This is a genomic window from Oryzomonas japonica (assembly GCF_008802365.1).
Taxonomy (GTDB): domain Bacteria; phylum Desulfobacterota; class Desulfuromonadia; order Geobacterales; family Pseudopelobacteraceae; genus Oryzomonas; species Oryzomonas japonica.
Window position 1 is genome coordinate 1 of the sequence record NZ_VZQZ01000009.1, and the last position, 57,671, is coordinate 57,671.

General features: G+C 61.7%; 49 protein-coding genes, 1 tRNA gene, 1 pseudogene and 2 riboswitches (1 of these 53 running past the window's edge). Of the genes and pseudogenes, 25 read left to right on the forward strand and 26 right to left on the reverse strand.

From position 1 onward, the window contains the following. Positions 1–132: pseudogene (locus tag F6V25_RS17535) on the forward strand (IS30 family transposase); the annotation flags it as partial. A gap of 36 nt (positions 133–168) precedes the next feature. Here the strand turns inward: F6V25_RS17535 and F6V25_RS13455 are convergent. From F6V25_RS13455 to alr, 14 genes are all read right to left on the reverse strand, one after another. Further along, positions 169–783, reverse strand: a complete 615-nt coding sequence (locus tag F6V25_RS13455) for a carboxypeptidase-like regulatory domain-containing protein (protein ID WP_151129064.1) — start codon at positions 781–783, stop codon at positions 169–171. Between the two features lie 727 nt (positions 784–1,510). Further along, a tRNA-Gly gene (locus F6V25_RS13465) sits at positions 1,511–1,585 on the reverse strand. 89 nt (positions 1,586–1,674) lie between these two features. Continuing rightward, positions 1,675–2,862, reverse strand: coding sequence for a glycosyltransferase (locus F6V25_RS13470; RefSeq protein WP_246167044.1), 1,188 nt, complete (start codon positions 2,860–2,862; stop codon positions 1,675–1,677). Then, on the reverse strand, positions 2,855–3,799 hold the full coding sequence (locus tag F6V25_RS13475; RefSeq protein ID WP_151129065.1) for a glycosyltransferase family 2 protein: 945 nt from the start codon (positions 3,797–3,799) through the stop codon (positions 2,855–2,857). The genes F6V25_RS13470 and F6V25_RS13475 overlap by 8 nt, the downstream gene beginning before the upstream one ends. A gap of 40 nt (positions 3,800–3,839) precedes the next feature. After that, positions 3,840–4,814 carry a glycosyltransferase gene (locus F6V25_RS13480; protein ID WP_151129066.1) on the reverse strand — a complete coding sequence of 325 codons (975 nt, stop codon included), beginning with the start codon at positions 4,812–4,814 and terminating at the stop codon, positions 3,840–3,842. Positions 4,815–5,050: 236 nt separating this feature from the next. Further along, a complete protein-coding gene (gene ccsB, locus F6V25_RS13485; protein WP_151129067.1) occupies positions 5,051–5,905 on the reverse strand; it encodes a c-type cytochrome biogenesis protein CcsB in 855 nt (284 codons plus the stop codon). Between the two features lie 17 nt (positions 5,906–5,922). After that, the gene (gene resB, locus F6V25_RS13490) at positions 5,923–7,287 is read right to left on the reverse strand and encodes a cytochrome c biogenesis protein ResB (protein ID WP_151129068.1); all 1,365 of its coding nucleotides are present in this window, start codon (positions 7,285–7,287) and stop codon (positions 5,923–5,925) included. Between the two features lie 205 nt (positions 7,288–7,492). Next, positions 7,493–7,756 carry a cytochrome c3 family protein gene (locus tag F6V25_RS13495; protein ID WP_149308663.1) on the reverse strand — a complete coding sequence of 88 codons (264 nt, stop codon included), beginning with the start codon at positions 7,754–7,756 and terminating at the stop codon, positions 7,493–7,495. 84 nt (positions 7,757–7,840) lie between these two features. Further along, on the reverse strand, positions 7,841–8,353 hold the full coding sequence (gene purE, locus F6V25_RS13500) for a 5-(carboxyamino)imidazole ribonucleotide mutase (RefSeq protein ID WP_151129069.1): 513 nt from the start codon (positions 8,351–8,353) through the stop codon (positions 7,841–7,843). A 94-nt stretch (positions 8,354–8,447) separates the two neighbouring features. After that, entirely contained in the window at positions 8,448–9,722 is a 1,275-nt protein-coding gene (gene purD, locus F6V25_RS13505; RefSeq protein WP_151129070.1) for a phosphoribosylamine--glycine ligase, read from the reverse strand. 204 nt (positions 9,723–9,926) lie between these two features. After that, a complete protein-coding gene (gene purH, locus F6V25_RS13510) occupies positions 9,927–11,483 on the reverse strand; it encodes a bifunctional phosphoribosylaminoimidazolecarboxamide formyltransferase/IMP cyclohydrolase (RefSeq protein ID WP_151129071.1) in 1,557 nt (518 codons plus the stop codon). A gap of 179 nt (positions 11,484–11,662) precedes the next feature. Beyond that, on the reverse strand, positions 11,663–12,904 hold the full coding sequence (locus F6V25_RS13515; protein ID WP_151129072.1) for an ASKHA domain-containing protein: 1,242 nt from the start codon (positions 12,902–12,904) through the stop codon (positions 11,663–11,665). Continuing rightward, the gene (selD, locus tag F6V25_RS13520) at positions 12,904–13,932 is read right to left on the reverse strand and encodes a selenide, water dikinase SelD (protein WP_151129073.1); all 1,029 of its coding nucleotides are present in this window, start codon (positions 13,930–13,932) and stop codon (positions 12,904–12,906) included. Before selD ends, F6V25_RS13515 begins: the two co-directional genes overlap by 1 nt. Positions 13,933–14,019: 87 nt before the next feature. After that, positions 14,020–15,153 carry an alanine racemase gene (alr, locus tag F6V25_RS13525; RefSeq protein ID WP_420849989.1) on the reverse strand — a complete coding sequence of 378 codons (1,134 nt, stop codon included), beginning with the start codon at positions 15,151–15,153 and terminating at the stop codon, positions 14,020–14,022. Positions 15,154–15,551: 398 nt separating this feature from the next. Then, positions 15,552–15,658: riboswitch (TPP riboswitch) on the forward strand. A 72-nt stretch (positions 15,659–15,730) separates the two neighbouring features. On the opposite strand from alr, the gene thiD reads away from it, so the two are divergent. The 3 genes from thiD (at position 15,731) to F6V25_RS13540 (ending at position 20,911) form a co-directional block, all read left to right on the forward strand. Then, positions 15,731–17,206, forward strand: coding sequence for a bifunctional hydroxymethylpyrimidine kinase/phosphomethylpyrimidine kinase (thiD, locus tag F6V25_RS13530; protein ID WP_151129075.1), 1,476 nt, complete (start codon positions 15,731–15,733; stop codon positions 17,204–17,206). 33 nt (positions 17,207–17,239) lie between these two features. After that, positions 17,240–18,526: a phosphomethylpyrimidine synthase ThiC gene (thiC, locus tag F6V25_RS13535; RefSeq protein WP_151129076.1), complete on the forward strand. Its 1,287-nt coding sequence runs from the start codon at positions 17,240–17,242 to the stop codon at positions 18,524–18,526. Positions 18,527–18,631: 105 nt separating this feature from the next. Further along, positions 18,632–18,706: riboswitch (cyclic di-GMP riboswitch) on the forward strand. Positions 18,707–18,811: 105 nt separating this feature from the next. After that, the gene (locus tag F6V25_RS13540) at positions 18,812–20,911 is read left to right on the forward strand and encodes a coiled-coil domain-containing protein (RefSeq protein ID WP_151129077.1); all 2,100 of its coding nucleotides are present in this window, start codon (positions 18,812–18,814) and stop codon (positions 20,909–20,911) included. Here F6V25_RS13540 and F6V25_RS13545 read toward each other — a convergent pair. The 4 genes from F6V25_RS13545 to F6V25_RS13560 all read right to left on the reverse strand — a co-directional run bounded on the left by F6V25_RS13545 (position 20,892) and on the right by F6V25_RS13560 (position 26,730). Further along, positions 20,892–21,611 (reverse strand): FadR/GntR family transcriptional regulator, encoded by a 720-nt coding sequence (locus F6V25_RS13545; protein WP_151129078.1) that lies wholly within the window; start codon positions 21,609–21,611, stop codon positions 20,892–20,894. The genes F6V25_RS13540 and F6V25_RS13545 overlap by 20 nt on opposite strands. A 338-nt stretch (positions 21,612–21,949) precedes the next feature. Next, positions 21,950–23,197 carry a (Fe-S)-binding protein gene (locus F6V25_RS13550; protein ID WP_151129079.1) on the reverse strand — a complete coding sequence of 416 codons (1,248 nt, stop codon included), beginning with the start codon at positions 23,195–23,197 and terminating at the stop codon, positions 21,950–21,952. A 137-nt stretch (positions 23,198–23,334) separates the two neighbouring features. Next, on the reverse strand, positions 23,335–24,705 hold the full coding sequence (locus F6V25_RS13555) for an FAD-binding oxidoreductase (protein ID WP_151129080.1): 1,371 nt from the start codon (positions 24,703–24,705) through the stop codon (positions 23,335–23,337). A 75-nt stretch (positions 24,706–24,780) separates the two neighbouring features. Then, positions 24,781–26,730: an L-lactate permease gene (locus F6V25_RS13560; protein WP_151129081.1), complete on the reverse strand. Its 1,950-nt coding sequence runs from the start codon at positions 26,728–26,730 to the stop codon at positions 24,781–24,783. Between the two features lie 341 nt (positions 26,731–27,071). On the opposite strand from F6V25_RS13560, the gene F6V25_RS13565 reads away from it, so the two are divergent. The 3 genes from F6V25_RS13565 (at position 27,072) to F6V25_RS13575 (ending at position 30,549) form a co-directional block, all read left to right on the forward strand. Further along, positions 27,072–27,623 carry a LutC/YkgG family protein gene (locus F6V25_RS13565; protein ID WP_151129082.1) on the forward strand — a complete coding sequence of 184 codons (552 nt, stop codon included), beginning with the start codon at positions 27,072–27,074 and terminating at the stop codon, positions 27,621–27,623. Continuing rightward, the gene (gene ldhH / locus F6V25_RS13570) at positions 27,620–29,758 is read left to right on the forward strand and encodes an L-lactate dehydrogenase (quinone) large subunit LdhH (RefSeq protein ID WP_151129083.1); all 2,139 of its coding nucleotides are present in this window, start codon (positions 27,620–27,622) and stop codon (positions 29,756–29,758) included. The genes F6V25_RS13565 and ldhH overlap by 4 nt, the downstream gene beginning before the upstream one ends. Before the next feature lie 176 nt (positions 29,759–29,934). Further along, positions 29,935–30,549, forward strand: a complete 615-nt coding sequence (locus F6V25_RS13575; protein ID WP_151129084.1) for a trimeric intracellular cation channel family protein — start codon at positions 29,935–29,937, stop codon at positions 30,547–30,549. A 139-nt stretch (positions 30,550–30,688) separates the two neighbouring features. Here F6V25_RS13575 and prfA read toward each other — a convergent pair whose 3' ends face one another. The 5 genes from prfA to rho form a co-directional block, all read right to left on the reverse strand. After that, positions 30,689–31,756, reverse strand: a complete 1,068-nt coding sequence (prfA, locus tag F6V25_RS13580) for a peptide chain release factor 1 (protein ID WP_151129085.1) — start codon at positions 31,754–31,756, stop codon at positions 30,689–30,691. A gap of 139 nt (positions 31,757–31,895) precedes the next feature. Then, positions 31,896–32,822 (reverse strand): DUF1385 domain-containing protein, encoded by a 927-nt coding sequence (locus F6V25_RS13585; protein WP_151129086.1) that lies wholly within the window; start codon positions 32,820–32,822, stop codon positions 31,896–31,898. Positions 32,823–32,996: 174 nt separating this feature from the next. Further along, positions 32,997–33,689, reverse strand: a complete 693-nt coding sequence (thyX, locus tag F6V25_RS13590; protein ID WP_151129087.1) for an FAD-dependent thymidylate synthase — start codon at positions 33,687–33,689, stop codon at positions 32,997–32,999. A 127-nt stretch (positions 33,690–33,816) separates the two neighbouring features. Further along, positions 33,817–34,017 carry a 50S ribosomal protein L31 gene (rpmE, locus tag F6V25_RS13595; RefSeq protein WP_151129088.1) on the reverse strand — a complete coding sequence of 67 codons (201 nt, stop codon included), beginning with the start codon at positions 34,015–34,017 and terminating at the stop codon, positions 33,817–33,819. Positions 34,018–34,277: 260 nt separating this feature from the next. Then, positions 34,278–35,525, reverse strand: a complete 1,248-nt coding sequence (gene rho, locus F6V25_RS13600; protein ID WP_149308705.1) for a transcription termination factor Rho — start codon at positions 35,523–35,525, stop codon at positions 34,278–34,280. Between the two features lie 445 nt (positions 35,526–35,970). Here rho and F6V25_RS13605 point away from each other — a divergent pair, with 445 nt between their 5' ends. From F6V25_RS13605 to F6V25_RS13690, 18 genes are all read left to right on the forward strand, one after another. Continuing rightward, complete coding sequence (locus F6V25_RS13605) at positions 35,971–37,956, forward strand: proton-conducting transporter transmembrane domain-containing protein (RefSeq protein ID WP_151129089.1); 1,986 nt, start codon at positions 35,971–35,973, stop codon at positions 37,954–37,956. Positions 37,957–38,083: 127 nt separating this feature from the next. After that, on the forward strand, positions 38,084–38,965 hold the full coding sequence (glyQ, locus tag F6V25_RS13610) for a glycine--tRNA ligase subunit alpha (RefSeq protein ID WP_151129090.1): 882 nt from the start codon (positions 38,084–38,086) through the stop codon (positions 38,963–38,965). Beyond that, positions 38,962–41,025 carry a glycine--tRNA ligase subunit beta gene (glyS, locus tag F6V25_RS13615; RefSeq protein ID WP_151129091.1) on the forward strand — a complete coding sequence of 688 codons (2,064 nt, stop codon included), beginning with the start codon at positions 38,962–38,964 and terminating at the stop codon, positions 41,023–41,025. Before glyQ ends, glyS begins: the two co-directional genes overlap by 4 nt. Positions 41,026–41,159: 134 nt before the next feature. After that, positions 41,160–42,716 (forward strand): bacteriohemerythrin, encoded by a 1,557-nt coding sequence (locus F6V25_RS13620; RefSeq protein ID WP_151129092.1) that lies wholly within the window; start codon positions 41,160–41,162, stop codon positions 42,714–42,716. After that, complete coding sequence (hisH, locus tag F6V25_RS13625; RefSeq protein WP_151129093.1) at positions 42,713–43,339, forward strand: imidazole glycerol phosphate synthase subunit HisH; 627 nt, start codon at positions 42,713–42,715, stop codon at positions 43,337–43,339. The genes F6V25_RS13620 and hisH overlap by 4 nt, the downstream gene beginning before the upstream one ends. 141 nt (positions 43,340–43,480) lie before the next feature. After that, positions 43,481–44,212 (forward strand): 1-(5-phosphoribosyl)-5-[(5-phosphoribosylamino)methylideneamino]imidazole-4-carboxamide isomerase, encoded by a 732-nt coding sequence (gene hisA, locus F6V25_RS13630; protein ID WP_151129094.1) that lies wholly within the window; start codon positions 43,481–43,483, stop codon positions 44,210–44,212. A gap of 1 nt (position 44,213) precedes the next feature. Further along, complete coding sequence (gene hisF / locus F6V25_RS13635) at positions 44,214–44,975, forward strand: imidazole glycerol phosphate synthase subunit HisF (protein ID WP_151129095.1); 762 nt, start codon at positions 44,214–44,216, stop codon at positions 44,973–44,975. Then, positions 44,972–45,298 carry a phosphoribosyl-ATP diphosphatase gene (locus tag F6V25_RS13640; RefSeq protein WP_149308718.1) on the forward strand — a complete coding sequence of 109 codons (327 nt, stop codon included), beginning with the start codon at positions 44,972–44,974 and terminating at the stop codon, positions 45,296–45,298. Before hisF ends, F6V25_RS13640 begins: the two co-directional genes overlap by 4 nt. Positions 45,299–45,613: 315 nt before the next feature. Then, a complete protein-coding gene (rpsU, locus tag F6V25_RS13645; RefSeq protein WP_149209338.1) occupies positions 45,614–45,811 on the forward strand; it encodes a 30S ribosomal protein S21 in 198 nt (65 codons plus the stop codon). An 8-nt stretch (positions 45,812–45,819) separates the two neighbouring features. Continuing rightward, a complete protein-coding gene (locus F6V25_RS13650; protein ID WP_149308720.1) occupies positions 45,820–46,263 on the forward strand; it encodes a GatB/YqeY domain-containing protein in 444 nt (147 codons plus the stop codon). Positions 46,264–46,472: 209 nt separating this feature from the next. Further along, a complete protein-coding gene (locus F6V25_RS13655; protein ID WP_151129096.1) occupies positions 46,473–46,964 on the forward strand; it encodes a CvpA family protein in 492 nt (163 codons plus the stop codon). Continuing rightward, on the forward strand, positions 46,961–48,712 hold the full coding sequence (gene dnaG, locus F6V25_RS13660) for a DNA primase (RefSeq protein WP_151129097.1): 1,752 nt from the start codon (positions 46,961–46,963) through the stop codon (positions 48,710–48,712). The genes F6V25_RS13655 and dnaG overlap by 4 nt, the downstream gene beginning before the upstream one ends. A gap of 26 nt (positions 48,713–48,738) precedes the next feature. Then, positions 48,739–50,487: an RNA polymerase sigma factor RpoD gene (rpoD, locus tag F6V25_RS13665; RefSeq protein WP_151129098.1), complete on the forward strand. Its 1,749-nt coding sequence runs from the start codon at positions 48,739–48,741 to the stop codon at positions 50,485–50,487. Positions 50,488–50,493: 6 nt separating this feature from the next. Further along, positions 50,494–51,792: a COG1470 family protein gene (locus F6V25_RS13670; protein WP_151129099.1), complete on the forward strand. Its 1,299-nt coding sequence runs from the start codon at positions 50,494–50,496 to the stop codon at positions 51,790–51,792. 226 nt (positions 51,793–52,018) lie between these two features. Next, the gene (locus F6V25_RS13675) at positions 52,019–52,456 is read left to right on the forward strand and encodes a MarR family winged helix-turn-helix transcriptional regulator (RefSeq protein WP_151129100.1); all 438 of its coding nucleotides are present in this window, start codon (positions 52,019–52,021) and stop codon (positions 52,454–52,456) included. Then, complete coding sequence (locus tag F6V25_RS13680; protein ID WP_151129101.1) at positions 52,453–53,718, forward strand: MFS transporter; 1,266 nt, start codon at positions 52,453–52,455, stop codon at positions 53,716–53,718. Before F6V25_RS13675 ends, F6V25_RS13680 begins: the two co-directional genes overlap by 4 nt. Before the next feature lie 14 nt (positions 53,719–53,732). Next, complete coding sequence (locus tag F6V25_RS13685) at positions 53,733–54,299, forward strand: cysteine hydrolase family protein (RefSeq protein WP_151129102.1); 567 nt, start codon at positions 53,733–53,735, stop codon at positions 54,297–54,299. Between the two features lie 20 nt (positions 54,300–54,319). Next, complete coding sequence (locus F6V25_RS13690) at positions 54,320–54,655, forward strand: hypothetical protein (protein ID WP_151129103.1); 336 nt, start codon at positions 54,320–54,322, stop codon at positions 54,653–54,655. Positions 54,656–54,761: 106 nt separating this feature from the next. Here F6V25_RS13690 and F6V25_RS13695 read toward each other — a convergent pair whose 3' ends face one another. From F6V25_RS13695 to obgE, 3 genes are all read right to left on the reverse strand, one after another. Then, on the reverse strand, positions 54,762–55,343 hold the full coding sequence (locus F6V25_RS13695; protein WP_338045600.1) for a hypothetical protein: 582 nt from the start codon (positions 55,341–55,343) through the stop codon (positions 54,762–54,764). Positions 55,344–55,539: 196 nt separating this feature from the next. Further along, positions 55,540–56,661 carry a glutamate 5-kinase gene (gene proB / locus F6V25_RS13700; RefSeq protein ID WP_151129104.1) on the reverse strand — a complete coding sequence of 374 codons (1,122 nt, stop codon included), beginning with the start codon at positions 56,659–56,661 and terminating at the stop codon, positions 55,540–55,542. A gap of 163 nt (positions 56,662–56,824) precedes the next feature. Then, a protein-coding gene (obgE, locus tag F6V25_RS13705) for a GTPase ObgE (protein ID WP_151129105.1) crosses the window boundary here: on the reverse strand, positions 56,825–57,671 show its 3' portion. The gene runs 167 nt beyond the window's last position; the window shows 847 of its 1,014 coding nt (coding positions 168–1,014); its start codon lies off the right edge, out of view; the stop codon is at positions 56,825–56,827.

The window sequence follows — 57,671 nt, forward strand, 5'->3', positions numbered from 1 at the left end:
TTTCAAACAGTCTCGGAAGAAGAGCTTGATCTAATTATAAAAAAGGTAAATCATCGACCAAGAAAGTGCCTCGACTACCGGACACCCCATGAAGTCTTTTATCAAGCTTCACGTGGTGCACTTACAATATGAATTCACCAAAAACTATTATATAAATTAGTACTTTATTCATTTTATGTGGTCCTCTTCTTGCTGATGTAATTCTTTTATTATCTCTCTAAATATCTCTTGTTTACTCGTTTTTGTATCATATACGCTTCTTGCACGATACAGTTCTCCTTCATTACTAGCCAGGGGAAATTCCCAGGATATTGCATCCACAAACTCTTTTGAAAGATCAAGATACGATTCTATAAATTGTATATGGCCATTATGAGCATAGGTTTTTTTAAACCTTTCCATCTTAAAGATAATATCCTTACCCCACTTAAAGTCGGTTCGCATCTCATCGTCATACTCAGGGAACCGATAAATAGCTTTGCTATTCCACGCCACGTATCCCTTCTTATAAACAATCACTTCAGGAGGGGTGATGGAAGGCCTCAGTAATGACACTCCTGGAATTTTAAATTTCCCCTCCTTGTCAGTTACCGCTTCCTGGATCGCGTATGTCTCTGTATGTGAAAGCCCAATCCCTACGGTTACAAACCATTCAGCATGGACAATCGCGCCTTCTATGGGCGTTTTTGATTCATCATCAATGACAATTCCGGTAAGAGGCCCTGAACAGCCGGAAACAAAAAGCATGATTGTTGTTAGTACTACAAAGATAACTTTAGTCATCGTCAGTACTCCTTTACCTCCCAGAATCCGTTTTCATCTTTCAGGGCAATTCCAGGAACAGGATACTTAATTATAAAAAAACTAGAAAAACTATGGTGTCAGACCTACACAATTTACAATCCCAGCCTTGCTCCCATCTTTCTAACGCGCGTTCCCAGCTCTTTATCTCGTTCCATCTCCTGCTCGAACCGGCTGCTCGTCTGTGATACCGCCGATTCCTTTATCCCAAATTGCTTGCCTATCTCCTTCAGTGTGGCTCCGCTGTATTTATGACAAAGATAGATGCCTGCTTTTCTGGATAACCTGTAGTTTGCCGCCAGAGTTTCCGCCACCGTGATGATCGCATCCAGTGTGGGCCTGTAATTCTAGGGACAGGATACTTAATTATTGTTCCTTCAGTTCTGGCCGCGTCTTTTGCAAACATGACAAATACCAAAACACACCCCTTTCCTCTTCTACATCACAAAAAACAACTTTTCAATGCAATTTCAAAGTGTTAAAAAAATTAACACTCCGTGACCGCCCTTCCCATCCTGCCGTTTTCACATAAGAAAACACAGAAATTGAACAGCATAATTCCCTCAACTGTTTCATTTCGATACAAACATTTTTGATTGTGACGCGGATTACACGGGGAAGCGGCTTCCAAAAGACAACAAACAACGCAGGAGAGTCCAACGCAGGACGCAAAAAAGCCAGGCTTTTGGCCTGGCTTGTGCGCTCTAAATGGAGCGGGAAACGGGATTCGAACCCGCGACTTCAACCTTGGCAAGGTTGCACTCTACCACTGAGTTATTCCCGCTTGGTGAGTTTTGTTTTCTACCAAAATCAGGCCCGTGTGTCAACATTTTTTGTACAATTTTTTTCAATGTAACCACAAACCCCTTTCCGTCAGGCCCCCGGCGCACCGGTAACTGCCCGGTAAACCTCGGCCAGACGGGCGCCCCTGGCCTGCCAGGCGTGGTCCTTGACCGCCTTGGCCCGGACCCGTTCCCCCCGCCCCTTCAACCCGTCCCGGTCCGCCAGCAGGTCCGCGATGCGGGCGGCGAAGGCGGTGGTATCCCCCAGGGGCGCATAGACGCCGGTATCCCCCAGGATCTCCCGGTTGACCGGGGTGTCGAAGACCACCACCGGCAGGGCGCAGGCCATGTAGTTGAAGAGCTTGCCGTTGGCCTCGGTCAACGACAGCTTGGGGGACACGGCCAGGTCCGCCGCCGAGAGAAAGAGCGGCGCCTCCCGGTAGTCCACCTTGCCGGTGAAGGTGATCATGTCGCCGATCCCCCGCGCCTCGGCCGCGGCCCGGTAGCGCTCCACGGGGAAGCCCATGATGAGGAAGCGGGCTCGCACCCCCTGGGCCTTCAGGAGCGCTATGGCGTCCAAGAGCAGGTCCGTGCCCTGGTAAGCGCTCATGAGGCCCAGGTAGGCCACCACAGGCTCTTCCAGGGCGATCCCGAGCCTATTTCGCGCCTCCTGCCGGTCATGGGGGCGGAACTGGTCCGTATCCACGCCGTCGATGACCGAAACGAGGCGTTCGGGGGCCACCCCCCAATTTTTCGTCAGATCGGCGTACCCGGCGCTGGAACTGGTGACGATCCGGTCGGCACAATTGTTGATAAACCGCTCGGCCCAGCGGAAGATGCGGGCCGCGCGGGAGTCGGCCTGGAAAAAGCCGTGGTCGATGCATTCGCCGCTGAGACTCCCCTGGTAGTCGAAGATCAGGGGGGCGCGGGTCACGAGCTTGAGCAGCCAGCCGATGGCGGCCCCTTCGTGCAGGTGGGCGTGGATGACCTGGGGGCGGAAGCGGAGGCTGAAGGCTGTGGCCTTGCCGAGCAGCAGGAGGTCGAGGTAGAGCTTGTGACAGGAGGGGCCGGCTTCCAGGCGGTTGTACCACGGTATCCGCGGGATGCGCACTACCGGGATACCGAGCAGGTCCCGGCCGATGTGGTAGGTGACGATGCGCACGTCGTGGCCCAGGGCGCGGAGAGCGCGGGCTTCCTCGTAGATGCGCACATGGCAGCCCCGATCCGCGAAATAGGGGGTCGGCGCCACCATGAGGATCCTCAGCCCGCCATCAGCCAAGGTTGACTCGGTCCCGGATCACGTAGATCGGCTTGCCCTGGGATTCGAAGTAGGTCCGGGCGTTCAGTTCCCCCAGAAGGCCCAGGACGATGAACTGGACCCCCATGAAGAGCAGGAAGGCGGTGAGGATCAGGAGCGGGTTGCGGTTCATGCTCATGTTGTCGAAGATCTTCATGTACAGGGTCGTGCCGCCCGAGAGGCAGCCGGCCAGCAGGGTGTAGATCCCCCACTTGCCGAAGAGTTGGATCGGCTTGGTGGAGTAGGCCATGAGGAACTTGACCGTCATCAGGTCCAGCACCACCCGCAGGGTGCGGGAGATGCCGTACTTGCTCGTGCCGTACAGGCGCGGGCGGTGGTTGACCGGCAGTTCCGCGACCTTTGCCCCCACCTGGGAGGCCAGGGCCGGCACGAAGCGGTGCATCTCGCCGTAGAGGTTGATGCCGTCCAGCACCTCGCGGCGGTAGGCCTTGAGGGTGCAGCCGTAGTCGTGCAGGTGCACGCCGGTCAGCCGGGAGATGAGGGCGTTGGCCAGCAGGGAGGGTATCTTGCGGGTGATGAAGGTGTCCTTGCGGTCCTTGCGCCACCCGGAGACCACGTCGTACCCCTCGTGGAGCTTCGCCAGGAGGCGGGGGATGTCGGCCGGGTCGTTCTGGAGGTCGCCGTCCATGGGGATGATGACCGCCCCCTTGGCCGCGTCGAAGCCGGCGGCCATGGCGGCGGTCTGGCCGAAGTTGCGGCGGAAGCGCAGGAGCTTCACCCGCTGGTCCTGGGCGGCAATCTCCTTCAACAGCGTGAACGAGCTATCGCTCGAACCGTCATCCACAAAGATGGTCTCGTATTCCAGGGAGGTCCGGGCCAGGGCGTCACGAATGCTTTCGTAGAGCGCCGCCACGTTCTCCTCCTCGTTGTAGATCGGCACGACAATGCTCAACTCCATACTCACCGTGTCCCCCTTGTATCCAAGCGTTCTGAAATAGTCATACTGCGGCGGCTGGCGGGTCGTTCAGCCCCTTCACCTGCCGCAGGGTCACCTCACCCCCCGGCTTGGGCCGCCTGCCGAGCAGGGCGCCCAGCGCCCCCCACCAGAGGCCGGCCCCATAGGCCAAGTGGATGATGGCGTAGATGAGCGGCAGCCGCGGGAACATCCCCAGGCTGCGCGCCCGGGCCGCCTCCCCGGCGGAAACGGCCAGGAGCAGGAGCCCGTAGCAGGCCAGGGGCAGCCGGAACAGCGACCCCGGGAAAAGCGGCACGAGCAAGGCGTAGGCCAGGAACAGGGCCGGCAGCAGGCTGACCGGCCGGACGCGCCTGCTGATGAGCGTCTGTTCGGCCCTGCCCCGGCCGTAGTTCAAAAACTGGCGGCAGAGCAGGCGCCAGGTCGGCCGCTGGCTGCGAAAGACCGCCAGACGCGGATCGTGGATCAGCCCCTCCCCGGCATGCTGCATCCGGTCCAGGAGTTCGTTTTCCTCGTTGGGATAGAGCCGTTCGTCCAGGCCGCCGAAAGCGAGGAATCGCTCCCGGCGAAAGCTCAGGTTGCACAGGATCAGCTCGCTGTCGTTGGTCAGGCGCGCCTCCCCCTGCGCCCGGTAGCGGTTGCGCATCCCGCCGCCGCCCAAGGCCGAGGCCAGGGCCGTGCCGATGCTCCGTTGCAGGATGGAGTCGCTGGCCGGGGTGAGGGACGGGCCGCCCACGGCCGTCACGCGAGGGCTCTCGAAGTGCCCGGCGACCACGGTGAGATAATCGGGGGCGGTGAGGGAGTCGTCGTCCAGGAAACAGACGATCTCCCCCTGGGCCTGGGCCACCGCAGTATTCCTCTGGCGGCTCGGGCTGTATCCCTCGGCCACGATGATCTCATAGCGGTCACGCGGGTACTCCACCGCCGCCAGCCGCTGGGCGGCCGTTACGCTGAAACCCGGCTTGACCGGAATAATGATGGAAATGGTTGGTTTGTTCATAAAAAAGCCGGGAATTACTTCCCGGCTCATATAATCACAGTCGCTGGACAAAATCACCAAAAATGTTGCCGAAACAACACAATGGCGGTTTTACAGGTTGTTTAAAAACGTTATGAGGAAGGCCGGATGCCAGGCGCCCGGAACGGAGCGGCCGAGGCATAACAATCAGTTAGCCGAGGTCGTGAGTACCGCGCAACGCCGCAGACGGCTCTCCGCAATAGTTTTTCAACAACCTGCTACATCTTTGAGCTGCCGTAGCTGTGCAGCCCGGACAGAAACAGGTTGACCCCCAGGTAGCAGAAGATGGTGGCCGCGAACCCGATGATGGAGAGCCAGGCGGCGCGCTTGCCGACCCAGCCGCGGGTGAAGCGGGCGTGGAGGAACGCGGCGTACACGAACCAGACGATGAGGGACCAGGTTTCCTTGGGGTCCCAGCTCCAGTAGGTGCCCCAGGCGTAGTTGGCCCAGGCCGCGCCGGTGATGATCCCCAGGGTCAACAGCGGGAAGCCGATCATGATCGCCCGGTAGTTCAGGTCGTCGAGCACCCGGATAGGGGGGAACATGCCCATGAGGCCGCCGGCTGCGCCGCCCCCGCTCTCTTCGCTCTTGGCCTTGACCAGGTACATGATGGAGATGCCGCAGGCCACGGCGAAGGCCGCATAGCCTAAGAAGCAGGTGACGACGTGGTACAGGAGCCAGTTACTCTGAAGCGCCGGGACGAGCGGCTCGATGCCGCTGTGCATGCCGAGCTGGGCCCAAGCCATGCCCAACAGGGCAAAGGGGACCACGAAAGCGCCGACGATACGGTATTTGTACTTCAACTCGATGAACATGTAGATGAGGATGATGGTCCAGGAGAAGAAGACCACCGATTCGTACAGGTTGGAGAGCGGCGCATGGCCGTACCCCATGTCGTAGGACTCTTTCCAGCGCAGGGCGATGGCCAGGGTCTGGACGGCGAAGCCGGCATAGGCCAGCAGGCTGCCGGTCAGGCCGATGGCTTTGTTCTTGCTGGCGAGGAAAGCGAAGAAGACAACCATGGACGCCATGTAGGCGAGCGTTGTCACGTTGAAGAGCAGTGAACTTGTCATAAACTAGGTAACCTCCGCTAGATTTTCAGGTTTTTAAACTTGTCGGACAGCTCTTCGAACTGCATCTGGAATGCTGCCTGGTTCTTGCTGGCGTTGCCGTACATGCGGGCATACCCCTTGGAGACGACGATCCAGACCCGTTTGTGAGACATGAAGAAGGCGATGAATAGGCCGCACACCATCAGGGTGCACCCCAGCCAGACCACCCAGACGCCCGGGTCCTTGGCCACCTGGAGGCCGGTGTACATCTTGGCGTTGGAGCCTTCGTACACGACCTGCAACGCGTCGCCCCGCTGGGCATTGGCATCGGGGAAGTCCTTGAACACGATATAGGTCTGGGGAACCCCGCCCTTCTGAGTTACCTCGATCCTGGCAGCCGGCCCGGAAAAATTGGGCATGAACTGGCGGATATCCGGGGTCGTCTCCAACAGCTTGAAGGTGGTGCCGTCCTTCAGGACGGTCGCCTGCCCATCCCGCAGGGTGAGGTGGTCGCTAAAACCGCCCGCGCGCGCCTGCACCGAGAAGCTGTGGTCGCTGCTCTCCGTGGCCTGGCCGTAACTGGACTGGTAAAAGGTGAACCCCTTGTAGGAGAGCGGTTCGTTCACCACGACCCGGACATTGGTGAGCCCCTTGACCGGCTGGCCGTTTTCCAGGACCGTCAGGATGCTCTTGAACTCCTTGGGCGCGCCGGAGTCGTAGAAGGTGACGTTGAACTTCTCGCAGCGGACTTCAAACCCCAGGGGGATCTCGGCGCCGCTGTTGGCCTGGATGCTCGATATCCCGGTGCCCTCGACGATGGCGGCAAACCCTTTATATCCGAACAGCGATCCGAGGATGGCGCCGACGAAGATCACGAGGATGCTCAGGTGGACGACATACACCCCCAGGCGGCACCAGGCGTTCTTCTGGGCAAAGAGATGGTATTCACCGTCCTGCTCAGTCACGACCGGAGCACCGAACTCCTTGCCGAGAAACTCCGCCAGGGCCTCGCGTCCCTTGTCGAGCGACGCCGTAATCTTGAGATCCTGCTTCAGGGAAAAGCCGTTGCGCTGACTTTCGCCCAGTACCAGGTTCGGTTCGCTGATAAATTTGAAGACGTGCGGCAGACGTTTGATGGAACAGCAGATCAGATTGACGCTGAAGACGTACAGCAGCAGAATGAACCACCAACTGTGGTACATGTCGAAAAAGCCGAGCTTGGAATATATTTGGAGCTTTACGGGGCTGATCGAGGCCACGTACTCCGGCGGCAGTTTACCCTGGGGCAGGATCGTGCCGATGATGGAGGTAAGGGCCAGGGAGATCAGCAGGGAAATGGTGAGTTTGAGTGAACAGAAAAAATCCCAAAGTGCCTGAGCGAAGCTGCGGTTGGTGGTTGCCAATGGTCTCTCCCGATCATGATGTCAACGGCCCGCCGCCCCGGGCGGCAGGCTTGATGCAGGTAACTTTAGCGCAAGAACAATAAAAAATGTACTCTTTTTTTTCGGAATCGTTCCGATTTACACCCCTGAGCATAAAAAAAGAGGGATAACAACAGGCTAGCGTTATCCCTCTCAAAGCTACGTTAAAACGATACGATCCGGGTGATTACTTGTGGCACTCTTTGCAGCTCGTGGGGCCTTTTTTGCCTTCGGCGTGGCAGCCTTTACAGTTTTTGTGAGCCCATTCCTTGCCGAAGCCTTCGATCTTGCCCGGTTTTGTTTCATGGCACTTTTTGCAGTTGCCGACAGCGGCAACGTGGGCCTTGTGGGGGAACTTCACTCCTTTTTTCATCTCGATGAATTCAGGAGCGGCAAAGGCGGTGCCCGCAAACGCGACCAGGGCAAACAGCGCAACAACAACTTTTTTCATTTTATTCCTCCTTGGGAAAATGGTAAAAAACTCGCTAAAACTACTACATGGCAAAAAAGGATGTCAAGCAAAAAGCCCTCCGGCTCACGCTTCCCGGCCCGCCGCCTGCAGGGCGGCGTCCTTGCGTTCCACCTCGTCTTCCATCTCGCGGCGGTACTCTTTCAGCGCTCCGGCAAGCCGCCCATCGTTCAGGGCCAGCATCTGGACGACGAACAGCCCGGCGTTCTTGGCCCCGGCCTTGCCGATGGCCATGGTGGCCACCGGAATCCCCCCCGGCATCTGCACCGTGGAGTAGAGGGCATCCACGCCGTTCAACGCCCCGCCCGGCATGGGCACGCCGATCACCGGCAGGATGGTCTTGGCGGCCACGACCCCCGCCAGGTGGGCGGCCATCCCGGCTCCGGCGATGATCGCCTCGATGCCCCGCCCGGCAGCTTCCGAGGCTAGGGCCATGGCCTTGGCCGGGGAGCGGTGGGCCGAGGCGATATGCATCTCATAGGGGATGCCGAATCTCTGAAGCACCTCGCCGGCCGCCTGCATGACCGGCAGGTCGGAATCGCTCCCCATGATGAGCAGGACTTTTGGTGAATCTGTCATTATATTCCTCCAGAATCCAATAAATGCTTTACGCCATAGGACTCATGAGCCCTATGGGACTTATACGTCCTATACGACCTATGGGTTCTATGACTCATCCGCGGTTGAGCGCCTTTTTCCCGATGTCGGTGCGGTACTGGACCCCCTGCCAGGTGATCCGCCCGACCCCCTGGTAGGCCCGTTCAATGGCCTGCTGCACCGTTGCCCCCAGGGCGGTGACCCCCAGGACCCGGCCGCCGCTGGTGACGCACGCGCCGCCTTTGGCTGCGGTGCCCGCATGGAAGACAACCACGTCGTCCAACTCGGCCGCCTTGTCCAGGCCGCTGATTGCGTCCCCCTTGCGGTAATCGCCCGGATACCCCTCGCTGGCCATGACCACGCAGACCGCCGCCTTGTCGTGCCATTCGATGGTGCGTCCCGCCAGGTTCCCTTCGGCCACGGCCATCAACACCGGCACGATGTCGGACTTCATGCGCATCAGGAGCGGCTGGCACTCCGGGTCCCCGAAACGGGCGTTGAACTCCAGGGTCTTGACCCGGCCGTCCTTCACCATCAGCCCCGCGTAGAGCACGCCGCGATAGGGGCGTCCCTCGGCCGCCATGCCGTCCACCGTCCGGCGGAGCACCTCGGCCATGGCCGTGTCGTGCACCGCCCGGGTCACCACCGGCGCGGGGGAATAGGCCCCCATCCCCCCGGTATTGGGGCCCTTGTCACCGTCGAAGACCGCCTTGTGGTCCTGGGCGCTGGCCAGGGGGATGATGTTCGTACCATCGGTGATCGCCAGGAAGGAAGCCTCCTCCCCGGTGAGGAACTCCTCGATGACCACCCGGGAGCCGGCGCTGCCGAAGGCGTTGCCGCTCAACATATCCCTCACGGCCCCCACCGCCTCGTCACGGGTCTGGGCGATGATGACCCCCTTGCCGGCGGCCAGGCCGTCGGCCTTGACCACGATCGGCACCCCGGTCCGGTCGATGAACGCCTCGGCCGGACCGACCTCGGTAAAGACCCCGTAGGCCGCGGTCGGGACGCCGTATTTCTGCATCAGATCCTTGGAGAACGCCTTGCTGGCCTCGATGATGGCGGCGTTCTTCCGGGGGCCGAAGACCTTGAGGCCATGTTCCTCGAACAGATCCACGATACCCAGGGAGAGCGGTTGTTCCGGCCCCACCACCGTGAGGCCAATCCCCTCGGCCTGGGCAAAGGCGAGCAGCTTGTCCAGTTCGTCCACCCGGATGGGGAGATTCTCGGCCAACGCGCCGATCCCCGGATTGCCGGGGGCGCAGAACACCTTCGTCACCAGCGGCGACTGGGCGATCTTCCATACCAGCGCATGCTCCCTGCCTCCGCCGCCAACTACTAGAACTTTCATATGGTTACACCTCTATTCAAATTCAGGATGAGAGATGAGGGATGAGTCCTCATCATTCACCAGATAAGCTACCGAAAAACTCAGGCTGTTCAAAAATAGTCAGATCGTCGCACCCGCAGAAAGACCCGCGGAGGCGTAGCAACGCTACGCCGCACAAGGTGGCTTTCGAGGACGGCGGCGAGATGGCTGTTTTTCAACAGCCTGTTAGTGCCTGAAGTGGCGCATGCCGGTGAACACCATGGCTATCCCGTGCTCGTTGGCCGCTTTGATGACCTCCTCGTCGCGCACGCTCCCGCCCGGCTGGATGACGGCCGTGACCCCGGCCTCCGCTGCGGCGTCCACCCCGTCCCGGAACGGGAAAAAGGCGTCGGAGGCCAGCACCGTGCCCTGGGTCGGCAACAGGGCCTTCTGTACGGCGATCTTGGAGGAATCGACCCGGGACATCTGGCCGGCCCCGATCCCCACGGTCTGGTCACGGTTGGTAAAGACGATGGCATTGGACTTGACATGCTTGCAGACCCGCCAGGCAAAATCGAGGGATGCGTACTCCGAGGCGGTCGGGGTGCGCTCGGTCACCACGCGGCAGTCGGTCGCCCGCACCATTCCCCGGTCACGCCCCTGGACCAGCAGGCCCCCCACCACCTTCTTGAGGTCGTACCCCCGGACATCGTACTCTCCCAGGAGCGGTATCTGCATCACCCGCACGTTCTTCTTGGCCTTGAAGATCTCCAGAGCCTCGTCGCTGTAGCCGGGGGCGATGACCGCCTCCAGGAAGGTGGAAGCCAGTTCCCGGGCGATGTCCGCATCCACCTGGCGGTTGAAACCGACGATGCCGCCGTAGGCCGAAACCGGGTCGCATTCCCGCGCCTTGAGGTAGGCGCTCAGCGGGGTATCGGACAGGGCCACGCCGCAGGGGTTGGTGTGCTTGATGATGACCGCCGCGCTCTGTTCGAACTCCTTGACCGTCTCTATGGCGGCATCCAGGTCGATGATATTATTGAAAGAAAGCTCCTTGCCCTGCAACTGCACGGCGTTGGAGACGCACGGTTCGGTAATGTCCTTTTCCACGTAGAAGGCGGCCGACTGCTGGGGGTTCTCGCCGTAGCGCAGGTCCTGGGCCTTTTTGACCTGGATGGTGAAGGTGGCCGGGTATTCCTGGGGCTCCTCGCCGAGGCGCGCCCCCAGGTAATTGGAGATGGCGCCGTCGTAGGCGGCGGTGTGTTGGAAGACCTTGACCGCCAGGCCGTAGTTGGTTGCCGGAGAGACGGCCCCCTTGGACTCCTTCATCTCTTTCAGGACCGTGGCGTAATCGGCGCAGTCCACGATCACGGTCACGTCCGGGTAGTTTTTGGCGGCCGAGCGGAGCATGGTGGGGCCGCCGATATCGATATTCTCGATGGCGTCCGCCAGCAGGCACCCCGGTTTGGCCACGGTGGCCTCGAAGGGGTACAGGTTGACCACCACCATGTCGATGTTCTCAATGCCGTGCTCCTTCATCATGGCCACATGGGCCGGGTTGCTGCGCATGCCGAGCAGTCCGCCGTGCACCTTGGGGTGCAGGGTCTTGACCCGGCCGTCCAGCATCTCCGGAAACCCGGTGAACTCGGACACGTCCTTGACGGTCAGCCCCGCCTCGCGCAACAGCTTGGCCGTGCCGCCGGTGGAGAGGATCTCCACCCCGTAGTCGGCCAGTTGCTTGGAGAATTCGATGATGCCGCTCTTGTCGGAAACGCTGATGAGCGCCCTGGTGATCTTAGCCATGGTACCTGCTCCTTCTCTATCGTTATTGGTAATCGTAGAGGAAAACATCTAACATCTGCCACGGAGACACAGAGACACAGAGAACGTCAAAAGCCAAAACGATTCAGGACAAAAATCCTGGTTTTCTCTGAGTCTCTGTGTCTCTGTGGCAGAATTTAAGACTGTATCTTTTTTTGTGATTACGGGTACGGGAAGTCTATCTGTTTCATGAACATGGTCTCGAACAGCGGCGTACCCGAGAGCGGCACCACCCGGAACCGTGTGCCGAGCCGTTCCACGGATTCGAAGCCGTCGTGCGCCGCCAGGGCCCGTTCGACACCGGCCAGCGCCCCTTCGGGGGTAAACCTTGATTTTTGTACCATGCCTGCATCAAAAATTCCAATGGTTTTAAGCCATGATGGGCGCAAAACGGCACCGAAGGAACCGGTCAGAAACACATCCCGCAGGCCCGGAAAAGGTATACCGGAACGCTCGGCCAGCACCTCCATGCCGGCCCGGATGGCCCCCTTTGCCAACTGGATCTGGCGGATGTCCCGCTGGGTGAGGAGTAACAGCCCACGGGCGTCCCGGTGGATCACAAAGGCGCTCTCCCCCTCCTGTTCGATCACCCGCTGCCCCAGGTTCGAGGGGATCTCGGCGCTGGTGCGCAGCCTCCCCCCCGCTTCCAGAACCCCGCAGGCCAAAAGTTCCGTGACCAGTTCAATGGCGGCCGAGCCGCAGATGCCCACCGGCTCCCGGTTGCCCAGGGTGGCGATCTTGACCCGCTCCCCCTCGATGCGGATGGAGGTGATGGCCCCCGGCAGGGCGGCCATGCCGCAGGAGAGGTTGCCCCCTTCGAAGGCCGGTCCGGCGGCGGCCGAGGTGGCCCAGATGGTGTCGCCCGCGGTCAGGGCCATCTCGCCGTTGGTACCCATGTCCAGGCAGAGGGCGGCCTCCCCCGGTTGGACGCCGTAGAGGAAAGCGACCGTGTCCCCCCCCACGAAGCCGCCCGGCATGGGGAACAGATAGACCTGGGCCGCGCCGTCCCACTCCAGGTCGGCCGCCGTCACCCGCTTGCCGCCGGTGAACAGGGGGCGGTAGGGGGGAAAGGCCAGCGTCTTCACCGGCAGCTTCAGCAGCAGGTGCTGCATGGCCGGATTTCCGGCGATGGCAACCTGTTTCACGTCGCCCCACGGGACGCCGCTACCGGTGCAGAGTTCATGGGCCAGGCGCAGCAGTTCGGCGCGGATCAGGGTCGCCATCCCCTGCAACGCCTCCTCCGAATTGACCGCCGCTGCCAGGCGCGACACCACGTCGGCCCCGAACCGGCGCTGTGGATTCATGCTGCCGGTCATGGCCAGCCGTTTGCCGGTGGCGCGATCCATGAGCGAAGCGGCCAGGGTGGTGGTCCCCAGGTCCATGGCAAGGGCGTAGCCGGGCATCAGACTATCTCGATGGGATGGGATTGCCGAGGCAACACCAGGCCGACCTGGCGGGCAAAGATGCCGCGCTCCCCGGCCTGGGCCAGGAACCGGGCCGCATCGTCAGGCGCCAGGGCGACGAGGAGCCCGCCGGAGGTCTGGGGGTCGAAGAGCGGCAGCAGCGCTTCGTCGCGGGAGTCCCGGCCGCTCACCAGGGGGGCGTAGTGGTCCCGATTGCGGTAGCAGCCGGCCGGCACCATGCCGTCGCTCGCCAACCCGGTCACGCCGGACATGAGGGGGATGGCGTCGAGCCGCAGGCGGACGGTTACCCCGGCCCCGCGGGCCATCTCGCTGCAATGGCCGATCAGGCCGAAGCCGGTAACGTCGGTGGCGGCGGAGGCGTGGCACTCCCGCATCAGCTCCGCGCCGGCCCGGTTGGAGATGGTCATCCAGGTCACGGCGTCGGTCACCGCCCCATCAGGGGCCATCTCCCCCTTGACGGCGGTGGCGATGATGCCGCTGCCCAGGGGCTTGGTCAGGATCAACTGATCCCCCGGCCGGGCGGTGGAGTTGCGGATAATGGCGGCGGGATCGACCAGGCCGGTCACGGAGAGGCCGTACTTCAACTCGTCGTCCTCCACCGTATGTCCCCCCACCAGGCAGACCCCGGCCTCTTTCAGCACACTGTTCCCCCCGGCCAGGATTTCTCCCAAGATCTCACCCGGCAGGGAGCAGGCGGGAAAAAACACCAGGTTCATGGCGGTCACCGGGCGAGCGCCCATGGCATACACATCGGAAATGGCGTTGGTGGCGGCGACGCGACCAAAGGTAAAGGGATCGTCCACGGGAGGGGTGATGATATCGGCCGTCTCCACCAGGGCGCACTCCGGCGCAATCTTGTAGACCCCGGCGTCGTCGGAGGTTTCGGGACCTACAAGCAGGTTTTCGTCGCGGTAATCCCAAAGCCCGTCCAGGGCTTTCGCCAAGCCCGCAGGGCCCAGTTTCGCGGCTCAACCGGCGGCTTTTACCAGTTGCGTCAGCTTGATCATAACCATCCTTTATTTGTGAAACGTGAACTGTGAATGGTGAATAGTTTTTGTCCATTCACTATTCACCATTCACAGTTTCATCCCCGTCTATTTCAGATAAACCCTGGGCACCCGTTTGCTGATGCCGCAGAAGATCTCATAAGGAATGGTGCCGGCCAGGGTAGCCAACTCCTCGGCGTGGATACAGTTCCCCGCCCCGTCCGTCCCCATCAGCACCACCTCGTCCCCCACGGCCACGCCGGGGATATGGGTTACATCCAGCATGATCCAGTCCATGCAGACCGTCCCGGCCACCCGGGCCCGCTGGCCCCGGATCAACGCCTCGCCCCGGTTGGTGAGGGTGCGGGGGTAGCCGTCGGCATACCCCACCGGCACGCTGGCGATCAGGGTCCGCTCGGCGGCGGTGAAGCGGCGGGCATAGCTGATGGTGGTACCCGGCTCCACCCATTTCAGCATGGCGATGCTGCTTTTCAGGCGCATGACCGGTTTGAGGTCCAGCTTCCCTTGAAAATCGGGCGAAGGGATGGCGCCGTAGAGCACGATGCCGGGACGGACCAGGTTGCAGCCGGCATTGTCCCGGAGCAGGGCCGCGGCGCTGTTGGCGATGTGGACGTAGCGCGGGGAGAAGCCGGCCTTGCGGGCCTCGGCGACCACCCAGGAGAAGCGCTCGGCCTGGATACGGGTGAAGTGCTGGCCCGACTCGTCCAGTTCGTCGGCGCTGGCGAAGTGGGAGACGATCCCCTCCAGGGCGATGTTGGGCAGCTTCTTCAGTTCAGCCAGGAACGCGGGGGCCTCGGCGTAGGTGATCCCCAGGCGCCCCATGCCGGTGTCGATCTTGAGATGGACCTGGGCCTTGCGAAAGAGCTTGCCGGCGGCCTGGTTGAGTGCCTGGGCCTGCTCCAGGGTAAAGAGGGCGGTGGAGATGTTGTAGCCGATGCATTTGCGCTCCTGGCCCGGATACACCCCGCCCAACAGCAGGATCGGCTTGTCGATGCCGCTCTTGCGCAGCTGGATACCCTCGGCCAGGAAAGCGACGCCGAAGGCGTTCACCCCCAGCGCCTCCAGTTCGCGGCTGATGTCCATGAAGCCGTGGCCGTAGGCGTCGGCCTTGACCACCGCCAGCATCTCGGTCCGGCGGGGAATGGAAGCGCGGATAAGCTCAAAATTATGGCGCAGCGCGTCGAGATCGATCTCGGCGAATGTGGGACGGCTGTCGTACACGACCATGACACTCCTTGGTTTCGGAATCAAAGGCGAGACAATGTCTTTAGAAGGGGTTATTACCACGTCCGGCCCTGGCTGTAAAGTGAAAGGGGGCCGCCGTTTCCGGGGCCGTGCCGGCTATCGGCGTTGTCGTTGCAGTTACAAGCCGGACGGGCACGGCAGGCCATGAAACAAATTTAACTTTATTTCAAATTTTCAGGCATATCTTCAGGTTACCTGGATGACTCCATGCCCAAGAGCACTATCGCGCTGACCGGCAAGGTCAAGGTCACCATCGGTATCCTATAAGGCAGGGAAACGAAATTGTTTCCGATCGCCGCCACACCGCCTCCAGCCTGCCGCTGCTGTCATTGGGATTGACAGGAGCGGTTAAATCCAGTACCGTAGACACAATTACAAGGCCCTGGGGGAGTTCGCAAGAGCTGAGATGGTTCCTTTTGGAATCAGACCCTTTGAACCTGATCCGGTTAATTCCGGCGTAGGAAAGCGGCTTGCACGACTGTTCATCTTATCCATGAACCCGGCCGCCTGTATCACAACAGCGCGGCTTTTTTATTATCACGAGGGATATGCCATGGGCGACTGCAGCAAACGGTTTCGTCTCGTCATCAACAATACGGCGCAAATATTCCCGCCGGTTGAGGGTGTGTATCTGATCACCGACCAGGATGACAATCTGGTGGAACGGGTGGGGGTCGCCCTGCGCGGCGGTGTGGCGGTGCTGCAGTACCGGGCCAAGGGAAAAAGCCACGAGACCCGCCTGGAGGAGGGGCGCGAGCTGAAGCAGCTCTGCAAGCGCTTCGGGGTGACCTTCATCGTCAATGACGACATTCGGCTGGCCAAAGAACTGGATGCGGACGGCGTCCACCTGGGCCAGGACGACGGCGGCATTGCCGAGGCACGGGAACTGCTCGGCCCGGGCAAGATCGTCGGCAAATCGACCCATAACCTGGACGAGGCCCTCCAGGCCGAACAGGAGGGGGCCGATTATATCGGTTTCGGCGCCATGTACCCCACCGACAGCAAGGTCATCACCCACATGCCGGGCACCAGCGGCTTGTGCGCCATCCGTGACCGCATCAAGCTCCCGGTGGTGGCCATCGGCGGCATCACCACCAGCAACGCCTGCCGGGTGATCGACGCCGGCGCCGACGCCGTGGCGGTGATCTCGTCGGTCCTGTCCAGTCCCCGCCCGGATATCGCCGCCGCCGAACTGAAACTGCTCTTCAACCGCACCTGCCCCTACCCGCGCGGCTCGGTCCTGACCGTGGCCGGCAGCGACTCGGGAGGCGGGGCGGGCATCCAGGCCGACATCAAGACCATTACCCTGCTGGGGAGCTACGCCGCCAGCGCCCTGACCGCCCTGACCGCCCAGAACACCAAGGAGGTTTCGGCCATCCACGGCCTCCCCCCTTCCTTTGTGGTGGATCAGATCACGACCGTGCTGGCCGATATCCCGGTAGACGTCATCAAGACCGGCATGCTGCACACCTCGGCCATCGTCTCGGCCCTGGCCGAACTGCTGGCGGAGCGCACCGGATATATCCCGCTGGTCATCGACCCGGTCATGGTATCCAAGGGGGGCACGGCCCTGCTGGATCGGGACTCGATCCACATCATGCAGGAACAGTTGCTGCCCCAGGCCTACCTACTGACCCCCAACATCCCCGAGGCCGAGCGCCTCTTGGGGAGAGCGATCCGCTGCGAGGCTGATATGGAGCAGGCCGCCCGCGACCTGCACGCCTTAGGCCCGGCCAACGTTCTGCTCAAGGGGGGGCATCTCGCCGGCCGCCAATCTATGGATATCCTCTTCGACGGCTACGAATGCCGGGAATATGCGGCGGAACGGGTCTTCACCAGCAACACCCACGGCACCGGCTGCACCTACGCCTCGGCCATCGCCACCTTCCTCGCCCAGGGGGAGCCGCTCAGGAGCGCCGTGGAAAAGGCCAAGGAGTTCATCTCCGCCGCCATCCGCCTGGCCCATCCCCTGGGCAAGGGGCATAGCCCGGTGAATCATTTTGCCGCCGCCCAGCAAAGCGACCGCTGACCCACACCATTAACCCTTGATACGGAGCACGCAATGACCCAACTCGAATACGCCCGCCGGGGCCTTATTACCGAACAGATGCAGATCGCAGCCGCAGCGGAGGGGGTCCCACCCGAATTCATCCGCGCCGGCCTGGCAGCCGGCACCATCGTCATCTGCCACAACATCAAGCACGCCAACGGCAACCCGCTGCCGGTGGGGACCGGCCTGCGCACCAAGATCAACGCCAACATCGGCTCGTCCTCGGACGATACCGACATGCAGAAGGAGCTGGAGAAGGCCCGCACCGCCGTGAAATACGGCGCCGACGCCATCATGGACCTCTCCACCGGCGGGCCGGTGGACGAGATCAGGCGGGCCGTGGTGGCGGAGACCAACGCCTGCATCGGCAGCGTGCCGCTCTACCAGGCCGCCCTGGACGCCGTGCGGGTCAAGAAGAAGGCCATCGTGGACATGACGGTGGACGACATCTTCGCCGGCATCATCAAGCATGCCGAGGACGGTGTGGACTTCATCACCGTGCACTGCGGCGTGACCCGCTCCACGGTGGAACGGATGAAGAACGAGGGGCGCGTCATGGACGTGGTCTCCCGCGGGGGTGCCTTCACCATCGAGTGGATGGCCTACAACCGCCAGGAGAACCCGCTCTTCGAACACTTCGACAAGCTCCTGGACATCACCAAGGAATACGACATGACCCTCTCCCTGGGCGACGGTTTCCGCCCCGGCTGCCTGGCCGACGCCACGGACCGGGCCCAGATCCAGGAACTGATCATTCTGGGAGAACTGACCCAGCGCGCCCAGGAGGCCGGGGTACAGGTCATGATCGAAGGGCCGGGGCATGTGCCCCTGAACCAGATCCAGGCCAACATCCTGCTGCAGAAGCGCCTGTGCCACGGCGCGCCGTTCTATGTCCTGGGGCCCCTGGTCACCGATATCGCGCCGGGATACGACCACATCACCTGCGCCATCGGCGGGGCCATTGCGGCCGCCGCCGGGGCCGACTTCCTCTGCTACGTCACCCCCAGCGAACACCTGCGCCTGCCGGACGTGCAGGACGTGCGCGACGGCGTGATCGCCTCCCGCATCGCCGCCCATGCGGCCGACATCGCCAAGGGGGTCAGGGGGGCCATGGATAAGGATATCCAGATGGCGAAATGCCGGAAGAAACTGGATTGGGAAGGGCAATTCGCCCTGGCGCTGGATGAGGACAAGGCCCGGGAGTTCCGCGCCAACTCGCCGGTCGCCGACCACGGGGCCTGCACCATGTGTGGCGAGTTCTGCGCCTATAAGGTCATGGACGACGCCATGAAACGCTGAGCGCCCGGCTGCCGTATTCACCGAACTGCCAAATATCACTTGACAAACCGGCGGCCACGCTTAGAATTAATTCCACATAAATTAGTAATTTACTGACCATCTGATAAGCGATACTACTAAACCGCCAGCGATGACGGGACGGATAGCCTACGGGTCTCACGGAGACAGCCGGGTGCCGAAAGATCAGATCCTGGGCACCCGTGTACGTTATGGTGGTCAAGGGGGGTCAAAACCGGTTCCGGCCGTTCTCTCCCTTGGGGAAACGGCACTACATGGGGGTGCTGTATGGCGTTTTCCCTGAATCAATCCCTCAGCCACATCGAGATCAAAGAGCCCCATGTCGCCGAGATCTACCGTTCGTCCAACAGCGCCGTTCCAACCGAGGAGCAGTGTCAGGGGCACCTGTGCGAGGCCTACGTCTGCACCGCCCGGGAAAACGATGTCTTTTCCGTGTATGTCGCCTTCTTCGACACGACCACCCACCGCCCCGTCATCTTCTCCACCACCTGTGATACCCGTAAGCCCGCCGACCAGAAGCGCCTCGTCAACGAAGCCCTGAAGCTCACCAAGTCCATGGGTTTCGACATGGAACCGGTGAAACTCGACTATAGCTCGGCCATGCGCCAGGTCATCATACACGGCATCAGCGTCATGCGCCCCCCCGCCCCCCCCCGCGGCGGGAAGCAACCAGCCAAAAGCGCCGCACCAGCCGTGGAGCCCCCCTCACCCGCGCCCTCACCAGCCGCATCGTCCGCACCAGCCGCACCAGCCGCGCCGCCCGTACCCGATGTCCCGTCGCCCGAGGTTGCGGCACGTTCCGCCGAGATTGCCGACCTCAGGACGGCGTTGAAGGATATGGAGCGTGCCAAGGCCGAAACCGAACGGATGGCCGAGCAGACCGTCACGGCCGTAAAGCAGGAACTGGAGAGGATCACCGCCTCGCACCGGGAGCGGGAGAAGGCGCTTCGGGAGGAGTTGGCCGGCAGAGAGCCGGAGGGCGCGCCGGAGAGCGGCGTTGCTGCCGGGTTGCAGGTAGAGTTGCAGGGCAAGGCCGAGGCGCTGCACGCCCTTGAGGTTCACCTCGCCCAAGAGAGCGCCCAGCGCCGGGACGCGGAGGCCAGAGCGGAGGAGTTGGACCGCCGCCGGGAACAGGCCGAAGAGGAGGCGGCCGACCTGCGCCGGGAACTGGACCGGCTCCACCAGGACGCCGCGGCCGAACGTTCGAGCGCCGAGGAGCACCGTTCCAAGGAGGTCGCCTCACGGGCCGCGGAAGAGCTTGCGGCAACGGAGCGGGAACAGGCCCTGCGGGATGAACTGGCGGCCGCCCGCCACGAGAACGGTGTCGTGCAGGGCACACTGATGAACGTCATGAAGGAACAACAGGTGCTGGTCAACGAGCGCGAGGCGCTCAGGGCCGAACTGGCAGTCGTAAAGGAGAGCGCGGGCATCGCATGGCAGCAGGATCGGGAGGCCCTGGAGCAGGAACGTGCAGATCTGCACGCAAGCGTCAAGCGGCTGGAAAAGGGCAAACGGGAGGAGCAACAGCGCCTCGAGACGCTCCTGGCCGAAAGGGAGCTTGAGCTGAAGGGGGCCCGAGCCGAACAGAAATCCCTTGCGTCCAAGCTGGAACAGGTGCAGGGCGAGAAAAAGGTGTGGGACACCCTTGCCGGCAACTTCAAGAAAAAGGCCCACAAGGCGGTGGAACGCCTCAAGCGGGAGAAACAGGCCCTGGAGGAAAGACTGAAAGAGTTGGAGCACGCCCCCGCTCCTCTTGCTCCTCCCCCGCCACCGGTCACGTCCGTGTACCCCCTCTCCGCTTCCCAAGCGCCTCTGACCGTGGAGCGCCACGTGGAATCGCCCTTTGCGGCCTTGGGGCTGGTGGATACCGGCTCGGGCTTTTCCGGGTTCGGGAGCTTCGGCGGCCCGTCAGCCGGGGGAGGAGGAGCAACCTTTCGCTATGCCCCGGACGTGGCGGTCATCTCCTACCATTCAGCCGACGACATCGTTGAGCTCTACGGTTCGGCCAACGTGGTCCAGGCGGCGCCGGAGGGGAGGCGGTCACAGATTTGCGGCGCCTACGTCTGTGTGGTTGAGCGGGAAGGGAAGGCGACCATCAACCTCGCCTGGCACCTGATCGACAGCGGCGAGGTCCTGATCTGCCTGCCGGAACAGCAGCCGGAAGCGACGGCAGACTACGCCCCCGCCCTGCAGGACGCCATCTTCTACTTCGAAAGCATCGGGTTCATGATGGACCGCTTCGAGTTGTCGCGCAATTCCCTGCGGCAGATCAAGGCGCTGGAAAAGATCGGCATCTGCAGGATGGAGGAACCGGCGGGCGAAGCAAAAGAAGACGGGGATGGGGGCGCTATACCTGCTGCCGCGTGACGTAGGCGCTGCTGCGCTGCTCGGCGAAGGTGAGGTGGGCGATCATCGCGTCGCGGGCGGTTTCCGCGTCCCTTGCCTTGATGGCCTCGAAGATGCGGCGGTGGTGGCTGAAGAGCAGGTGGTGATCGTCGCTGGTCAGGTAGACCGCACGCCAGACGGTCTGCTGAAACTCCTTCATGGCGTCGAACAGGCTCTGCATGAGGTGGAGCCAGACGATGTTGTGCGTGGCGCGGGCGATCACGATGTGGAGATTGGCATCCAGATCCTCGGAAGGCTTCAGGCCGTCCAGATTGCGCTCCATGCCGCCGATGATCTCCTCCATGCGCCGCAGGTCCTCGGGCAGCGCCCGCTGGGCCGCATAAAAGGCGGTCCAGGATTCCATCCCCTTGCGCACCTCGATCACGTCCAGCGCCCGTTCCTGCTCCGACCGGATCAGTTCGGAGAGCGGGTTCCCCCCCGAAGTTTCCACCAGGGACAGAACCACCGTCCCCCCCCCCTGATAGGACATGACCAACCCGGCCGCGGCCAGGATATTGAGCGCCTCGCGCACCGACGGGCGGGACACGCCGAACATCTCGGCCAACTCGCGTTCGGGGGGCAGCTTGTCGCCGGGGGAGAACTCCCCCGACAGGATCGAGGAACGGATCTGCTCGGCGATCTGGGCCGACACCTTCTTGGGCTTTATGGGCTGAAATTTCATGGGGGTCCGATCATGCTGAAACTAAAATCCGCCACAGAGACGCAGAGACACAGAGGACGTCAAGGACACAAGCAATCTACATCGGATGAACAGGATGAACAGAGATGAAGCAACACAAAAAAATGAATGGCTTTTGTTTTTACTTTCAACCCGGGTTTAGGTTTTATCCCCTTCATCCTGTTCATCCGATGTAAAAAACCGTCCTGTCTGTTGTGCCTCTCTTGCCTTTCTCCGTGTCTCTGCGGCAGGTGTTAAGATGTAACGATCGTAAAAAGGGGCGCCGTATACGGTGCCCCTTTTATCTACTACAGATGACACCGGTTTGCAACCTTGTCGGTTCAGGGCGTCCCGTCCAGGCTGCGCGCCAGAAGCTCCGTCACATGCACGATTCCCACCTGGGGCAACTGCTCCGCCAGCCCTTTCTTCAATTGCAGCAGGCAGCCCGGATTGCCGGTCGCCAGCAGTTCGACCCCGGTGGCCCGGATGGTGTCGATCTTGCGGGTCAGGATGCGGTCGGCCATCTCCGGCTTGGCGATGTTGTAGGTGCCGGCGCTGCCGCAGCAGGCGTCGGCCGCCTCCAACTCGCGGTACTCCAGCCGCGGGATCAGCCGGAGCAGGTCCCGCGGCTCCCGGCGGATGCCCTGGCAATGGGCGATGTGGCACGGGTCGTGGTAGGTGACCGTCAGGGGGAGCGGCTTGAGCTTGGCGCGCAACTCTTCCTGGTGCAGCGCCAGGACCTGGGAGATGTCCCGCACCTTGGCGCTGAACGCCGCCGCCTCCGGGTCCCCTTCCAGGTGATGGCCGTAGTGCTTCAGCTCGGCCCCGCACCCCCCGCAGTCGGTGACGATGAAATCCGCCTCGATCCCGCCGAAGACGGCCACGTTGCTGCGCACCGCCTCCTTCAGGCCGTCCAGATCGCCGGACAGCATGTTGGGCGCGCCGCAGCAGACCTGGTTGCGGGGGGTGACGACCCGGTAGCCGAGCTCGGAGAGCAGCCGGACGGTGGCCCGGCTCGCCTCACTGAAGATCAGGCTCATGACGCACCCCAGGAAGAAGGTCACGGTCCCCCGTTCCTCACCCCGGGCCGGCGTGACCTCTGCGATGGTCTGGCGCAGCGGCCGGGCGGGCAGGTTCGGGAGCAGCCCCTCCATGCGTTCCAGCGACTCCGGGAACAGCTTCATGACCCCCAGCTTGCGCACCAGTTTTTGCAGGCCGGTGCGCTGATAGAGGCGCATGGGGACCAGGGACGCCTCCAGACGGTCGGGATGGGGGACCAAGCGGCGCAGGACCAGATCCTCCATGAAGGAGAGCCCCTCCCCTCCCTTGCGCTCGCAGGTGAACTCCGTCACCAGCTCCCCGGCATTGACCCCGCAGGGGCAGGCCGAGGCGCACGCCTGGCAGTCCAGACAGAGGGAGAGGTACTCCAGAAGGCGCTCGGACTGGTCCAGTTCCCCCTCCTGAACTTTGCGGATCAGCGCCACCCGCCCCCGGGGGGAGGCGGTCTCCAGGAAGGTCTCCTTATAGGTGGGGCAGGAGGGGAGGCACATGCCGCAGCGCATACAGTTGATCAGTTTAACGTAATCCATTGATAAGAACCTTTAAACCTTTTACACCTGCCACAGAGACACAGAGACTCAGAGAACGTCAAAACGAAAATCAATTTTCTTCCGGTTTTCTCTGTGAATCTCTGTGTCTCCGTGTCTCTGTGGCAGACGTTACGATGTTAGAATACTTTCCCCGGATTTAATATCCCCTTCGGATCGAACGCCTGCTTGATCCCCCGCATGACCTTGATCCCCGATTCCCCCACGAGCCGCGGCAGATACCGCTTCTTGGCCAGCCCCACCCCGTGTTCGCCGGTGATGGTGCCACCCATGGCGATGGCGGCGTCGAAGATTTCGTCGAAGGCGGCGTGGGCCCGGGCGATCTCGTCCTTGTCCCGTTCGTCGGTCAGGCAGGTGGGGTGCAGGTTGCCGTCCCCGGCGTGGCCGAAGGTGCCGATGGTCAGATTGTACTTGCGGGCCGTTTCCTGAATGACCTGAAGCATGGGCGCGATGCAACTGCGCGGCACGGTGGCGTCCTCCAGGATGGTGGTCGGCTTGAGCCGCGCCAGGGCCGACAGGGCGGTGCGCCGCGCCGTGGCGAGCTTGAGCGCCTCGTCCGCGTCCTTGGCGGTCTGGAAGAAGGAGCAGCGGTGGCGCTTGCAGATCTCCTCCACGCTGGCGGCCTCCTCGGCCACCACCGCCGGGTGGCCGTCCACCTCGATCAACAGGACCGCATCCACATCCAGGGGGAGCCCCACGTGAGAATAATCCTCCACGCATTTGATGGTGACCTTGTCCAGGAACTCCAGGGTGGCCGGGATGACCTTGGCGGCGATGATGGCCGACACCGCCAGGGCGGCCTGGTTCAGTTCGGGAAAATGGGCCAGCATGGTGATCTTGGCCCGGGGCTTGGGTATCAGCTTGACCGTGATGGAGGTGAAGAACCCCAGGGTGCCTTCGGAGGAGACCAGGAGCGGATTCAGGCTGTAACCGGCTACGTCCTTCACCGTCTTGCCGCCGGTATGCAGCAACTCCCCGTCCGCCAGGACCGTGGTCAGCCCCGTGACGTAATCCGCCGTCACCCCGTATTTGAGGCCGCGCAACCCGCCCGAATTCTCGGCCACATTGCCCCCCATGGTGGAGATGTTCATGCTCCCCGGATCGGGCGGATAGAACAGGCCGCGCCCCTCCACCTCCCGGTGCAGGGCGCTGGTGATCACCCCCGGCTCCACCGTGGCGGTCAGGTTTTCCTCGTCCACCTCCACGATGCGGTTCATGCGGCTGGTCTGCACCACCACCCCGCCCCCCGACAGGGAGCCGCCCGACAGGTTGGTCCCGGAGCCGCGCGGGGTCACACTGATGCCGGCCCCGTGGCAGAGGGCCAGGATGCGGGCCACCTCCGAGAGACTGCCGGGCAACAGGACCACCCCCGGCCTGCTCTCCAGTTCGGGCGTGGAATCGTAGCCGTACACCGCCAGGGACTCCCGGTCGGTCAGGGTGTACTGGTCGCCGACGATGGTTTGCAGTTCTTTGATGAAGGATTGTTCCATGGTAGCCTCTTTGTAGGACTTATGGGACTCATAGGACTTATGTAAGTCCCATTGGTCCCATAAGTCGCATTGATCTTACGGTATCATCCACGAAAACACATAGGCTTGCAAGTACACAATCACCCCCACCACAACCGTCAGGAACAGGGAATGCTTGAGGGTGAAACGGAACAGGGTCCCCTCCTCCCCCACCATGCCGGTGGCCGCGGTGGCCACGGCCAGGGATTGGGGGGAGATCATCTTGCCCATGACCCCGCCGCTGGTGTTGGCCGCCCCGGTCAGGATCGGGCTCAAGCCCAACTGCTCGGCCGTGGCCCGCTGCAAGCCGCCGAACAGGACGTTGCTGGAGGTGTCGGAGCCGGTCAGGAATACCCCCAGCCAGCCGAGGAACGGGGCGATGAAGGGAAACCAGTGGCCGGTCTTGGTGAACACCAGACCGAGACAGTTGGTCATGCCCGAGGTGTTCATGACATAGGCCAGGCCGAGCACCGACGCCACGGTCACCGCCGGGTAGCGCATGTCGTAGAGGGTCTTGCCGAGGATGCGGAAGGTGTCGCCCATCCCCACGCCGCAGATCAGGGCCGAGAGGAACGCCGCGATCAGGATGGCGGTACCGGCGGCCGACATGAAGTTGAAGTTGTACTTGGCCGCCAGCTTGACGGGCAACTGGTCGGCCACCGCCTTGTCCAGCGGCTTGAAGCGGTCCTTGGGCACGACGTTGACCTTCACCAGCTCCTTGCACAGCTTCTGGGTCTCGGTCATCTTCTTGGCAACCAGGTCGCAACTCTTCAGCCGCTCGTCGCTCAGGACCGCCCCTTTGCCCGTCAATCCCTGCTCCACCGGTACAAAGGCTTCCTCAAGCCCCTTCAACTCCGTCAACTTTGCCGCCAGGGCAGCCTGCTTCGGGTCGGCGGGGGAGAGCTGGGCCACCTGCCGGTCGATCTCCTCGTTCACCTTGGCGATCTTCTTCAGCCCGTCTTCCGGCTTGGAGACCTTCTTGACGATCCGGTTGTGGAGCCCGTCCACCGTAATCAGGACAGCGCTCTTGTCCAGCTCGGTCTTGATGGAGGGGATGCCCCACAAAAGCACCATGACGGTCAGCGCCAGGTACGGCGCCCAGGCCCGGAAGACCTGGCCCGCGGTGTAGTTGTGCTGTTCCCTGACGGCGTCCCCGGTCTCGTGGTCGAAGGTCCAGACCTGTTTGGGGTGCCAGACCTGCAGCAGGAGCACCAGGGCCACCATGGAGAGCAGGGAGGCGGTGATGTCCGGGAGGTACGGCCCAAGGTAGCTGGCGGTGCCCCATTGGGCAAGGGCAAAGGTCGCGCCGCAGACGACGATGGCCGGCAGGACCTCCAGGGTCTTCTTGAAGCCGACCATGATCATGATCACATAAAAGGGGATGAACAGGGAGATGAACGGTAACTGGCGTCCCACCATGGTGGAGAGCTTCATGAGGCCGGCATCGTCGTACCCCATGACCCCGGCTAGGGCCACCACCGGGATGCCGATGGCGCCGAAGGCCACCGGCGCGGTGTTGGCCACCAGGCAGACACCGGCGGCATAGAGCGGACGAAAGCCGAGCCCCACCAGGGTGGCGCCGGCAATGGCTACCGGCGTGCCGAAACCGGCCGCCCCCTCGATGAACGCGCCGAAGCAAAAGGCGATCAGGAGCGCCTGGAGGCGGCGGTCCGCGGTCACCCCGGCCAGGGAGGCCCGGATGATCTCGAACTGCCCCCCCTTGACGGTGAGGTTATAGAGAAACAGGGTGGTGATGACGATGTAGAACACCGGGAAGAGACCGAAGGCGACCCCCTGGCCGAAAGCCAGCCCGGCCAGCTTGGCCGGCATCCCCCAGACAACGACGGCGATGGCCAAGGCCGAGACCACGGCCAGGGGGCCGGCGATGTGGGCCTTCATCTTGAGCACGGCCAGACAGATGAAGATGACGATGAGCGGGACGGCGGCCACCAGGGCCGACATCCCCAGGCTGCCTGCTACCGGTGTGTAGGTCTGAATCCAGGGCATGACGAACGACTCCTTCCTTACGCGGGTATGGTCTGCAAACGTTCTCTGATGGCATCATCTGTCCGCCTGTCCTGGATGTTTGACGGGAGCGAACAAAAATAAAATGAGGTTTTGTAAACTTGTATTACCAATTATATTTTTTAAAACCCCCTGTCAACTATTTTTTATATCTGCATATAAAGCCTGTTGACAAGGGTAGTTAAGATGAATTAGGTTTATATATAATTTGGTTTTACAAATTTCAAATCCCGAGATACGACCGCGCAACGATACAGCGTTTCCCCAACGGCGGCGACGCCAAAGGGCATCAAGAGACAACCGCAGACAAGGAGACCGAAGCGATGTACGAGCAATTCAAGGCCAGGGCCGAAGGGGTTGGCGCGGAGGTCTACCGTTTCAAGGACCGGGAGGGGGCGCTGGCGTTCATCCTGCCGTTCCTGCACGAGGAGGGGGGCGCCGCCCCCCCCCATTCCTGCGCCGTCTGGGCCGAGAGCCCCTTTCTGGAAGGCCTGGACCGGGAACCGCTCCGGGAGGTCGCCGGCATCAGGTTCGAGGTGAGCCGGGAGGCGGCGGCCGCCGCCCGCGTCGGCATCACCCAGGCCGAGTGGGCCCTGGCCGACACCGGAACCCTAGTGCAGGACCAGACCGCCGTGGAGCAGCGGCTGGCCTCCTCCCTGACCGACATCCACATCGCCCTCCTCCCCACCGGCAACATCATCCCGGACAAGATCGCCCTCCTGAGCAAGATCGATCCCAGGGCCAGCCGCTACATCGCCTTCATCACCGGCCCGAGCCGGACCGCCGACATCGAGCGGGTGCTGACCATCGGCGTCCACGGCCCGGAGCGGCTCGTGATCGTCTGCGTGGATGATATGGGAGGGCCGGCCCGATGAAAAAAGAATTCAGGGAATCCATAGGCAGGGCCGTGGGGAACGCCACCCTTACCGGCGCGCTGGGGAAGTTTTCCGAGGCCTACAAGGTCAACCGGGCCAAGGCCTACGAGGGGATCGATTTCGAGGCGTTGCGAAGCACCATCGCCGAGCGCAAGTCCCATGCCGCCGCCAACCTGGAACTCTTGGCGGAGACCTTTGCCAACAACGCCGAGGCCCTGGGGGCAAAGGTTTTCAGGACCAATGACCCGGAGCAGGTGAAGGAATACATCCTGAAGGTCGCCCAGGCACACGACGTGAAAAGCGTGGTCAAATCCAAGTCCATGGCCACCGAGGAGATCCATCTCAACGCCTTTCTGGAAAAGGCGGGCATCGCGGTGGGCGAGACCGACCTGGGGGAGTGGATCATCCAGCTCGCCGGCCAGAAACCGTCCCACATGGTCATGCCGGCCATCCACATGACCAAGGAAGAGGTGGCCGACCTCTTCAGCAAGGAGGTGGACGAGCGCATCGAGAACGACATCCCGCGGCTGGTCAAGGTGGCCCGCAAGGAGTTGCGCGCCAAGTTCCTCAAGGCCGACATGGGGATCTCGGGCGCCAACATCGCCGTGGCCGAGACCGGCAGCCTCGTGCTGGTCACCAACGAGGGGAACGCCCGGCTGGTCACCACCCTCCCCAAAGTCCACGTGGCCCTGGTGGGGATAGAGAAGCTGGTGGAGCGCTTCGACGACATCGTGCCGATCCTGACGGCGCTCCCCCGCAGCGCCACGGCCCAACTGCTCACGAGCTACGTCTCCATCATCAGCGGCCCCACGCCCACCACCGACGGCGCCCTCAAGGATCTGCACATCGTCCTCATGGACAACCGCAGGAGCGAGATGGCCAACGACCCCAAGTTCAAGCAGGCGCTCCAGTGCATCCGCTGCGGCTCGTGCCTGAACGTCTGCCCCATCTTCCGCCTGGTAGGGGGACACGTCTTCGGCAGCATCTACACCGGCGGCATCGGCACCATCCTCACCGCCTGGTTCGAGGAGCTGCACAACTCCGAGGATATCCAGGGGCTCTGCATCCAGTGCGGCAACTGCAAGGAGATCTGCCCCGGCAAGCTGGACATCCCCGAGATGATCATGGAGATCAGGCGGCGCCTGGTCATGGAGAAGGGGCAGCCCTTGGCCCAGAAGGCGATCTTCGGGATCGTCAACAACCGCGCCCTCTTCCACGGCATGCTGCGGGCGGCCTCCATCGCCGGCAAACCGTTCAACTCGGGCGGCTTCATCCGCCACCTCCCCCTGTTCCTGTCCGATCTGACCGACGGCCGCAGCCTCCCCGCCATTGCCGCGGAGCCGTTCCGGGACCGTTTCCCCACGATCCAACAGCCCGCCGACTGCCGGGAAACGGCGGTCTTCTTTGCCGGCTGCCTCATCGACTTTGCCTACCCGGAGATGGGAGAGGCGCTGGTCAGGATCATGAACAGGGCCGGCATCCGGGTCGTGTTCCCCGAGGCGCAGACCTGCTGCGGCGCCCCGGCCCGGTACAGCGGGGCCTACGAGGTGGCGGGCCAGAACGCCATGGACAACATCCAGGCCCTGCTGGCGGACCAAGCGGAGTACGTGGTCTCCGCCTGCCCCACCTGCACCGTGGCCCTGGCCCACGAGTTCGGCGACACCCTGGAGAGCCTGGGCCACAGGGAATGGTTGCCCCAGGCCACGGCGCTGGCGGAAAAGACCGTGGATTTCTCCACCCTGGTGAAACGGCTGGTGGACGCGGGGCGGCTCACCCTTAAGGAGGGGCAGCAACTCGGTGCCCTTACCTACCACGACTCCTGCCATCTGAAACGGACCCTGCGGGCCACGGAGCCGCCGCGTGAGTTGCTGCGCGCGGCGGGCTACGAGGTGAAGGAGATGTTCGAGTGCGACATGTGCTGCGGCATGGGCGGCTCCTACTCCATGAAGCTGCCGGAGCTCTCCGCGCCGATCCTGCAACGCAAGCTCCACAACATCAAGGAGACCGGCGCGCCGGTCGTGGCCATGGACTGCCCCGGCTGCGTCATGCAGATCAGGGGCGGGTTCGACCAGGACCGGGCCGATGTGAAGGTGAAACATACGGTGGAACTGCTGGCGGAGCGGTTGGAGAGCTAGCGGGGGATTATCAGGATAGTGTGCAGGTACCGGAAGGCCCGTTTTCGTTTGACGACGAAAGCGGGCCTTCTGCAATTACGGCCTTTCCCGGTGGATTTCACTTTGCAGCTTTGCAGAATTTGCGTATATATCGATGACGTTTTCTATTTATAGCTGGACCTACGGAGCGCATTTACATGAATTTGCTGTACACCTTCGACCTGTTGGGAACCGCCGCTTTTGCCGCATCAGGGGCGTTAGCCGGAATTCGCCGGGATATGGATGTCTTCGGCGTGCTGGTGCTGGGACTCGTCACCGCTATCGGCGGCGGTACGCTGCGCGATGTGTTGCTGGGCGACACTCCGCCCTTCATCTTCAAGGACGAGACGTACCTCTATCTTTCGGTCGCAGTGTCCCTCTTGGTATTTCTCTTTCACCGGCGGCTGATATTCCTGTCCCATCCGTTAACCTACTTCGATGCTGTCGGATTGGGTACGTTTGTGGTGATCGGCACCCACAAGGCCCTTGCCTTTAAGCTCGGTTTTTTCGGTGCCGTCATGATGGGCGTTATGACGGCTACGGCGGGAGGCATGCTCCGCGACCTGCTTTCAGCCAAAGTGCCGATGATCCTGCATAAGGAGGTCTATGCTTCGGCCTGCCTGGCCGGGGGAGCCTTGCTGTACGTGCTGCAACGGACCGCCGTGCCGCCGGACGCGACAGCCCTGATTTCGGCCTCGACCGTCATTATCCTGCGCTTGTTGGCGGTGAGATACAACTGGTCGCTGCCGCGGGCCGCACACAAGACAACATGAATGGCCAACGCCGGGGACCACCGGGCACACCGGTGTGATCTCAAACGTTAGACAAAAAACCGCGTTACTCCGCATACAACAGAAAGGGGCGCTACCAACCGGCAGCGCCCCTTCTCCATCATATGAACCGAAACCCCGGTCAGTTCCCTTCGCTCTGCGCTTTCAGCGCCTCCATCTGGTAATGGGCGCGCAGGGCGTCGGCGATCTCGGCGATATCCCCCGCCATGATGGAATCCAGACGGTAGAGGGTCAGGCCGATACGGTGGTCGGTCATGCGCCCCTGGGGGAAATTGTAGGTGCGGATGCGTTCGCTGCGGTCGCCGGAACCGACCTGCTGCTTGCGCTCGGCAGCCAGCTTGTCGTTCTGGTCCTGAAGCATGTGGTCCAGGATACGCGACTTCAGGACCTTCATGGCCTTGGCCCGGTTCTTGATCTGGCTCCGTTCCTCCTGGCAGGCCACCACCGTGCCGGTGGGAAGGTGGGTGATGCGCACGGCCGAGTCGGTGGTGTTGACGTGCTGGCCGCCGGCGCCGGACGAACGATAGACGTCGATCTTCAGGTCATCGGGCCTGATGTCGATATCCACGTCCTCGGCCTCGGGCATGATCGCCACGGTGCAGGCGCTGGTGTGGATGCGCCCCTGGGCCTCGGTCTCGGGCACGCGCTGCACCCGGTGGGTGCCGGATTCGTACTTGAGCTTGGCAAAGACCCCTTCCCCCTCCACGGAGGCGATGACCTCCTTGAAGCCGCCCCGCTCCGACTCGGAGGCCGAGATGGTCTCCACCTTCCAGCGGTTGGTTTCGGCAAAGCGGGAATACATGCGGAACAGGTCCCCGGCAAACAGGGCCGATTCGTCGCCGCCGGTGCCGGCCCGGATCTCCAGGATAACGTTCTTGCTGTCGTTGGGGTCCTTGGGCAGCAGCAGCAGTTGGATATCGGCTTCCAGTTGCTCCTTTTCCGCCTCCAGGCTCTTCAGCTCCTCCTCGGCCATCTCCTTCATGTCCGCATCGGACAACAACTCCCGGTTCTCCCCGATCTCCTCCATCACCTTGCGCCAACGGCGATAGGCCGCCACCAGTTGGCTCAGGTCGGCGTGCTCGCGGGAGAGCTTGCGGAATTCCGGCTGATTGGAGATGACCTCTGGATCGGACAGCAGCGCCTCGACTTCCTGGTAGCGCCGTTCAAGTTCCTCTATCTTGTCGAACATGTTTAAAACCTCTTAGATTCTTACACCTGCCACAGAGATGCGGAGACACAGAGAAAAGCGGGAGAGGCAAAACCATACGGTGTTGTGCCTTTGGCGTTCTCCGTGTCTCTGTGTCTCTGGGGCAGGTTTTAATTTCAGCTTACACGACCAGGCGGTCGTCCGAGTACCCGGCATTCACTTCCAGCGCCTCGTTGATGGAGCGGATGGCCACTTCCAGTTGCTGGTCGTCCGGCTCGCGGGTGGTCAGGCGCTGCAGTGCCAGTCCGGGGGCGATGATCAACTTCACCAGGGGATGGCCGTCGTTCTTGGCGCTCCACTTAAGGAACTCGTAGGAGATGCCGGCGATGAGCGGCAGCAGCACGACGCGCGAACCGGCCTTGAGGTAAAAGGGCCAGAGCTTGGGGATCAGGGAGAACACGGCGATGCTCACCAGCATGACGATCAAGAGAAAGCTGGTGCCGCAACGGGGGTGCAGGCGGCTGTGGCGGCGCACGTTTTCCACCTTCAGCTCCTCGCCCGCCTCGAAGGCGAAGATCGATTTATGCTCGGCCCCGTGGTACTGAAAGACCCGCTGGATATCGCCCATGCGGGAGATGCCCCAGATATAGAGCAGGAAGACGATCACCCGGATCACGCCGTCCACCAGGTTGAAGACGATGTTGTTGGTGCCGATGTACGGCGTCATCAGCTTGGTCAGGTAGAGCGGGAACAGGAAGAACAGGCAGATGCCGAAGCCGAAGGCGACGGTCATGGTGCCGGCCATGGCCCAGGAGGAGAGTTCGCCCTTCCCCTTGTCCTTGTCCCCCTCCTTTTCCTCCTCGGACATGGACTCGTTGGCCGAGAAGTTGAGCGCTTTGATGCCGATGATCAGCGAGCTGAACAGGGCCACCGCGCCGCGCACGATGGGGAGCTTGACCACCGGGTACCGTTCGGAGAGCGGCACCACCAGCTCCCGTTTGACCACGATCTCGCCGTTGGGACGGCGCACGGCGATAGCCATGGAACGGGGCGCGCGCATCATGACGCCTTCAATAACCGCCTGGCCGCCTACATTTATCTTTTCCATAATACCTTTCCTAAAGCAAATCTGCCACAGAGCGACAGGGGAAGCAGAGCAAAATCATACATCTGCCACAGAGACTCGGAGACACAGAGGTTCACAGAGAAAGGCAAAAAGCTGAACTGTTTTTCTCTGTGTCTCTGTGTCTCCGTGGCAGATTCTAAGATTCCATATCTGTGATTAATCCAGTGTAGCGAAGAACTCCCGCACCTCGGCGGTCTGGCCGCAGCAGAACTGCCCTTCCGGGCAGGGTCCGCCGACGCAGCCCGGTCCCGCTTCGCGGAAGATGATCGGCGCGGCCTTTTTCACCAGCCTGAGCATCTCGATGCTCATCTCCCGGATCTCCCACTGGGCCCGCTGGCAGCAGCGCAGGGCGAAGAAGTGCAGCAACTCACGGGCGTTCATGGTCATGATGATCTTGGATTCGGTGGCGTTGGGCAGGATGTAGCGGGCATCCTCGGGGGGAATCCCCATCTCCACCAGTTGGGCGTACGCCTTGTGCACCGTCTCGGACATGAAGGCGAAGATCTGCCGCGCGTCGGCATTCTCCGCGATGCTGTCCGGCATGATGGAGGTGAACTCGTCCTTGTGGGACACGTAGCGCTGGGACTGCTGGGAGAAGGAGGCGATACGGTGGCGCACCAGTTGGTGGGTGGTCACCCGGGAGATTCCCTCAATGCCGAAGGTAAAGGAGATATGCTCCAGCACCGAGTAGTGTCCCAACGACATGATCTTGTTCAGGAACTTCTCGATGTCCGTCGATTCCAGCTTGTTGCGCAATTCGCCGATGGATGTGGGGGAATAGCAGAGCCGGGCCGCCAGGGCCACCGTCAGTTCGGGATTGGGGGTATGTTCTATCAGGGTAACGTTCATGGTGTCCTGCCCGGAGCGTAAGGTTACTCGTGTCCCGGGGCTAACGGCAAAGCCCTGGATACGAAAATACAAAAAAGGGGATTTGCCTGACGACAAGATCCCCTCAATGCATTGGGCCGATGGTGTGCTACAGTTGGCCGTAACGTCTCTTGAACCGCTCGACGCGACCAGCGGTGTCCACCAGTTTCTGCTTGCCGGTGAAGAACGGGTGGCAAGCGGAGCAGATCTCGGTGTTGATCTCCTTGCTGGTGGAGCGGGTCTGGAACGTGTTGCCGCACAGGCATTTCACGGTCACCTCGGAATACATTGGGTGGATACCTTCTTTCATCTTCTCTTCCTCCTCAAGAATGCTTCTCAGTCTCAGTATAGAAATGGATGTCGTCGGCGGTTTCTATCGCAAACTATAATCGTAATGATTCAGATTCATTTTTGCAACACTTTTTTCCCGTTTCCGATTCGGAAAGGAGGGCTTTTGCGTCCAGGCAAGGAAATCAAGGGGTTGCAAGGAGGCGCACCTCAGTACGCCGCACGAAGCAAGCCCGGAGATTAACGCCGCATGGGCGAAAAAGAACCCTTTCCGGGCGGAAACTATTTGCTCATGGAGTCCAGGAAGTCCTGATTGCTCTTGGTTTCCGAGAGCTTGTCCAGCAGGAACTCCATGCTGTCCACCACGTTCATGGGGTGCAGGACCTTGCGCAGTATCCAGGTGCGGTGGAGCGAACTCTTCTCGATCAAAAGCTCTTCCTTGCGGGTGCCGGACTTGTTGATGTCGATGGCCGGGAAGGTGCGTTTCTCCACCAGCTTGCGGTCCAGGTGCAACTCCATGTTGCCGGTGCCCTTGAACTCTTCGAAGATGACCTCGTCCATCTTGCTGCCGGTGTCCACCAGGGCCGTGGCAATGATGGTCAAGGAGCCGCCCTCCTCGATATTGCGGGCCGCGCCGAAGAAGCGTTTGGGTTTGTGCAGGGCGTTGGAATCCACGCCGCCGGACAGGATCTTGCCCGAAGGGGGGATGACGGTGTTGTAGGCCCGGGCCAGCCGGGTGATGGAGTCCAGCAGGATGACCACGTCGCGCTTGTGTTCCACCAAGCGCTTGGCCTTCTCGATGACCATCTCGGCCACCTGGACGTGACGCGTCGCCGGCTCGTCGAAGGTGGAGGAAACCACCTCGCCCTTGACCGAGCGTTGCATGTCGGTTACCTCCTCCGGGCGTTCGTCGATCAAAAGGACGATCAGGTACACCTCGGGGTGGTTGGTGGCGATGGAGTTGGCGATGTTCTGGATCAGCATGGTCTTGCCGGTGCGGGGCGGGGCCACGATCAGGCCGCGCTGTCCCTTGCCGATGGGGGCAACCAGTTCCACGACCCGCATGGGAAGGTTGTCGCCGGCGGTTTCCAGCTTGAGCTTCTCATCGGGATAGAGCGGCGTGAGGTTATCGAACAGGATCTTGTCCCGGGCGACCTCGGGGGGTTCAAAGTTGACCGTTTCCACCTTGAGCAGGGCGAAATAGCGCTCCCCCTCCTTGGGGGGGCGGATCTGGCCGGAGACCGTGTCGCCGGTGCGCAGGTTGAAGCGCCGGATCTGGCTGGGGGAGACATAGATGTCGTCCGGGCCCGGCAGGTAGTTGTAGTCCGTGGCGCGCAGAAAGCCGAAACCGTCCTGCAGGGTTTCAAGAACCCCTTCGCCGAAGATCATGCCGTTTTGCTCGGTCTGGGCGTTGAGGATGGCAAAGATCAGATCCTGTTTGCGCAGGCTGGACGCGCCCTCAATGTTGAGATCACGGGCAATGGTGTTGAGCTCGTTGATCTTTTTGCCTTTAAGTTCCTGTAAATTCATCGGTTCTCCTGCGTGTAACGCGACACATACGTGCGGCGGTGGGATAAAATGGGGTTCAATGGATTTCGGGGATTTTCACTATAATCACACTAGCGCCAATTCGAAAAATTGACCTCAAATGCGGCTCTGGAAGGAACGTGCCTGGGCAGGAAACTTCCTACAAATTGAGAACTAGCTAAATTGATTAAGGATTCACTCGGAGATTCGCACAAATAAGTTCGTAAACGGGATTTTGTTTTTATATGAGGTCGAGTTTTTTCTTCTTTAGGAAACGAGTTAGAGGTTTAAAAAACGTTAGCCTTAAAAACTCGGCCTTGTCAACAATAAAATAAACGGTAAACCTCTTATTTCTCCGTTAATTGTCTTGACCATGACGAGAAGGAGGCGCTATAAAACAGTATACTATTCATTGCAGAAGCCCTCTGTGCAAGGATTGGCGCTTTTAATGAGTCCCCTTGAACTGGCACTGGTCGCAGCCCTTTTCTGCCTTCTTTCCGGCATCCCGGCTCTGTGGCCCCGCGTACCGCTCTTTACCGGCCGCAAAATCTCGGGTTGCTTCATGGCGGCCGGCGCCCTGACCGGCCTGGGCGCCGCGTTGTGGGTTCTCCTCAAAGACGGACCGGGGGGCGCCTACGCACTGGCGTGGCACTTCCCCATGGGCGAGTTGGCCTTTCGCCTCGACCCCCTGTCGGCATTCTTTTTCATCCCCCTCTTCATCGTCGCCACCTGCATCTCCCTCTACGGCTGCGGTTACTGTTCCACCACGCCGGACAACCGGGGCGAATCCCTTGTCACGTTCTATTTCGGCGTGGCTGTAGCGGCCATCGTCATGCTGCTTTTGGCCGCCAACGGCATCACGCTGCTGTTTTTCTGGGAAGCCATGGCCTTTGGCACGTTCCTGGCCATGTGCCTGGAACACGACAAACCGGAGGTCAGCCGGGCCGGACTCCACTATCTGGTGGCCAGCCATGGGACCACCATCTCCCTGTTCGTCCTGTTCGCCCTGTCCCCCTCCATGGGCGGTTCGCTCTTCCCTCCCCCCGGCTCCCTTGACCCGAACGGCTCGGGGGCCACGGCAATCCTCCTGGTCGCCCTCCTGGGCTTCGGCATCAAGGCGGGCATCATGCCGCTCCACGTCTGGCTCCCGGGGGCCCATGCCAACGCCCCGAGCAACATCTCGGCACTCATGTCGGGCATCGTCCTCAAACTGGGGATCTACGGCCTGATCCGGGTGCTCTCCTTCTTCGGGCAGCCCCCCCTCTGGTGGGGGGCGCTGTTCCTCTGCCTGGGGATCGTTTCCGCCGTCGCCGGCGTCCTCTTCGCCATCGGCCAGCACGATATCAAGCGCCTGTTGGCCTATCACAGCATCGAGAACATCGGCATCATCGTCATGGCCATGGGGGTCGCCCTGTGCGGCCTTGCCACCGGCAACCGCATCATGTTCGTCCTTGGCCAGGCGGCAGCCCTGCTCCACGTGGTTAACCATGCCCTGTTCAAGTCATTGCTCTTCCTGGGGGCCGGGATCGTCGTGCACGGCACCGGTACCCGCGACATCGACCGCATGGGAGGCCTGGCCCGAGCCCTGCCGATCACGTCCGCGGCCTTCCTGACCGGCAGCGTGGCCATCTGCGGTCTGCCCCCCCTGAACGGGTTTGTCAGCGAATTTCTCCTGTACCTCGGCATGTTTACCGGGTTCGCCACCTCGCCCGGCAGCAGCGCCGCCTTTCTGGCCCTGGCCGTACCGGCGCTGGCGCTGACCGGCGGCCTGGCCCTGGCCTGCTTCGTCAAGGTCTACGGCACGGTGTTCCTGGGCCTGCCCCGCAGCCCCCTCCCCCCCCGCCACGAGCACCCGGCCGCCACCAGCGCCATGGGCTGCCTGGCCGCCTGCTGCCTCCTGATCGGAGTGCTGCCGTTTAGCGCCACCCGCATCCTGGAGCCGGTCATCGCCGCCCTGTTCCCCCAACGGGACGCCCTGCTCCCCTCGATCCAGACCACCGCCGGCCTGGTCGGGCTGAGCATCGGGGCGGCGATTCTGTTCCTGCTCGTCTGCCTCCTGACGGTCTTCTACATCAACCGCCTCAAGGCGAAACCGCTGGAGGAGACCGGCACGTGGGACTGCGGCTATGCCGCCCCCTCCGCCTCCATGGAGTATACGGCCTCATCCCTCGCCGGGATGCTGGTGGGCATCTTCGCCGCGATCCTGCGCCCCGAGCGCCACGAACCGGCCACCAACAAGCTGTTCCCAGGCCCGGAGCGCTTCGAGTCCCACGTCCCGGAGGTGGTGCTGGACAAGGGGATACTCCCGTTCCTCGGCGCCGTGGACCGGCGTCTCGCCCTCATCCGCAGGTTACAGAACGGCCAGTTGAACAGTTACATCCTCTATATCTTCGTGGCGCTGATCGCCACCCTGTTGTTGTCCTATTTCTATTGACGCCTTCCGCGGCGCCATATCACAGCGAATTACCGACAGTGACCCACATGCTCATCCTTGACCGGCGCCCCCATACCTGCTATTTTAACGGTTCTTTTTAATCTTTTCCCCTTTCGGAGGCATAATCGTGACATTTCAGGATCTTATCCTCTCCCTGCAAGGTTACTGGGCCAAGCAGGGGTGCATCATCCAGCAGCCCTACGACACGGAAAAAGGGGCCGGGACCTTCAACCCGGCCACCTTCCTGCGGGTTCTGGGGCCCGAGCCGTGGAAAGCCGCCTACGTGGAGCCTTCCCGACGGCCGACCGACGGCCGCTACGGAGAGAACCCCAACCGCCTGCAACACTACTACCAGTTCCAGGTAATCCAGAAACCCTCCCCCATCAATATCCTGGACCTGTACCTGGATTCCCTGCGGGCCATCGGCCTCGACCCCGCCAAGCACGACATCCGCTTCGTGGAGGACGACTGGGAATCGCCGACCCTGGGGGCCTGGGGACTGGGATGGGAAGTGTGGCTGGACGGCATGGAGATCACCCAGTTCACCTATTTCCAGCAGGCGGGGGGCATCGACCTCAAGCCGGTTTCGGGCGAGATCACCTACGGCTGCGAGCGGATCGCCATGTACCTGCAGGGGGTGGACAATGTCTACGACCTGGTGTGGACCGAAGGGGTGAAGTACGGCGACATCCACCACGAGAGTGAGGTGGAATTTTCCCGGTACAACTTCGAGGAGGCCGATGTGCCCCTCCTCCTGGAACAATTCACCAAGTATGAGCAGGAGTGCCTCCGCCTGGCGGAAAAAGGGCTGGTGCTGCCGGCCTACGACTTTGTCATGAAGTGCTCCCACACCTTCAACCTGCTGGATGCCCGCGGCGCCATCTCGGTCACCGAGCGCGCCTCCTACATCGGCCGGGTACGCAACGTGGCCCGCACCTGTGCGGAAGAATACCTGCGGATGCGAGAGCGCCTCGGATTCCCGCTCTTGAAAGGAGGTGCCGCACGATGAGCGCCAAAGAACTTTTTCTCGAAATCGGCACCGAGGAGATCCCGGCCGGGTTCATCCCCCGCGCCCTGGCCGAGATGGAGGCCATGATCAGCCGGGAGCTGACCAATGCCCGTCTTACCTTCGACACGGTGCAGACCCTGGCCACGCCCCGCCGTCTGGCGCTGGTGGTCAAGGGGGTCCCCTCCCTGCAGCCCGACGCCGAGATCACCGCTACCGGCCCCTCCGTGAAGGCCGCCTACGACGCCACCGGCAAACCGACCAAGGCCGCCGAAGGCTTTGCCAAGGGACAGGGGGTCGATGTCGGTGAGCTTACGACCGTAACCACCGAGAAGGGCGAGTACCTGGCGGTGACGAAAAAGGTGACCGGCCGGCCGACCCACGAGCTTTTGTCCGAGATTCTGCCCAAGCTGATCGCCGACATCCCCTTCAAGAAGTCCATGCGCTGGGCCGACCTGGACGTGCGCTTCGCCCGGCCGATCCACTGGATCGTGGCCCTGTTCGACGGCGTCGTCGTGCCGTTTTCCTTCGGCATCGTGGAGAGCGGCACCCTGTCCCGCGGCCACCGTTTCATGGCCAACACCACCTTTCCGGTGAACAACTTTGCCCACTACCTGGAGGAATGCGAGCGGCATTTCGTCATCCCGGACCCGGAAAAGCGCAAGGAGATCATTCGCCGCGAGGCGCACCGCGTGGCCAAGGCCGCAGGCGGCCACCTCCTGCCGGACGAGGAGTTGCTGGACCAGATCGTCTACTTGGCCGAGTACCCCAGCGCCGTGCACGGCACCTTCTCCCCCGAGTTTCTCAAGGTGCCCAAGGAGGTGCTCATCACCTCCATGCGCAGCCATCAGCGCTACTTCTCCATCGTGGACGAGGGCGGCAAGCTGTTGCCCGGCTTCATCACCATCAACAACACCCTGACCGACGACCCCTCGGTGGTGGTCAAGGGGAACGAGCGGGTTCTGCGCGCCCGGCTCTCCGACGCCCGCTTCTTCTTCGAGGAAGATCAGAAGGTCAAGCTGGACGACCGGGTGGAGGCGCTCAAGAAGGTGGTCTACCAGCAGAAACTGGGCACCTCCTTCGAAAAGATGGAACGCTTCCGCACCCTGGCCCAAGGGCTGGCGGAACAGCTCAACCCTGCGGTCAAAACACAGACGGCACGCGCCGCCTGGCTCTGCAAGGCCGACCTGGTGAGCGGCATGGTGGGCGAGTTCCCGGAGGTCCAGGGGATCATGGGGCGCGAGTACGCCCTGCTGGAGGGTGAGGAACCGGCGGTGGCGGGCGCCATTGCCGAGCATTACCTGCCGATCCAGGCCGGCGGCGAACTGCCCGCCTCGGACATCGGCGCCTTTGTCTCCATTGCCGACAAGCTGGACACGGTCTGCGGCTGCTTCAGCGTGGGGCTCATCCCCACCGGCGCCGCCGACCCCTATGCCCTGCGGCGCGCCACCATCGGCATTATCGCCACGATCCTGGACAGGGGCTACCGCCTCTCCCTGACCGCCCTGATCGACCGGGCGCTGGACCTGTTGGCCGCCAAGCTGACGCGTCCCAAGGAACAGGCTGCGGCCGAGGTCGGGGAGTTTTTCCGCGGCCGCTTCGTCAACCTGCTGGCGGGCGGCTACCCCGCCGATGTCATCGAGGCGGCGGTAGCGGCGGGCTTCGACGATCTCGTGCAGGTCCGGGACCGCATCGCGGCCCTGGCCCAATTCAAGTCCCACCCCGATTTCGAGCCGCTGACCGGGGCTTTCAAGCGGGTCGGCAACATCATCAAGGAAGGCCTGGACGCGCCGGTCGATCCGGCCCTGTTCCAGGACAGCGCGGAAACCGGGTTGTACACGGCCTTCCAGACGGTGAAGAACTCGGTGGAGAGCGGCATTGCCGCCGGGCGCTGGCAGGAGGCCCTGGCCGAGATCGCCGCCCTGCGCGGCCCCATCGACGCCTTCTTCGACAAGGTCATGGTCATGGCCGAGGACGAGCGGATACGGACCAACCGCCTGGCCCTCCTCACGGCCATCGCCCGCATGTTCGGGCAGGTGGCCGACTTTTCCCGCATCGCGTAGCAAAGGCCCCATGGGACTCATAAGTCCTATGAGTCCCATGGGGCCCATGAAGCAAATATTATTAGCATCACTGGCAACGGCGCCGGTGACAACGCGTTGAACACTGCAATCATCCCCCAAGGAGCATGCCACCAATGTCATTTATTGTACGCGTCATCATCGGCAACACCATCGTCATCCTGCTGGGCGTAACGGCCATGGTCACCCTCAATACCGGGAACGCGCTCTGGCTCGACATCCTCTTCGGCCTGGCCATGGTGGCCGCCACGTCACTGGTCCTCGGCATCATCAGCAGCCGCACCTTCAGCCCCCTGGCCGGCCTGGTGGCCGCCCTGGAAAAGGCCGCCGGCGGCGACCTGTCGGTGCGCGCGGAGGTCACGGGCGACGGAGAACTGGGCCGCCTCGCCGTTGCCTTCAACAGCATGATGACCGACATGAACAAGGCCATGCGGCAATTCTTCTCCGTGGCGGACCTGGTCCGGGACTCGGTGGAGATGGTCAGTTCCACGACCCACTCCATGGCCCTGGCGGCCGAGGATGTGGCCCAGCAAGCGAGTACCATCGCCACCGCCAGCGAGGAGATGTCCGCCACGTCGGGGGATATCGCCCGCAACTGCCTGTTTGCCGCCGAAAACGCCCAAAAGGCCACGGACCAGACCCACAGCGGCGCCCAACTGGTCCAGAACAGCGCCCGGCTGATGGACAACATCGCCCAGCGGGTCAACGAGTCGTCCACCACCGTTGAGGGACTGGGGCAGCGCTCGGACCAGATCGGGGCCATCGTCAACACCATCCAGGACATCGCCGACCAGACCAACCTGCTGGCCTTGAACGCCGCCATCGAGGCGGCCCGGGCCGGGGAGCAGGGCCGCGGCTTCGCCGTGGTGGCCGACGAGGTGCGGGCCCTGGCGGAACGTACCACCAAGGCGACCAAAGAGATCAGCACCATGATCAAGTCCATCCAGGAGGAAACCCAGGCCGCCGTCGGCTCCATGTCCGAGGGGGTCGGCGAGGTGAAGCGCGGCACCGCGGAAACCACCCGCTCCGGGGAGGCGCTGGAGGACATCCTCAACAAGATCAACGACCTGACCATGCAGGTCAGCCAGATCGCCACCGCGGCCGAGGAGCAGACCGCCACCACCCAGGAGATCACCAACAACATCCAGATGATCACCGACGTGGTCAACGGCAACGTGGAGAACGCCCGGAGCACCACCGCGGCCACCGGCAAGCTGGCGAGCCAGGTGGATGAATTGCACCAGTTGGTCGGCCACTTCCGCCTCGCCAAGGTCATGGAGTGGGACAGCAGCTTCGCCACCGGGGTCAGCCAGTTCGACCAGCAGCATATAAAGCTGTTCGACATGGTCAACGAACTGCACGACGCCATGCAGCAAAAACGGAGCAAGGAGGCCATCGGCTCGATCCTCGGCCGCCTGATCGAATACACCGCCTCCCATTTCGGCGCCGAGGAAGATGCCTTCCGCACATCGGGCTACCACGAGGCTGCCCAGCACAAACAGCACCATACCAAGCTGGTGGATCAGGTGCTCGATCTCCAACGCAAGTTCAACGCCGGCGAGACCCTCCTGACCCAGGACGTGATCATGTTCCTCCAGGACTGGCTGATCAACCACATCAAGGGTGTCGACCGGAAGTACGGCCCCCACCTGACTGCGAGCGGAATAAAATGATAGCGATCATCGACTACGGGATGGGCAACCTCCGTTCCGTCCAGAAGGGTTTCGAAAAGGTCGGTTTCGAGGCGGTGGTTACCGCCGATCCCCGGGTGGTGCTGGAAGCCGAAAAGATCGTCCTGCCGGGGGTGGGCGCCTTTCGCGATTGCATGCGCAACCTGGAGGCCGCCGGCTTCGTGGAGCCGATCCTCTCGGTCATCGCCCAGGGGCGTCCCTTTCTGGGGATCTGCGTCGGCATGCAACTCCTCTTCACCGACAGCACCGAATTCGGCCTCTACAAGGGCCTGGGGGTGATCCCCGGCCACGTGCTCCGTTTCCCCGAGGGGATGGAGGCAGGGGGGGAAAAGCTCAAGGTCCCCCAGATGGGGTGGAACCAGCTCTCCTTCAAGCGCCGTCCCCCCGCCTTCGAGGGGATCGCCGACAACGCCAACGTCTACTTCGTGCACTCCTACTACGTGAAGCCGGACGACGACGGCGTCACCGCCACCACCACCGACTACGGCATCCAGTTCTGCTCCTCGGTCTGGCGGGACAACATCGTCGCCACCCAGTTCCATCCCGAGAAGTCCCAGGACGTGGGGTTGCGGATACTTAAAAACTTCGCCGCGATGAAGGATTAACGTCTAGAATCTGCCACAGAGGCACAGAGACACAGAGGTTCACAGAGAAAACCAGAAACAGGTTGTGGTTTTGACGTTCTCCGTGTCTCTGTGTCTCTGTGGCAGATGTTATTTTTTGGGTGTTCAAAATGAAAGGTACTTATGATCGTCATACCCGCCATTGATCTCAAGGAAGGAAAATGCGTCCGCCTCGAACAGGGGCTGATGGATAAGGATACGGTGTTCAACGACGACCCGGCCGCCCAGGCCCTGGAGTGGCAACGCCAGGGGGCTGAACTGCTCCATATCGTAGATCTGGACGGTGCCTTTGCCGGCGAGCCGAAGAACCGGTCGGCCATCGAGGCCATCATCAAGGCGATCGCCATCCCGGCCCAGCTGGGGGGCGGTATCCGCGACCTGGCCACCATCGAGGCCTACCTTAGCCTGGGGTTGTCGAGGGTGATCATCGGCACGGCAGCCCAGCGCAACCCGGACCTGGTGAAGGAGGCCTGTCGCCGCTTCCCCGGCCAAATCGTGGTGGGCATCGACGCCAAAAACGGCATGGTGGCGGTCCAGGGATGGGCCGAGGTGACCGACATCAGCGCCGCCGACCTGGCCCGGAAATTCGAGGGGTTCGGGGTTGCGGCCATCATCTACACCGATATCAGCCGCGACGGCATGTTGCAGGGGCCAAACCTGGAGGCCACCAGGGCTCTGGCCGAAGCCGTCGCCATCCCGGTGATCGCCTCGGGCGGGGTCTCCCGCCTGGAGGACATCCGAAACCTCATGGCCATCGAGAAGAGCGGCGTCACCGGGGTCATCACCGGCAAGGCGGTGTACACCGGCGCCATCAAACTGGCCGAGGCAATCGCCATCACCAAGGGAGAGGCCTGACATGCTGACCAAACGCATCATCCCCTGCCTGGACGTCAAGGGGGGCCGGGTCGTCAAGGGGGTGCAGTTCCTGGAACTGCGGGACGCCGGGGACCCGGTGGAGATCGCCGAGATGTACGACCGGCAGGGGGCCGACGAGCTGACCTTCCTGGACATCACCGCCTCCAGCGACGAGCGTAACATCATCATCGACGTGGTGCGCCGCACCGCCGAGCGGGTCTTCATGCCACTCACCGTGGGTGGCGGCATCCGCACCGTGGACGACATCCGTCGCCTGTTGAACGCCGGGGCCGACAAGACCTCCATCAACACCGCCGCCGTGCAGCGGCCGGAATTCGTCCAGGAGGCGGCCGAGCGCTTCGGCTCCCAATGCACCGTGGTGGCCATCGACGCCCGCCGCGTGCCGGGCGAACAACGCTGGGAGGTCTACACCCATGGCGGCCGCACGCCCACCGGCATCGACGCCGTGGAATGGGCCGTGAGGATGGAGGAGTACGGTTCGGGCGAGATCCTCCTCACCAGCATGGACCGGGACGGCACCAAGGACGGGTACGACCTGGAGTTGACCCGGGCCATCGTGGATGCGGTCTCCATACCGGTCATCGCCTCGGGGGGCGTGGGAAATCTGGAGCACCTGTACGACGGCTTCGTGAAGGCGGGGGCCGGGGCCTGTCTGGCCGCCTCCATCTTCCACTACCGGGAGTACACCATCGGCGAGGCCAAACAGTATCTTCACGATAAAGGGGTGGCGGTAAGATTATGAACGAACGCGACGACATCATCCAGGCGGTGTACCAGGTCATCCTCGACCGCAAGAACAACCCCACGGAGAACTCCTATACCGCATCCCTGATGCACAAGGGGATCGACAAGATCCTCAAGAAGGTCGGGGAAGAGGCGACCGAGGTGGTCATCGCCGCCAAGGGGGGCAAGCGCGATGAGATCGTCTACGAGACCAGCGATCTCGTCTTCCATCTCCTGGTCCTTCTGGGGTACTGCGACATCCCCCCCGAAGAGATCTTCGCCGAACTGCGCCGGCGTTTCGGCATGTCGGGCATCGAGGAGAAGAACTCCCGCCCGGCATAACATCCCGATACAATCTCAAATCTGCCACCGAGACACAGAGACTCAGAGGAAAACCAAAAACGGGGGAAAAGCGCCGGCAGCCCCCCTGAAAAGAGGTTATGCCTTTGATGTTCTCCGTGTCTCCGTGTCTCCGTGTCTCCGTGTCTCCGTGTCTCGGTGGCGGCTGTTGGCCTTTCCCCCGTGTCGGGTCGTGGTATTGACTTTTATATTGACAATAGAATATTTGCTGTTATGATAACAATCTTGCGAAATTCTTACATAACGGCCTCATACGCATCAGGATGTACCACTTTACAATGAGGGGGGGGATTATGGATGCCGGGAGTAAAGATCAAGGAAAATGAACCATTTGAACTCGCCCTGAAGAAGTTCAAGAAACAGTGCGAAAAGGCGGGGATTCTTTCGGAGGTTCGCAAACGCGAGCACTACGAGAAGCCAAGCATCAAACGGAAGAAAAAGGCGATCGCCGCACGTAAGCGCGCCCTCAAGAAACAGCGTAAGATGGTAGATTAGGACAAGACATGACACTCAAGGAACAACTTGATACTGCGATGAAACAAGCCATGAAGGCGCGGGATGACCTGCGCCTTTCGGCTGTTCGCATGGTCCGCTCCACGATCAAGAACCGCGAGATCGAGCAGCAGCGGGAGTTGGACGATCAGGGAGTCATTGAGGTCATCTCCTCCATGGTGAAACAACGCCGCGAGTCGATCCGGCTCTACGGCGAGGGCAACCGTCCCGATCTGGTGGCAAAGGAGGAAGCTGAGTTGGCGGTTCTGCTCGGCTTCCTTCCTGCCCAGCTGACCGGCGACGAGATCGCCGAACTGGTGGCCAAGGTCATCGGGGAAACAGAAGCCCACGGCATCAAGGACATGGGCAGGGTCATGAAGGCCCTTACCCCCCTGACGGCGGGCCGGGCTGACGGGAAGACCGTCAGCGACACGGTCAGGCGACTGCTCTCCTGATGTGCCTGCCGGTGATTTCCGGTGATCGAAGTTCTGTATTCTGTTACACGGAAGGGGCTATCTTTTGATCGCCCCTTCCGTGTAACAATTGTCTGTGCAATGACGTCTGTACCAATCAGGAGTAATGTGACGCCCCCCGCGAGCAACAACCGCCGGGAGGACGCGCACAGGCCGATATCTCTGCCCGACAGCCGGCACATGGTTCCCCGATGAATGCTTTCAATATCATTATTCTAGCGGTTCTCCTCTTTTTTGCTCTCAAGGGACTGGCTCGCGGACTCGTCAACGAAGCCTCCTCCCTGGCCGGCCTGCTTCTGGGCGCCTGGCTGGCGTATCATTTCTATCCGGCCGTTTCACAGCCGATACGGGCCCTCACGCATTTGCCGATGCAGATCTGCGCCTTTCTGGCCTTCGTCCTGATCCTGCTGATAACGGGCATCATCGTCCACGTTGTCGGCAACATCGTCACCACCGCCCTGCGCCTCGTCATGCTGGGGGGCCTCAACCGGGTGGGAGGGCTGTTGATCGGGACGGCCGAGGGGGTGCTGTTGCTCAGCCTGTTGTTCAGCACCGCCACCGCAGGCTTCATGCCGGAAAAGCTGAAAATAAAGATCAAGAACACGGAATCGGCCAGCATGCTGGCGCAGACGGGCGATAAAATACTCTCACACTGGCGGAGCGGAGCCACCACACAACAATGATCCCCGAAGAAAAGGTGCGGGAGATTGCAGAACGCGTCTCCATACTTGAGGTTGTCTCGGATTACGTCCAACTGAGACGCGCCGGGGCGAATTATGTGGGGCTGTGTCCGTTTCACGGGGAAAAGACCCCGTCGTTCAACGTCAACCCCGCCCGGGAGATCTTTCACTGTTTCGGCTGCGGCGAGGGTGGCAACGCCTTCTCCTTTGTCATGAAAATGGAGGGGGTCGGGTTCCCGGAAGCGGTCAAGCTCCTGGCCCGGAAGGCCGGGATCGAGATCGAGGAACGGCAGTTGACCCCGGCCGAGCGGCACGCCCAGGACGAACGGCAGCAGTTCCAGCGGATCAACGAGCTTGCCGAAGAGTATTTCCGGACGGTGCTCCTCAAGGAGCCCGCGGGACAGGCTGCCAGGAATTATCTCAAGGATCGAGCCGTGGACGAGACCCTGGCCGCCGATTACCGGCTCGGCTTTGCCCCGGACCGCTGGGACGGCTTGGCCAAACATCTTAAAGCCCATGGTGCGGACCTGGAAACCGCCCAAAAACTGGGTATACTACGTAAAGGGGACAACGGCTGGCACGACCTGTTCCGCAATCGCCTGATCTTCCCGATCCGCGACCACAAGGGGCGCGTCATAGCCTTTGCCGGGCGGGTGCTGGATACGTCGCTCCCCAAATACATCAACTCGCCGGAATCGCCGCTGTATCACAAAAGCGCGGTGATGTTCGGCCTGGACATGGCCCTGCCGGCCATCAGAACCGAGAACAGCGTCATCATTGTGGAGGGGTATTTCGATCACCTGGCCCTGTACCGGGCCGGGATACGCAATGTGGTCGCCACCTGCGGCACGGCGTTGACGACAATCCATGCGGGGCTGATCAAGCGCCACGCGGCAAGGGTCTACACCCTGTTCGACAGCGACGCCGCCGGCCTCAAGGCGACCTTTCGCTCCATGGAGTTGTTTCTCGACCAGCGCATGCCGGCCTACGTCATCACCCTGCCCAGCGGGGACGACCCGGACAGTTTTCTGGCCAAAAACCCGGTGGAGGCCTTCACGGCCTGCCGGGACAAGGCGCGGCCCATATTCGATCACTTTGTCCGCTCCCTGCTGGTCCGCATCCCGCCGGACAGCGTGGACAACAAGGTGCGGGTCATCGACGAGGTGATCCCCCGCTTCAAGAAGATCGCCGATCCGGTGGAGCGGGACCTGTACGAGAAGGAGATCTGCCGCCTGCTGGGCATCACGGTGCACGCCTTCCGCAAGCGCCAGGGAGGGATGCAGGTCACGGCACGGGACATGCCCGCCGGAGGCCAGCCCCCGGCACATCAGGGGGACCGCTCCCAGGACACCCTGCTGGCCCTGTTGATCAGGTATCCCGAGGCGCGGGGCGAAATTCGCGCATTCGGGGTGGATAACTTTTTCGAGGGACCGCACCGGCAGGTGGCCGAAGCGGTACTCGTTTCGCTCGACAGCAACGATGATTCGAGTGATGTGCAGAACCTCCTGGATCGGCTGGAAGATCCCGACCAGAGGCGGATTCTCTCCCAGGTGCTCGTGAACGACGATCACCTGGCTGATATAGACTGGCGAACGGTCCTTGCCAACTACAAGCGCAACAAAGAGAAGCGTGCGCTCCACTCCATCCGCGACATCGCCGCACAACTGGCGGTCCTGGATCCGGACAGCGACGCATACCGAGCGCTCTTGCAGCAGGCCGACGCCTTGCGTACCAGAAAATCGAAGCTGTAGCCCGCGGGCTGCATTTGAGGTGAAAAATGGCAAAGAAGAACATGGACGATGTGAAACAATTGATCGATCTCGGCAAGGAAAAGGGTTTCCTCACCTTCGACGAGGTCAATGACATACTCCCGCCCGATATCGCCACCGATCAGATCGATGACGTCATGGGCATGTTCGGGGATATGGATATCGAGATTGTTGACTCCGCCCAAAAGGTCAAGATCCCCAAGATGAAGATAGACCTGGAAGAGGACGAGGATGCCGAGGGGGAGGCCGAAGAGGTCGAGTTCGAGCCCGGCTCCATCGGCAGAACCAGCGACCCGGTGCGCATGTACCTGCGCGAGATGGGCTCGGTTTCCCTGCTCACCCGCGAGGGAGAGGTGGAGATCGCCAAGCGCATCGAGGACGGCGAGCGGGACGTGGCCGGCATCATCCTCAATACCCCCATCACCGTGCGCGAGGTCCTGCAACTGGGGGACAAACTGCGCAAATTCCAGATGAACGCCTCCGAGATCAGCAAGGAGGTCGAGGAAGAGGAGCTGGAGGAGGACGAGGAGGATGTGCAGAAGACGCGCATCCTTGCGGTCATCGATGAGATCGCTGCCCAGGACCAGCTTCTGACCGAACTGGCCGAGCAGTTGGGGGCGGCCAAGTCGGCTGCCAAGAAAAAAGAGTTCGAGAAAAAGGTGCGCGATGCCAAGGAGCGGCAGGCCGACCTGCTCAAGTCCCTGCGCCTGAAGGACCGCCACATCAACAAGATCGCCGAGCGCCTCAAGGAACTCTCCATCAAGGTGGAGCGGCTGGGGACGGAACTCATCGATCTGGAGACCATCATCCCGGCGGAGAAGCTGAGGGTGCTGGTTGACAAACTCCACCAGGAGGACGAGAAGGCCATCTCCGAGCTCAAAAAGCTCAAGCTGGGGGTCGAGGAGACCCAGAAGCTGGAAAAACGCCTGCGCAACGCGGCCCGCAAGTTGCAGAAGGTGGAGCAGGAGTCCGGTTTCAAGGCCAGCGACCTCTCCACCGCCCTGAAGGCCATCGAGCAGGGTGAGGCCAAGGCCCGGATCGCCAAGTCGGAACTGATCGAGGCCAACCTGCGCCTGGTGGTCTCCATTGCCAAGAAATACACCAACCGCGGCCTTCAGTTCCTGGACCTGATCCAGGAGGGGAATATCGGCCTGATGAAGGCGGTGGACAAGTTCGAATACCAGCGCGGCTACAAGTTCTCCACCTACGCCACCTGGTGGATTCGCCAGGCCATCACCCGCGCCATCGCGGACCAGGCCCGCACCATCCGCATCCCGGTCCACATGATCGAGACCATCAACAAACTGATCCGCACCAGCCGCCAGTTGGTCCAGGAGAACGGCCGCGAGCCCTCCCCCGAGGAGATCGCCGAGCGGATGCAACTGCCCCTGGACAAGGTGCGCAAGGTGCTCAAAATCGCCAAGGAACCGATCTCCCTGGAGACCCCCATCGGCGAGGAAGAGGATTCCCACCTGGGGGATTTCATCGAGGACAAGGCCGTCATATCGCCTATCGAGGCGGTCATCAAGGCCAACCTTTCCGAGCAGACGGCCCGGGTGCTGTCAACCCTGACCCCCCGTGAGGAAAAGGTCCTGCGCATGCGCTTCGGCATCGGCGAGAAGAGCGACCACACCCTGGAGGAGGTCGGCCAGGATTTCGAGGTCACCCGCGAACGCATCCGCCAGATCGAAGCCAAGGCGTTGCGCAAGCTGCGCCACCCCAGCCGCAGCAAAAAACTCAAAAGCTTCGTGGAGTAACTGCCCATGCGTCGTTCACCGATCACCTCCCTCATCATCCCGACGCTGGCCCTTTTCCTTCTGCTCGCCGGGGCGCTCTGCGCCCCGGCGGCAGAGCTTGACGACTCCAACCTCTTTGTCGAGGCCTTCAACGCCTACCAGAAGAAGGATTACCTCCTGACCATCGACAAGGTCAAACAGCTTACCCAGGTCTTCCCCGACACCCCGCTCAAGGACGTTTCCCTGCTGCTCCTGGCCCGTTCCAGCCTGAAATCGGGCGACAATGCGCTGGCGGCCCGGACCGTCAACCAGTTCCTCAGCGAATTTCCGGCCACCCCCTTGCGGTCGAGCATCGAGGACGACCTGCTCACCCTGGGCGCGCGCCTGCACAAGGGCGAAAAGCTCACGGAAAACAGGGCGCTGCACATGGCCGCCGTAAAGGTGCGCAACGAGCAGCTCGCCATCGAGCGGGCCATCGCCGAACGGCAGGAACAGGAACGCCTGGCCCGGCTCAAGACCGAGCAGGAACGCATCGCCCGGGAGAAGGCCGAGCTGGAACGCCGGGAGCGGGAACGGATTGCGGCTGAAAAGGCCGCCAAGGAGACGATCCGCACCGCCACCGCCGTCACCGTGGAGCAAAGCCGGATCGCCCAGGCGGGCCAGAACGGGACGCTCCCCTTCGAGATCGCCAACCGCACCGGCAACAGCGAGGAGTACCTTTTGGAGGTCGACGCCCCCGCGGAATACGGCGCACAACTGTCGGCCGAGACGACGCCGGGCGCGGCCCCAGGCCGCGTGACCGTCGGGGCGGGGCAGTCCTTCAAGGGCGCCATCTCGTTCCATATCCCCTCCGACCGGGTGGATGGCGAACGCAAGAGCATGTCGCTCAAGGCGGTTTCCGCACGTTTCTCCGATGTTGCATTGACGAAGGAGACCCTGGTGACCATCACCGCGCCGCTGGTGCGTGTGGTCGCCCGGCCGGCCAGCCAGAGCATCGTCCCGGGCGGACAGGTCCGCTACCGCATGACCGTGCTGAACATCGGGTCCCAAACGGCCCAGGAGTTGACCGGACGGCTGATCCTGCCGCCCCAGTTCGAATTCCCGGAGGCCGAGAACCCCCAGTTCCACCGGGAGGGAGCCGATGTCCTGTCGTTCAAGATCGATCCCCTGGAAACCGGCAAGATGTCGGAATACTACCTCAACCTGCGGGTGCGTGACGACAGCGCCATCGGGCAGGAGGTGCGGTACCGGGTGGAGGTGTTCAACGGGCAACTGCAACGCAAGGAAACCTTCGCCTCCAGCGCCGCCGTGGTGCAGGGGAAATAATCGCATAACAACTACCATAGCATGATACCAAACGACCTCCGGGGTGGCTTCCCCCCGGAGGTCGTTTGCGTTACAATCTGTTGAGGCAGATTCTATTTGTAAGTGCACCACATGAGGCAAGAGCAGGACATCTCAGGTTCAACCATAATCCATATCTTGGGAGCAAGACAATGCATATTGACAGTTAGACTTGACAGTTTAACTGTCAATATGGCATGATCTACTCATGTCATCGTCCAAACACATTGAAACGGCTGTAAGCGAATTGACACTTGCCTTGGGTTCACTTATCAGGCGTATTCGCGCGGCAGCCCCTTCGGAACTTAGTGAACTGTCATGGACGCAAAAATCCGTGATCATCCGCCTTGACAAAGACGGCCCAACAACCGCAGCAGATCTTGCGCGCGCCGAGGGGGTAACGTCGCAGTCCATGGGAACGGCCATCGCAACGCTGGCAAGAATGGGGCTGGTCGAACGCGAGGCGCACCCTACCGACGGTCGCCGGATGAACATCGTTTTGACCGCCAAAGGCAAGGCTATGCGCACGAATGTGCGAGAGGCCAAACATGCCTGGCTGGCTCACGTCATAGGAAAACTCGACAGGAAAGAGCAAGAAAAGCTCTTCGCGGCGGGCGAAGTCATAAAAAAACTCGTTGATCTATGAGAAATTCGCTTTTCCATGCCGGGCGCGCATTACGGTACCGGAATTTCAGGCTCTTTTTCATGGGGCAAGGCATTTCGCTCGTCGGCACCTGGATGACGCGAATGGCGACCGGCTGGCTGGTTTACCGGCTGACTGGTTCGGCGCTCCTTCTCGGCATTGTCGGCTTTGCAGGCCAGATTGTTCCTTTCCTTCTTCAACCATTGGCAGGAGCATGGGTTGAAAGAATGGATCGCCGGAAACTCCTGATCCGGACGCAGGCCGCGGCAGCCATCCAGTCTTTTGTGCTTGCGGCCCTCACCCTCAGCCACATTATTACGATTTGGGAGATCATCGCGCTCAGCGCCCTGCAGGGGCTGGTCAATGCCTTTGATGCGCCGGGCCGCCACTCATTTTTTATCCAAATGATTGAGGATCGGAACGATCTTGGAAACGCCATTGCCCTGAACTCGACAATGGTCAATGGCGCGCGTCTGCTGGGGCCTGCCCTTGCCGGGGTCACGATCGGGCTTGTCGGGGAGGGCGGATGCTTTCTGATCGACGGCATAAGTTATATAGCGGTCGTCGCATCGCTTCTCATGATGAAGATCAAGCCGGTGGAAACAGCGCATACGGCGGACAATCTGTTCAGGCAAGTGCGTGAGGGGTGGAATTATGTCCGCGGTTTCTCCCCTCTCAGGACGATCCTTCTGCTTTTCTCCATCGTCTCGCTGATGGGGTATCCGTATATGGTTTTGCTGCCTGTCTTTGCAGGTCAGGTTTTCCATGGCGGCCCCTATGCATTGGGCTGGCTTACGGCTGCTTCCGGGCTGGGGGCGCTCATTTCCGCGCTTTCCCTTGCATTCCGAAAATCGGTTGTCGGCTTGACGCGCACGATTCAGATGAGTTCGGCTACCCTCGGAGTTGCGCTCATCCTGTTCGGCTTCTCCCGCCAGTTCGCTCTGTCGCTTTTGCTCATGGGATTTGCGGGTTTCGGCATGATGCAGAGCGCTTCCGCGAGCAATACGGTTATCCAAACCCTTGTGCCCGAGGATAAGCGGGCCCGCGTCATCAGCTACTACGCGATGGCATATTTCGGTTCGGCCCCCATCGGCAGCCTGCTGGCAGGCGCCTTGGCCCAGAAGATCGGCGCTGCCGGCACGATTATCATCACCGGGACATTCTGTTTTGTGGGCTCGCTGTGGTTCTCGCTGCAAATGCCCAAAATCGGAACGGCCATGCGTCCGATCTATCAGGAAATGGGGCTTTTGCCCAAACAACCCTGACAAGGAGCCGTGAAATGAAACTTGAACCGTCCAAAACCGCCGTACTGACGCTTGACCTTCAAAAAGGGATATTGGCGATGGTGGACGGCTATGAAAGCGTTCTTCCCAACGCATCCAGAATCGTGGAACTGGCCCGAAAGAAAAAGTATCAGCTTGTCCATGTGGGGCTGGGATTTTCCGAAGGCCACCCGGCAGTAGCCGATTGGGACACGCCCTTTCTCAGGGCCCAACAAAACAATCTTTTTGTCAAAGGAAGCCCATCCGCCGAATTTCACAGCACGATTGCCCAACCCGGCGACCTGATTATCTATAAACAACGCATCGGCGCGTTCTCCGAGAACCACCTCAACCTGACGCTTCGCGCCCGCGGAATTGAAAATCTGGTCCTTTTCGGCATTTCCACCAGCGGCATCGTCCTTGCGACCGTCACCAGAGCGTTCGACTTGGATTTCAGGCTTACCATCATTCGCGATGCCTGCTGCGATGCGGATGCCGAGGTCCATCGCGTTCTGACGGAAAAGATATTTCCAAAACGCGGAGCGGTTACCACTACGGACGCGTTTATCTCTGAACAGGAATAACCAACCGGGAGGAACTCAACATGAACGTGGCAAACCATATCGCGTATTTTTTCGGCGGCGCCTTCCTCGCCAACGCCATTCCGCATATCGTCAGCGGCATGATGGGGCATGCCTTTCAAAGCCCTTTCGCAAAGCCGTCCGGCGAAGGGCTTTCGTCATCCACCGTTAATGTCATCTGGGGCTTCTTTAATGTGATGGCGGCGTATCTTCTTATTTTCCACGTTGGGACTTTCGACCTCTATGCAACCACGGATGTTATTGCCCTGGGAATGGGCGCCTTCCTGATCGCCCTTTATTCGGCGCGCCATTTTGGAAAATTTCATGGCGGCAATTCCCCCGCTAGCGGATGCATCTGACCCGGATGGTGTTTTGTGGGAGGCTGGGGGCAGAATGCAACTATAGCCTTGCCGGAAAACAATTAATTGTATTATTGCTCCGGAATGTTGGGCTTAATCACTCTGCTCAGGCCCCTTGAAGAGGCAATCGTGTAGGTCGAAAACGGCGTACCAGCATGGGCACGACGAACATCGCGGCGAGGACGATCAGCATGGTCGTGTTGGGGTCGTGAAAGTAGGAGTTAAGACGCAGGGTCGTAAGCGCGATGACGGCGAAATAGAGCATGTCCCCGGCGATGGCGAAGGCCCAGCCGGCGAGGAATCCGTGACCGGCGGCAAGCGCCGAGGCGCGCCCGGTCATGGGATCGACGCCAAAGGCGATCATGACGAGCGTGATGGGGCCTGCGCCGGTACCGCCGAAATGTGCCGCGCTACGGGCCATTGCAGCCTTTAATACGTTGCCGAAACGGGCTAACAAGGGAATCTTGCCGCACACGAGTGCGAGCAACCGGAGGACCGGTTCAAAAACAAGGGCCAGGGCAAGATCCGAAACCAGGTAGAGCAGTGTGGTGATGGGCCAAGCCAGCCCCTTGGCGTTGGCGAGCATGACGCCGGCAGGGATTCCGCCCCCGACGGGTATGACGAAGAGCTTCAGCACCGGCAGCATGACGGCTGCGGACGGAACCAAGTCGAAAATGTGTGCGGACAAAGGGAACATGGCCATGGTAATCCGGACGGCGCGTTGGCGGGGTGGTATGCCGTAGCAGGCTGTTGAAAAATTCCAGGTTGTTCAAAAATAGTCAGATCGCCGCACCCGCAGAAGACCCTGAGGAGGCGTAGCAGCGCTACGCCGCACGAAAGGGTCTTCGAGGACGGTGGCGAGATGGCTGTTTTTCAACAATCTCTTAGAGAACCACCAGGTTATCCCGGTGGATAATCACATCTCCGTAGTGATACCCCAGGATATCGTCGATCTCGCTGCTCTTTTTCCCCACCAGCCGGGCCGTTTCGGCGCTGGAGTAATCCGACAGCCCCCGGGCGAACTCCACGCCGTCCGGCCCGCAGATCCGCACGCACCCTCCCCGGTCGAAACGCCCCTCGACCCGCACCACGCCTGACGGCAGAAGGCTCTTGCCCCGTTTCAGCAGCACCTCCCGCGCCCCCTCGTCCACCACCACCCTGCCGGACGGCTTGAGGGTGTAGGCGATCCAGTGTTTGCGCCGGTTCAGCCCCACGGCGGCGGGAAGGAACAGGGTGCCCACCTCGTCGCCCCGCAGGGCCGCGGCGATGATTCCGTCGCGCTTGCCGTTCACCATGATGGTCGGGACGCCGTTCTTGCCGGCCTTCTTGGCCGCCGCCACCTTGGTGGCCATGCCGCCGGTGCCGACCGTGGAGTCGGCCCCCCCCGCCGCCCGTTCCACCTCACGGGTGACCCCCTTCACCAGGGGTATCAGCCGGGCTTCCGGGTCATGGTGGGGATCGGCGCTGTAAAACCCCTCGATATCGGTCAGGATCAGCAGCAGATGGGCCTCGGCTACGTTGGTGACCAGGGCCGACAGGTTGTCGTTGTCCCCGAACTTGATCTCGTCCACCACCACGGTGTCGTTCTCGTTGATCACCGGGATGATGCCGAAGCCCAGGAGGGCGTCCATGGTGGCGCGGGCGTTGAGGAACCGCTGCCGGTTGACCAGGTCCTCGCTGGTCAGAAGAATCTGGGCCGCCTTCAGGGCGTGGGGCTCCAGGGCCTCTTCGTAGGCCCGCATGAGGAGCGACTGGCCGATGGCCGCCGCCGCCTGCTTATGGGGGATGGTCCGGGGCTTTTCCGTCAGCCCCAATTCGCTCCTGCCGGCGGCAATGGCGCCGGACGACACCACCACCACCTGCAGGTGCCGGGCGTGCAACGCGGCGAGATCGCGGCAGATCCGCCCGATGACCGCCAGATCCAGGGCGCCGTCGGCATCGGTCAGCACCCGGCTGCCGATCTTGATCACCACCCGCTTCACGGATTTCAATATCTCTTTACGCATTCTTAGAGTCCTGTAGGGTTAATCCCAAAACTATTTGCCACAGAGACGCAGAGATAACCATTCGAGAATTTTTCAAAACTCTGTGATTTCCTCTGTGTCTCCGTGTCTCTGTAGCAGATGGTGATTTTTTCTGTGGCCCTGTGGCAAAACTGCCGTGGAGAGTCTACCCCTTATCCCGATCCGCCCATAACCGCCGGGCGATCTCGTCCAGAAGCGCCTCGACCCCCTCGCCCGTGGCGGATGAGATGGGGAACACCGTGATCTTCTGCCCTTCGAACCACGCCCTGATCTCGGCGAGCCGTTCCTGGGTCTGGGGGAGGTCGGTCTTGGTGATCACCACCACCTGCTCCTTGGCCGCCAGCTCGGGGCTGAAGAGGGCCAGTTCGCGGCAGACCGCCTGGTATTCGGCCAGGGGGTCCCGCTCCGGCATCCAGGAGATGTCCACCAGGTGCAGCAGGATGCCGGAGCGCTCCAGGTGCTTGAGGAAACGGTGCCCCAGGCCGGCGCCGGCGTGGGCTCCCTCGATGATGCCCGGGATATCGGCCACCACGAAGGAACGGTAATTCTTGTATGCCACCACCCCCAGGCTGGGGACCATGGTGGTGAAGGGATAATCGGCGATCTTGGGGCGGGCGGCGGAGATCTTGCTGATGAGGGACGACTTGCCCGCATTGGGCAGCCCCAACAGCCCCACGTCGGCCATCAGTTTCAACTCCAGGCGCAGCTTGCGCTCTTCCCCCTCCTCCCCCGGCTGGGAGAATTTGGGCGCCTTGTTGGTGGCGGTGGCAAAACGGGCGTTGCCCTGCCCTCCCCGCCCCCCTTTGAGCAGGATCACCTTTTGGCCGTCCTCGGTCAGGTCGGCCAGCGGTTCGTCGGTCTCGGCGTCCTTGACCACCGTGCCCACCGGCACCTTGATCACCAGGTCCTCCCCGCCGGCGCCGTGGCGGTTCTTGCCCATGCCGTTGTGCCCCTTTTCGGCCTTCTGGTGCGGCCGGTGGCGCAGTTCCAAC

Bases quoted from the DNA above. Each gene is read 5' to 3' on its own strand.
- rpsU (WP_149209338.1), top strand. From the start codon at position 45,614: ATGCCGGGAGTAAAGATCAAGGAAAATGAACCATTTGAACTCGCCCTG.
- F6V25_RS13675 (WP_151129100.1), top strand. From the start codon at position 52,019: ATGTCATCGTCCAAACACATTGAAACGGCTGTAAGCGAATTGACACTT.
- rpoD (WP_151129098.1), top strand. From the start codon at position 48,739: ATGGCAAAGAAGAACATGGACGATGTGAAACAATTGATCGATCTCGGC.
- F6V25_RS13565 (WP_151129082.1), top strand. From the start codon at position 27,072: ATGTACGAGCAATTCAAGGCCAGGGCCGAAGGGGTTGGCGCGGAGGTC.
- F6V25_RS13560 (WP_151129081.1), bottom strand. From the start codon at position 26,730: ATGCCCTGGATTCAGACCTACACACCGGTAGCAGGCAGCCTGGGGATG.
- F6V25_RS13685 (WP_151129102.1), top strand. From the start codon at position 53,733: ATGAAACTTGAACCGTCCAAAACCGCCGTACTGACGCTTGACCTTCAA.
- F6V25_RS13605 (WP_151129089.1), top strand. From the start codon at position 35,971: ATGAGTCCCCTTGAACTGGCACTGGTCGCAGCCCTTTTCTGCCTTCTT.
- F6V25_RS13640 (WP_149308718.1), top strand. From the start codon at position 44,972: ATGAACGAACGCGACGACATCATCCAGGCGGTGTACCAGGTCATCCTC.
- F6V25_RS13680 (WP_151129101.1), top strand. From the start codon at position 52,453: ATGAGAAATTCGCTTTTCCATGCCGGGCGCGCATTACGGTACCGGAAT.
- F6V25_RS13455 (WP_151129064.1), bottom strand. From the start codon at position 783: ATGACTAAAGTTATCTTTGTAGTACTAACAACAATCATGCTTTTTGTT.
- rpmE (WP_151129088.1), bottom strand. From the start codon at position 34,017: ATGAAAGAAGGTATCCACCCAATGTATTCCGAGGTGACCGTGAAATGC.
- hisF (WP_151129095.1), top strand. From the start codon at position 44,214: ATGCTGACCAAACGCATCATCCCCTGCCTGGACGTCAAGGGGGGCCGG.
- purD (WP_151129070.1), bottom strand. From the start codon at position 9,722: ATGAAAGTTCTAGTAGTTGGCGGCGGAGGCAGGGAGCATGCGCTGGTA.
- glyS (WP_151129091.1), top strand. From the start codon at position 38,962: ATGAGCGCCAAAGAACTTTTTCTCGAAATCGGCACCGAGGAGATCCCG.
- thyX (WP_151129087.1), bottom strand. From the start codon at position 33,689: ATGAACGTTACCCTGATAGAACATACCCCCAATCCCGAACTGACGGTG.
- proB (WP_151129104.1), bottom strand. From the start codon at position 56,661: ATGCGTAAAGAGATATTGAAATCCGTGAAGCGGGTGGTGATCAAGATC.
- F6V25_RS13495 (WP_149308663.1), bottom strand. From the start codon at position 7,756: ATGAAAAAAGTTGTTGTTGCGCTGTTTGCCCTGGTCGCGTTTGCGGGC.
- thiD (WP_151129075.1), top strand. From the start codon at position 15,731: ATGGGCGACTGCAGCAAACGGTTTCGTCTCGTCATCAACAATACGGCG.
- F6V25_RS13655 (WP_151129096.1), top strand. From the start codon at position 46,473: ATGAATGCTTTCAATATCATTATTCTAGCGGTTCTCCTCTTTTTTGCT.
- F6V25_RS13545 (WP_151129078.1), bottom strand. From the start codon at position 21,611: ATGAAATTTCAGCCCATAAAGCCCAAGAAGGTGTCGGCCCAGATCGCC.
- hisA (WP_151129094.1), top strand. From the start codon at position 43,481: ATGATCGTCATACCCGCCATTGATCTCAAGGAAGGAAAATGCGTCCGC.
- thiC (WP_151129076.1), top strand. From the start codon at position 17,240: ATGACCCAACTCGAATACGCCCGCCGGGGCCTTATTACCGAACAGATG.
- F6V25_RS13650 (WP_149308720.1), top strand. From the start codon at position 45,820: ATGACACTCAAGGAACAACTTGATACTGCGATGAAACAAGCCATGAAG.
- F6V25_RS13620 (WP_151129092.1), top strand. From the start codon at position 41,160: ATGTCATTTATTGTACGCGTCATCATCGGCAACACCATCGTCATCCTG.
- F6V25_RS13550 (WP_151129079.1), bottom strand. From the start codon at position 23,197: ATGGATTACGTTAAACTGATCAACTGTATGCGCTGCGGCATGTGCCTC.
- dnaG (WP_151129097.1), top strand. From the start codon at position 46,961: ATGATCCCCGAAGAAAAGGTGCGGGAGATTGCAGAACGCGTCTCCATA.
- purH (WP_151129071.1), bottom strand. From the start codon at position 11,483: ATGGCTAAGATCACCAGGGCGCTCATCAGCGTTTCCGACAAGAGCGGC.
- F6V25_RS13670 (WP_151129099.1), top strand. From the start codon at position 50,494: ATGCGTCGTTCACCGATCACCTCCCTCATCATCCCGACGCTGGCCCTT.
- rho (WP_149308705.1), bottom strand. From the start codon at position 35,525: ATGAATTTACAGGAACTTAAAGGCAAAAAGATCAACGAGCTCAACACC.
- F6V25_RS13585 (WP_151129086.1), bottom strand. From the start codon at position 32,822: ATGGAAAAGATAAATGTAGGCGGCCAGGCGGTTATTGAAGGCGTCATG.
- purE (WP_151129069.1), bottom strand. From the start codon at position 8,353: ATGACAGATTCACCAAAAGTCCTGCTCATCATGGGGAGCGATTCCGAC.
- F6V25_RS13540 (WP_151129077.1), top strand. From the start codon at position 18,812: ATGGCGTTTTCCCTGAATCAATCCCTCAGCCACATCGAGATCAAAGAG.
- F6V25_RS13480 (WP_151129066.1), bottom strand. From the start codon at position 4,814: ATGAACAAACCAACCATTTCCATCATTATTCCGGTCAAGCCGGGTTTC.
- ldhH (WP_151129083.1), top strand. From the start codon at position 27,620: ATGAAAAAAGAATTCAGGGAATCCATAGGCAGGGCCGTGGGGAACGCC.
- ccsB (WP_151129067.1), bottom strand. From the start codon at position 5,905: ATGACAAGTTCACTGCTCTTCAACGTGACAACGCTCGCCTACATGGCG.
- F6V25_RS13690 (WP_151129103.1), top strand. From the start codon at position 54,320: ATGAACGTGGCAAACCATATCGCGTATTTTTTCGGCGGCGCCTTCCTC.
- F6V25_RS13575 (WP_151129084.1), top strand. From the start codon at position 29,935: ATGAATTTGCTGTACACCTTCGACCTGTTGGGAACCGCCGCTTTTGCC.
- F6V25_RS13555 (WP_151129080.1), bottom strand. From the start codon at position 24,705: ATGGAACAATCCTTCATCAAAGAACTGCAAACCATCGTCGGCGACCAG.
- prfA (WP_151129085.1), bottom strand. From the start codon at position 31,756: ATGTTCGACAAGATAGAGGAACTTGAACGGCGCTACCAGGAAGTCGAG.
- F6V25_RS13515 (WP_151129072.1), bottom strand. From the start codon at position 12,904: ATGCCCGGCTACGCCCTTGCCATGGACCTGGGGACCACCACCCTGGCC.
- F6V25_RS13475 (WP_151129065.1), bottom strand. From the start codon at position 3,799: ATGGAGTTGAGCATTGTCGTGCCGATCTACAACGAGGAGGAGAACGTG.
- hisH (WP_151129093.1), top strand. From the start codon at position 42,713: ATGATAGCGATCATCGACTACGGGATGGGCAACCTCCGTTCCGTCCAG.